We start from the raw sequence: 57,671 nt of genomic DNA on the forward strand, positions 1-57,671 counted from the left end.
ACGCTGCGTTTAATAATATGCGAACTTATATTAAAATTTACAATCGAAGCAAATTCACCAGTCACTATTGACATTTATTTGTCATAATTCTTCATCAGATACTCAAAGTAGTGGATCATTTTCAGATAATTTTCAATGCTAAGGTACTCATTGGTACTGTGAATACTTTGCTGTTCAGCGCTGTTGATTTTAATGGGCATAAATCTGTAGACATTCTTGCTTACAATCTCATATTTGGCAGCATCCGTTCCTGCCATGGTAAGATAAGGGGTAACAATCGCTCCGGGATGAATTTCTTTAACTCCCGCTTCTATCATTTTAAAAGCTTTTGTATTGGTGGAAGAAATAGCCGAAGCTTCTCTTGTATTGTCAATTTCTTCTACCTCAACCTCAAAGCCTTCAGTCGCTTTAGCAATGTGATCACGGACATCTTTTATGGAATTTCCGGGAAGCAGTCTGAAGTTCACCACAAATTCCACTTCAGGAGAAAGGACATTGGTACCGTCACTTCCTTTCATCATGGTTAACGCAGTAGTTGTTCTTACCAAAGCATTGGTTGTATTGTTTTTGGTGAGCTGTGAAATCAATACAGGTTTTAACAGCCATTGATTAGCGAGTGCCATTCTTGTGGTAAAAGGCATTTCACCGCCAATATTATTAAAGAATTCTTTGATTAAGGGCGTGATAACAGGTTTCATCTGATGATCTTCCAGACGCTGCATGATAACCGCTGCTTTTCCAATGGCACTTTCCATAGGAGGCATTGAGGAATGCCCACCCAGTCCTTTTACTTTTATTTTTGCAGAAAGAAATCCTTTTTCTGCACAGCCTACCACAGCTACATCAGTATCTATTCCTGCGACATTTCCTTTTCTCATAATCAGTCCGCCTTCGTCGTAAACAGCATCGAATTTCAGTCCTTTCTTCTTAAAATAATCTGCAATCTGTATCGCTCCTTTTTGTCCGCCTACTTCTTCATCAAAACCAAAAGCCAGATAAATATCACGTTGTGGAATCTGTTTATTTTTAATCATAGAATTCATGGATTCCATTAAGGAGAACAGCATTCCTTTCATATCTATGGCACCTCTTCCATAGATTCTTCCGTTGGCAACAGCACCTGAGAAAGATGCAAAATCCCAATCTTCCGCAACCTTTGAAACAGGCTCCAACGGTTTGTCATTGGGACGGAATATATTTTCTTCATTATTTTTAATGTCTGCATCTCCGGGAGGCACCACATCCATATGAGAAAGGAATAAAATAGGTTCCAACGCAGGATTGCTTCCTTTAAGCCTGAATACCAATCCATATTGGTTGACTTCAACATTTTCAGTATTCTGATATACTAATGGGTAAGAGGCTTTTAAATAGGTTTTGAACTGATCAAACGGTGCATAATCAAATTCTCCCAAACTGCCTGTAGAAACGGTTGGAACTTTTATTCCTCCGGAAAGCCTCATGACTGCAGAATCATTTTTTACCGGTTTCCATCCATCGCCTGTTCCAAGTTTATTTTTCTTAAACGGGTAAGTATAGGTTTTGATCAATACAACAGCAGCCAAAACGACAATGATTCCCAAAAGGATTAAAAGAAATTTTTTCATAGCAGATAGTTTGCGAAGTGATTTTATTCTATAAATATAGCAAAGTATTTGGTCTTTAACAATTTTACTCAAGATACTTCCCTTCTGGGTGAAACTAAAGAGACAGTCTCTGAAGAAACGGTGTTGATCCTGTCATCAAAAATTTATTCATTTATCCAGAATTATTATTAAATCTGAATTTAAGGGAGCAAAGAAGGAATCAACAAGTTGATGGGATGAAGCTTAGGGTTAAATGTGCTTATTGTTTTGTTTTTAACGCAAGGGCGCAAGGTTTTTTATCCAGATGCATCTTGTAAGGCGCAAGAAAATCAAAGATTTTCAGCAAGGAAATGAGGTTCGTAATCTACTTTGGGGAAGATAGTTTGACAGTAGATTGTGAAAGTGTTCTGAAAATTTTTTGATAACTGACTGTCTTAATTATTGTAAACGCAAAGTTTTTAATTATTGAATCTGAATTTAAGGAAGCAAAGAGGGAATCAACAAGTTGATGGGATGAAGCTTAGGGTTAAATGTGCTTATTGTTTTGTTTTTAACGCAAGGGCGCAAGGTTTTTTATCCAGATGCATCTTGTAAGGCGCAAGAAAATCAAAGATTTTCAGCAAGGAAATTAGGATAAAATCTTAGCGCCTTTGCAATTTATCAACAAGACAATGAGCAACCTTTTAATTCAGGATCTCATTCATTTGGGTTAAGATGATGGGTTTTCCATCGGTCACTACAATGGTATGCTCGTGCTGAGCCATATAGCCGCCCTTGTTGCCTACCATGGTCCATCCATCCTTTAATTCTACAGCAAGATGGGAAGAGGTTGCGATAAATGTTTCAATAGCCACCACAGAGTTTTTCTTAAAACGTCTCGTGTCATAACGGTTTCTGTAGTTCAGCAATTCGTCAGGCTGCTCATGTAAGCTTCGGCCTACTCCATGGCCGCCAAGATTCTTAATCACTTTTAGCCCTCGTTTCTTGGCTTCTGTCTCCATTAAATGTCCTATGTCTGCTATTTTCACACCGCCTTTGATATTATCGATGGCTTTTCTCAGAATATCTTTAGATGCCTCTACGAGCTTCTGATGTCCGTGAATATCTTTTCCGATCACAAAAGAACCTCCGTTATCAGCCCAATATCCATCCAGTTCTGCAGAAACGTCAATATTAATCAGGTCACCTTCTTGCAAAACCCTCTGATCCGTAGGTATACCATGGCAGAATTCATGATCCACACTGATACACGTCCAGCCCGGGAACCCATACGTCAGATAAGGCGCTGATTTTGCTCCGAAACCCTCCAGTATTCCCGCTCCATACTCATCAAGATCTTTTGTAGTCATGCCGGGTTCAGCATACTCTATCATCTTTTTCAAAGTATAGGCAACAGCTTCGCTTACTTTTTGCATTCCGATCAACTGATCTTCGTTGGTGATTGACATAGTTTTGTTTGTTATTGAGAACTACAAAGTTAGGAAATTGTAGGAGGATTATACCCATCAGCAGAATATTATCCTCATTGATGATTGAAAAAATACGATATCCAGACCCTTTTCCTATGATCTGATACCCCCTTCACCAACCCCCTCTACCCCCTTAGGTAAGGGGGTATATCCTGTTCGACAAGGGGGTAAAGGGTGTTCAATAAGGGTCTGGAGACCGGTAAGGAACAGGCTATAGTCCCTTGATGAAGTGGGTGTAGAGGGTTATGGAAGTGGCTGGAGGGACTTCTGAAGGGTGTAGAGAGGGTTTATAAAGTGGTTCCCGACACTTTGTGAAGGGGCTCGAGATACTTACCATAGTGCCTAAAGGCAGTTTCGAAGGGGCTGGAGACGGTTTACAAAATAGTTCGTGGTACTTTACATACTTTTAAACCAAAAATACTATACTTACGGTGATTTTTATTCTGTGCAAGGGTACTAGCGAGACACTCGCGCCCATAAACAAAATCATGAAGTTTATATATAGCTATTCTGAAAATTCAATTATACATTAAGATTCTACAGATTGATGCAAAGCCGGTTGTCATCCAAAGTTTAAAAGTAGTAAAACTTATACTATAAACAACCCCTGCAAGAATACAAGGGTTGTTATTTATTTTACTTTGGACACGAGCGAGACGCTCGCGCCAGCGGGGGAATATTCATTTTATAGAGTCATATTATTGCTTTTTCGTCCCCATTTTTTATATAATTGAAAATCTTGTGATTGCTTTAAATCATAAGCTGATGTTTTAGAAATTATTTTTTTAGATTTTATATTGACAACTTCAAAACCCATTTTAAAAATACTGTCTTCACGACTAAACTTTCGCCAAATTACTGATATACAAGGCAATCCAATTGAATCATGAGGTGGTATGCAAATAGGTGTCAAAGCTTCAAAATCAATTTTAAAAGTGTCTTTTTTATACACATGCCTGTAATTTTCTTTAATATCTTTAAGTGAAACTTTGATAGTATCATTTGTTGGATTTCCGAATAACAGAAACGTTTCAACATCTTTTATATCTGTACTACCATCCTTTGTGTAGTCACTTATTAAATTTTGAAAAGTGCAAACAGCATTCTATTTTTAAAAGCAGATTGACATAGGATATAAATAAAAAAATGAAAATTGAAATGTAAATATTTAATTTACTTCTATTTATATTTTTCATAAGTAAAATTCATCATTTCCATAATTCCCTTTGCTGATGCGAGCGTCTCGATCTAGCGACAGAATAGTCCTGCTACCTAAGGTTATCTATCTGTTCAACAATATTTATTTTGATAAGATGCAATAGTACTAAATAAATGAGTAGGAACAAATTTATCAAGTCCTAACATGAGTACTGTCATTAAACCCTTGATTATTAACAGGAAACCAAAAAGAGACTATTGCTATTTTAAATGTTTATTAATCATTAAATCTTCTTCATATTGCTCATTATTTATATCAATTAAATTATCACTATTATTGAATCTGTTTCTTGATCAACATCTAAAACAAAGAATATTATTTTCTATAATACAATACATTGAAATAATGTTATTATTATAATCTTCATCTCTTTTTACATATACAGCTGGAATCAGTTTTTCCTAAGATCCATTGTAATTGTTTTTCCATAATTAATATTTTTGAGCTTTAGAAGATACTTGTTTAATTATTTTTAAAGTAGTAATCGCTTCTTTTCCTCGCTGGCGTCGCTATCTCAATCATTAAGTTTATGTATAGCTATTCTGAAAATTCAATTATATAATGTAGATTCTACAGATTGAAGCAAAGCCTGTTGCCATCCAAAGTTTACAAGTAGTAAAACTTATATTATATAAACAATCCTTGCAAGAATTTAAGGGTTGTTATTTATTCTAGCGTGGACACGAGCAACATGCTCTCGCCAACGGGGACTTAATCTATTAATAAGAGATAATATTTAGTTCTCATTATCAACAGTTTTGATTATAAAATAGAACATGCGCAACCCTACTAAAATGACACAGGGATAGATACTATTTATATCAAACATTAGATAATCATAAATAAAGCATCTTTCAGAAGTTTTCCTATCAACTGCATTCTGGATATGATTAAAAAAATCATAGTCCATATTTTTTATATTAGTTTAATTTTTGTGTATTTTACAAAAATCAATACCAATAAAGAACTGTATGATTATTGGAATCCATAAATGAAATAATCAAGACTTGTAAAAAGAACATAGGTATTATATATTAAAAGTGCAACAAATAATACTATTAAAACATAGTAGAATGCAGTAGAATTAAATTTGCTTTTTTCTATAATCAATTTCTTTTAGTTTTTTCATCCACTACTTTTCTTGCAGATTTTGAAACGACAGTAACTGCTCCCTAAGGTGAGCGTATCACTACCCATAAACAAAAAATCATTAAGTTTATATATAGCCATTCTGAAAATTCAACTACAGATTAAAATTCTACAGATTGAAGCAAAGTTCTTGCCCTCATCCAAAGTTTAAAAGTAGTGAAACTTATAGTATAAACAAACCCCGTAAGAGTGCAAGGGTTGTTATTTATTTAACTTTGGGCACGAGCGAGACGTCACTATGGATAGGAGTTATAATCTTTTTATATAATTTATTTTAGTAACGATCCAACGATTATTCTCAAACTCTAAATGATAAATAATATTCTTTAATGAAGAAGGAATTTTAGATACAAATTCTACATTAGACGAATTTGCATTAATACTTTCCTTAATATCATAACTATAGTATTTAAAAGAATTAGTAAATTTTTTATCCTTACCTACATGATTAAAGCAAATAAAATTCTTCCCAATATTTTTTCTTTTATTTTTTGGAATATCCTTTGATAAACTTTATTTATATCAATATAATTTAGAGCAACATCAAAGTCAGCTTGTTCTTCTGCTGAAATTAGCTTTATAACAATAGTTAGCGTCTGTCTTGGCTTTTATAATTACCATAAAAGGAAAAAGAAAATGCATATAATATTGTTTTCATAATTAGGTCTATTTGATTTTCCAAAAATATTCCAAATATGGTTTGGCTTTTACTCCATTTGCAGGACCTTTTTATACTTGATTGCCTTAATTTTTAATGCTCCATTATAAAGGTTATTTGAGCACAACTTTATATCATTATACATTTGATTTAATTGAAACATATTAACTAATTGACTTGAATCAAAACTAGAAAAAACAGATTTAATACCATTCTGTACAAAAGTAGAACAATTATTATTATGTTGATGATAATCCTTTACCTGAATTAATCATATTACTAAGTGTACCTTTTGTCTTAGAATCTTGATTATAGGCCTGTGGTAATTTTAACAATTCATCAGCTGCTCGACCTTCTCCTTTTTCGCTGCATTTTTCCTTTTCCCCGCTCTTACTTTCATCAGAATTCATTAAATCACTTAAACTATTTATAATTTTGCCATTGTAACTTTTCAGCATTATCTTTTGTAACCGCGTTTGTCCAACAGGTTTTTTCATTACAACTATGACATGTCATTGTTCCATCTTTTACCTGCTCTGTAATAGGCTTTCCCTTTGAATCTTTCATCACATTTCCATTGGCATCTTTATCGTTTTATAATTATCCACTGCTATTCCATGTCCTGTTTTATCATTTTTTGAAAACCAAGTCAAGATGTAAATATCATTACCATCTGGATCAATTACATTAATTAATGTTAATAGCATAAATATAAGGAGACATGGGGTTATATTTTTCAGACATCTTATCCATCACTCCCCATCTACCAATATCCCATATATAGAATCTCGCTCCATAATCATACATTCCTGTTCCTGTAATTCTTTCCGTTGTATTTATAACTATAATACCTCCAAAAATTAGAAGTACTACATTCTTCCAATAAGGGTTTAAACCAAATGTGGATACAGTTGCTGTGTCTGTAATCTTGAGCGCTTGCCGTTTTTTGCAAGCTTACTCTGGCATTGCCAAGGTGATCTCTGTACTGGTAAATATAGCGGTTTTCTGTGAAACTGTAAAATCCTTCAGCGGTGTACAAAATCAAGCTTCCATTCCGGTGTTATAACAATACCGGAAAGGGTATTGATATTTTATAGGCCTGTTCTTCAAAAGCTGTTTCCGTTCGGCATGTGGCGCAGATTCCTCACCTTCAATACGATAGGCATACTGGAAGCCATCCAGATAATCGGTCATCGTAATAGCGCCCTGTCGGCCCACGTGGCGAGCACTGGAATAGGTTTTGCGAAGTTTTACCCCATCTGCACGATATGTAGATAATCCAGATTACTATTTGAAGTCTGTCCATTTCTAACAAATCTGGTTGAGTAATTAAAAAACTTCGGCAGATTAAGGTAATTGTAAACGACGCTTGAATTCCTTTATCCTTCATATTAACTATATTCCGTTCAGGTCAATTCAATGGCATTATTTCCTCCTTCATAACCTGTATCATTTAATGAGCTTGTGTCAATCTGGTTCAGGCGGTTGCCAGCATATTTATAGGCAAGATCATCTACCAGCGTAGAGGTGGTCTGGGCGCCCAGGAATTTACTTCTTTAAAATGTAATATTTCCGTTGACATCATAGGTCAAACGTTCATCAAAATTCTTGTTATGGGGATTTTCGCTGTCTCCGGTTCTGCATATTCGGCATCAGTTAATCTATTCAGTTTATCGTAGGTATAATTGTACCTTTTCAGAATATCCTGTGAAGAATTTTTCCACCTTATTTCTGCAATATTTCCATTGTATTTCCCTGTAGAAACTGTAGAATACACAGGATTGTATTTTTATCTCGTATACCCGTGTAAGTTTCCCATTAAGATTCGCAGGATTATTGATCCTGGTCATCCACCCCGGATATTGTATTGATAATCTATAGTCTGCATTGTGTTGCAGCAATGTTCCTCCTACTTTCTTGATCTCCAAATGGGAAATTTCATTGTATTTATTCTGAGCCAGATATTCAACAGGATTGCCGCCCACCTGATGGGTATGGGAAAGAAGCCTGGCTCTGGGAGTCATATGGAACTTTTTCACAATAGCCTTTTCAGGATTCATAGCAGCCTTTATGATAGGTACGGTCTGAAGGACAACTCCAAAAGTCGTTTATTGTTGACTACCGTATAACCACCCAAATGGTTATTGCTTCTCGAACCGATATTTCTTCCTTGGGTATCATACCAGATAAAGTTACGCGTCCATTGGTCATCTTCATTTTTGATATAGGAAGCGGTAAGCAATCCCTTGGTGGTTCTTTTCCTGCTTTGATTATCCGTAAGAAGATAATGGGAAAATACATTGCAACCATGCGAAGAGCCTGGTGGATAGGTATCATAATAATTAACTGTTAAAACTTGCGCATGACTTCCGGAAGTGTTCTGTTCGTGTAATAAATTGCGATTCCGTTTACGGTAAAGGAGCTGGCACTTCTGATCTCAAAGCAGGCAGCTCCTGCAATAGTTGGCCTGCAGAGATTCTCTGGTAGCCGCATTGTTGGTAATAGCCGTAAAACACCACTCTTCCAAACTGGCTCCATTTGCGACAAGCCATTTACCCTGAGCCTAAGATTGCATCCTACCATCACTAATTGATCAGCGTTGTTGTAGATCATATATTCTCAGCCTTCGGTAGTTTTTCTACCAGACGATTTCTCCTGTCATATTTATACTGGTAACATAAATCGTTAAGCACCGTATTGGGATCTGATTCTAAAGCCGTTTTGGGAGGGATGACAAAAGCCAACTGGTTATAATACATATAAACATAATAAGGTATCGGCATTTTCTGTGGCATTGATGACTTTTCTATTCAGCAAACCTGTCCTTGTCCATTTTTAAATTGATGAAGAAGTCACGTTCATCGGTCACCGTATTTTTATACAACTCTCCTGTTCCATAGGGAATACAGGCAGATAATTTGGATTCAAAATTGGTATAGTTAAAAGTAGCCGCATATTTTTTAACGTCTCCAGTGGCATTAGTCTGATATCCAAATTGTACAGGTTTGTTATCCCATGCATTCCCCACCTGTTTTTGTCCTAAACACGGTTTAACGGAGAGCTTTCCCAGAATTTTCTCTGAATAAATTTTCCGTACCATATGGTGTACTGTTTACATTGAAGAAAAGATTGCTAAATAACGTGTCACCACTGAGCGTTCCTCCCTGATATTGTGCAAATAATCAAGAACCTGTCTCCCGAAACCATCATATACAATAGGGGTTACAACATCTTTTCCTAATGGAGAGGCTTTAACATTGACAATTTGTTTGGGTCTTCCCAATCCGTCAAAATACTAACCGGTTTCTGAGCTTTTAACATTCGCAAGCGTTGGATCTGACAAATACGTCTTGGAATACACATAGTTTTCTGTATTGGTAAGCTGCGCCTGGGCAGTCCCTATAATGAGTATTCCTATCGGAATTAATATCTTTTTCATCGGTTTTAGTTTTTATAGTTGTATTTCATCTCCTTCAACACTTTTCCGTCTGCATTCATCACTTTTTCAAGTCGGCCTGCTGAATCATAGATATAGTTTTCTCTGATTCCTGAAGAAGGAGTAATGCTTCTTACGCCAATCAATGGATCGTAGGTATACGTGGTCACCTGATAAGCAGATAATGAAGCGTTCATTCTGAAGGTATTCAATGCAGATAGAAATGCAGTTTCATCATTATTGGGAGCTGCGGAAGCATCGGTATTGGAAGCCGCAACAATAGCATCAATTAAGGACTGCTGGATATCTGTTAATTTCGCGCCTTCGATTTTAGCAATAGGCTTAGTTTGATTGTAACCCCAGACAATTACTGTTGAGATCCCATTTTTTGCAGTATATTGTTGTAAATTCCCTTTCAAGTCATATTGATCGTAAGTAACCTCTGTAGAAGGATTATTCTGAAAATCATATGACAATACTGAGGTCGGAAGCAAGTTCGATGGATGATCATATTTCGTTTCCGTTTTTGAAAGGCTTTGGGTGGCAACTCCAATAGTTTGAGTGGTTTCCGTTTCTAAAGGAATTCCTATCATATTAGCATTGATCAGCTTTTGGTTGTTTTTTTCATGGGCATAGCGGTAAGCCGTTTTTTGTGTTGAATGATCAGAAAAATCCACATTTACAATTGCCGGATTGGTATGCCTATAACTACTGTCATAAGTATAACTGGTAATTTGACTAGTGTTATTATTATCAAAATAATCAGTAGTTGTCATCGTTTTCTTTTTTACCCAGGCAGATGATATTTCAAAACGGTCAACCGTAAAAGTATAATTACGTCCTATACAAACCCCGTTGGCATTATGAATTGCACAGGCAACAGATTTCACACCGATATAATAAGGTCTTATGGTAAGACTAGGGAATCCTGTACTATAATCATTCGAAAGATTATTGAAATGATTGTCAAATTCGTAGGTGTATGAATCCCTTTTAACGAGTCTATGTTGAGAGTCATAATATTTTCTATCAGTTAATACCCCACGCGCAAACTGATTATTAGCATAGGTAAAGATTGGATTTCTTGCATTTTTAGGATTGGTATGGGACAGATTCATATATTCATCTATTATCTCATAGCTTTCCGCATTGTTGTTTACATTTTTATTCCGGGTAATGACCTTATCATAAATCGTAGGCTTCCCGTTGATCGTACTAATATTAAAGTTTCCCGAATTACTGATGACCATTTGTTCACAGGTATATCCCATATCCTGATCCTCTGCGATCTCCTGGATATAAGAATATTCAATATCATCTGCCATATATCTTCCTGTAGATCTATTGTTTTCATCCCTGTAAATAAATTCTGTTTCATTCGTCAGCATCCCTGCCTCATTTTTCGTTATTTTCTGAATTCGTATTCCCCCAACAGATTTATTGTACTGCTTGGTTTCTGAAACTTTTTCGTACCATTGGGCATTCAGGGTGGCATAGTGGCTGCTGCTGACATTTCCTACCTTTCTGATTCTGATTTTATAGGAAGGTTTTATGTTTTCCATAAATTCATATTCTTTGTTGATCAGAAATGTTCTTAGAACGGTATTGTTATTATCCAGAAGTTCCCCTACAAAATGTGGTCCCTCAGGTAAAGAGCCTTCCGGACCTTCATTTGGATTGGCTGTACTTTGAAAGGTAATTTTGAAATCAACGGTATTTCCATTGGTATTAACATTAAATACTCCGCCCAGCGTTTCAAGATTTGAAATAAGAAAATCTTTTTTTCCTATTTGGGTTTCAGCCCCTTCAAAATAAAAATCATCCAGTTCGTATTGCAGTCCCATTTTACCACCTGTAGGATATTGTATTTCTTTTAAACTTCCGGAAACAGCATAGTTAATATCAGGATTTTTATCATCACCAAAACCGTAAATTTTATCGCCATATGCAACAAAAGGGATTCCATGATTGGTTAATTTACCATTATAAAAACCTACAAAATCCGTCTGATCTGATAATCTGTTAGGGAGTGGATTATTTTCATAATACTGAAGTTTATATTTTGAGTTATCTTTCAGATTTACCACTTCTTTTAACTTCAGTCTTTTCATCAGATATGGAATTTCAGAATCATATCCAGGAGCTGATGGAGAGTCCGTACTTGTAAAATACTCTTTTACCAGATTATACTCTGATACCAGTGCCTGCTGGGGATTTCTAACTTCTATTTTATTTAAAGAAAGTCCATTATTGATATCCTCACGATTACCATACACGAACTTTACTTCGTTGCCTTCAAATTGAATACTCTGTAATACACTTTCAGAAAGTACATTCGTTTTGGTTACAAATTCTTCATAGGTTGTACCATTCTGGTATACACATGCTCTTGGAATTTTAAGTCCTTTGTAAAAGTTATTCAAATAACTATAGTTACTTGCCTGATAATTAAACTTTATTTCTTTCCCTGTTGGCAAAAGGATTCGGGTAATAATAAAATCAGTATTACTAAAATCATTAGGGGCAGGAGCACTTCCCCCCACAGTTTGGGTTTGATTTCCTGCTTTGAAATAATACTTGATGCCCTGATCATCAGTGAAAACAAAGGAATCTTCTATTTTTACAGTACTGTAGGGAATCTGAATAATTTTCCCTGAACTGTCATAATAAAACTCTCCTGAAGCACTTCCCAAAGAGAAGGAATAAATATCAGGCTGGGTATCAAGTGTTGAGAATTCCTCTTTGATACTTTTTGCCAGATCATAATCGTTAAGATTGCTTTGAACAGGATTGAAACTATCCGGGTTGATATACTGAATTTTACCTTTATCTTCACGTCCTAAAACCTGTTTAGAAAGTGACATTCCACCCACAGATAAAGACCAGCCAAGACCTACCTTAGAAGCGGTTTCTTTTACCTTGACTCCTGAGGCGTGATATTTCAAAGAAATCGGAAGACTAAAATCTCCCACTTGTATGGTATATATTGGAATATCAATACCAATAGTTCCGGTATGCGTAGATGTCGGAATATCCGTATGCTTTGATAGCTGGCTGGCATCAGGTGATTTTATAGTCAGATTGTATTTACTCTCCTTTGGATCTACAGATTGGGAATAGCCCAAAGCACACCCGCAGATAATCAGAGAAGCTGCAATTATTTTTTTCATCGTGTTATTATTTTTTAATCAGTTTAGCATTCGCTGTTTTGTTGGTATCCGTTTTTATCGTCACCAGATAGGCTCCCTGAATTAAAGCCTGGGTATTAATCTTCGTTACTCTGTTCTTAGTTTTTATACTCTGAAGTTGTCTTCCACTCATGTCATATAAAAGAATATCAGCTTCCTTGAAATCAAAACCAATTTCTACATAAGCATAATCAGAAACAGGATTCGGATAGATTTTGATGTCGTATTTTTCAATGAGCTGATCCACCTGTTTATCGCCCAGTTTTACGATCTTCCAGTTTTCTTTCCCCAGTTCTTCTGCACTGGTTCCGGCCAAAATAATAGAGCCATCTCTGTTCAGTTTTAAGTCGGAAAGCCTTTCTTCTTTTTGTCTGGATTCTCCTTTCACGTGTTTTCTCCACTGCTCATTTCCATTCTGATCGAGGTATAGCATCCAGAAAGTCTCATCATCAGTCTGTATTCTTCCTTCAGCCTGGGTATAACCTCCCAACAATATTCCTTTTGTAAAGTCTTGATTCTTGATTCTTGTATCTTGGCTCTGAATCACACTCATTCCCATCAGAATATCCCGGTTTTTGAAATTGTAGGATTTCTGCCACTGTTCATCCCCTCTTTCATTTAGGGAAATCAGCCAAAGGTCTGTTCCTTCTTCCAGGCCTACGGTTTTATTACCTGATCTTTCTGATCTGGATTCTCCACCAATGATAAAGCCATTTGAAGTCAGCGCCAGGGTTCTGATGTGGTCATCACCTTTGCCTCCAAAGTTCTTTTCCCATTCTACTTTTCCGTTTTTGTCTAACTTGACAATCCAGTAATCGCCTTCACCGAAGTTGTCGCTTTGCTTTGAGGTTGCAGATAGTAGGTTATGGGTTGCAGTTCTGTCAGACGGAATATTAGTGTTGGTCGTTGATTGTTGATTATTTGTTTTAACAGATGTGCTTCTTGAATAAATGCCAAGCAATGCGCCGCCGTCTTTTGTGGGAATCATCTTCTCTACTTCATCTAAGCCTTTTCCGCCTAAGATTAATTGGGATAATTCTTTTCCGTTTTTATCCAATTTTGTGATCCAGACATCTTTGGAGCCGTAGCCTTTTGCCGAATTCTGTACATTTCCGGCTACAAAGAACCCTAGGTCTGTGGTTTGAATAACTGCTCTGGCTTCTTCATCAGAAGTGCTTCCCAAGGTTTTCTGCCATAATTCATCGCCAAATTCATTGATTCTGATTAACCAGATATCGGATCCTCCTTTGGAATCTTCTTTTTTATCGAGTCCTTTACCGGAATAAGAAGTTCCGGCCAAGAGAAATCCGCCATCCTGAGTGGTAACGGTTGCGGATAAATAATCATGGTTGGATCCCGAAAAATATTTCTCCCAGACTTCCTGTCCCTGCTGATTGAGTTTTACCAGATGGAAATCGTAACCGTTGTTTTGCTTACTTCCAGCCTCCAGCTTCCCGCTTCCTGACTGTATAGAACTTCCGGTGATCAGATATTGCTGATCGATAGTGGTGGTGACCTGGCTTAGGAAATCCTGGGTAGAGGATTGGATGTCTTTCTGCCACACCACTTCCTGAGCAGATACGCCCAGGATTGTGCATAGGGTGAATGCACTGAGATAAAGTTTTCTCATTCCCGTGTTGTTTTTGAGTTAGTAATTAGTTTCTTAAAACTTCGCGAATTTAATACTTTTTAAGACACAAAAATTACTTTAATGTGGTATCCAGTAAATCATACTATTTATTATTTACTTTTCTTTATTTATAGTAAATTCAGTCTTATTCTGATGTAAAACTATCTCCTTGAAGCGACAAAACATGTCGTATTAAAAATAAAAAAGGGCCAATCCTAAAAGAATTGACCCTCCAAAAAACATTAACTGTTTATTGATAGAATTATGATGTTTTATTTCCAGCCTCCACCTAAACTTTTATAGATATCGACTACGGTGCTGAGCTGTTTCTGTTTTGCTTCGATGAGCTCCATTTTAGCATCCAGAGCATCTCTCTGGTTTAAAAGAACTTCAAGATAATCCGCTCTTGAATTACGGAACAATTGATTGGCAATATCAATAGACTGATCCAGCGCTTTGGTTTCCTGTGACTTCAGTTGATAATACTGATCTATATTTTTAACTTTTGACATCAGGTTCGCAACATCCAGATAGGCATTCAAAATGGTTTTATCATATTCGTATAATGCCTGAACCTGTTTTGCATCTGCGGTCTGGAAGTTTGCTTTTATCGCACTTTTATTAATCAGCGGTCCTGCCAGTTCACCTGCCAGATTATAAGCAATGGATTCCGGCAATTTAACAAGGTAGGAAGGTTTGAACGCCTCAAGACCTAATGTTGCAGAAATTTCAAGGGAAGGATAAAATTCTTTTCTTGCCGCTTCTACATCCAGCTTTGAAGCCTTTAATTCCAATTCTGCACGCTTGATATCAGGTCGGTTAGCCAATAACTGAGACGGAATTCCCGTATATACAGTCGGTGGAATGGTAGACATAAAGTTTTCCTTAGTTCTCACAATCGGCTGAGGATATCTTCCCAACAAAGCATTAATTTCATTTTCCTTTTCAGTGATCTGCTGGCGGATTGTATATTCTGCAGCTTTGGATTTCGCCAATTCTGCTTCAAACTTTTTCACGGCAAGCTCCGTTGCAGCAGCAGCTTCTTTCTGAATTTTGGAAATCTCCAGTGCTCTTTGCTGAAGCTTTATATATTGTTGTATAATGTCTAATTGATTATCAAGAGCCAACAATTCATAATAATTGTCTGCAACTTCTTCAATAAGATTAGATAAAACAAAGTTCTTCCCTTCCACTGTAGAAAGATAATGTGCCACTGCAGATTCCTTTTCTGTTCTGAGTTTTTTCCAGATATCAATCTCCCAGCTTGCATTTAATCCTGCTTCAAAGTTTCCAAGCGGATCCGGCATTTCTTTTCCAGGTTCTATTTCTGTAGTAGCATCCCCCGCTCCTTCACTGGTATAGCGTCCGGCTTTTTTCAGCCCAGCTCCTATTCCGGCAGAAACAGTTGGAGTAAGCCTTCCCTTTTTAGCTAAGACCCCACTTTTCGCGATTTCAATTTCCTGAAGCGTGATCAGCAGTTCCTGATTATTTTTTAAAGCTGTTTCAATCAGGGTTACCAGATTGGGATCTGTAAAGAACTGTCTCCAGGGAGTTGTTCCGCTGTTGTTATTGGCATCCTGCTGCTCTTCCTGATTAAAGTTCTGAGGAATATTTTCTTTTACCTCATCTTTTATGACAGTCGCCATTGGCGCCTTACAGCTTGCGAGTACAAGCGATAAGGCAATGGCTGTAAATATATTTTTAGTCTTCGAATTTTCCATCATGTTCATAAGGTTCAGTTTGTTCTGTTAGAGGATTTTCTTCTTCATATCTTGCCAGTCTCGACTTATCTGCAATTGTTCCGAAGATATAATACAGTCCCGGGATAATCATTAATCCGAAAATGGTTCCGATTAACATCCCTCCTGCGGCTGCAGTACCAATAGTTCTGTTACCGACAGCTCCCGGCCCTGTTGCAATCACCAATGGAATCAATCCGGCAACGAATGCAAATGATGTCATCAGGATCGGACGGAAACGGATGGCAGCTCCTTCAATAGCAGCTTTTGCCACAGGAATTCCTTCTTCAGCCTTTTTCTGCACGGCAAATTCAACAATTAACACGGCGTTTTTACCTAAAAGCCCAATAAGCATGACCATGGCCACCTGAGCATAGATATTATTTTCCAGTCCTAAAAGTTTTAAACATAAAAAGGCTCCGAAAATACCTACCGGAAGGGATAAAATTACCGGCAGCGGAAGGATAAAGCTTTCATACTGTGCAGAAAGGATCAGATAAACAAATCCTAAACATACCAGGAAGATAAATACGGCTTCATTTCCACGGCTTACTTCATCTTTTGAAATACCCGCCCAGTCGATACCAAAACCTCTTGGAAGTGTTTTGTCTGCTACTTCCTGAATGGCCTTAATCGCCTGTCCACTACTATATCCCGGTGCAGGAGTTCCACTCACCTCTGCTGAGTTATACATATTGTGTCTTGTGATCTCTGATAATCCGTATACTTTTTCCAATCTCATGAAATCCGAGTAAGGAACCATCTGATCTTTATCGTTTTTAACATAGAGTTTCAACAGATCTGTTGGCAGAGCACGGTATTGAGGACCGGCCTGAACAATTACTTTATAGGGTCTGTCGAAACGGATGAAACTCGTCTCATAGTTGGATCCGATCAATGTAGATAAGTTATCCATTGCTTTTTCAATGGTTACCCCTTTCTGCTCTGCAAGATCGTTGTCTATTTTAAGCATGTACTGTGGGAAACTCGCAGAATAGAATGTAAATGCTGATCCAAGTTCCGGACGTTTTTTAAGCTCCTTCACAAAATCATTACTTACCTGCTCCATTTTATGATAATCTCCACTTCCTGCTTTATCCAGCAAACGAAGTTCAAAACCTCCTGCAGCTCCATATCCGGGAACGGAAGGCGGCTGGAAGAATTCAATATTGGCTCCGGGAATATTTTTGGCTTTTTCTTCGAGTTTTTCAATGATTTCAGCAGCAGATTCCTTACGATCTTCCCAGCTTTTAAGGTTGATCAGACAGGTTCCGGAGTTGGATCCCGTACCTTCAGTCAAGATCTCATATCCTGCAAGGGAGGAAACGGACTGCACGCCATCAATATCTTCAGATTCTCTTAAAAGCTCTTTGGCAATCTGATTGGTTCTTTCCAACGTAGATCCCGGAGGTGTCTGAATAATTGCGTAAATCATTCCCTGATCTTCCGCAGGAATAAATCCTGAAGGCAAAGAGTTACTCAGGAAGAATGTACAGGCACAAAATGCTAATAACAATGGTAATGTTATTGTCTTTTTTGTCACTGTTTTATTCAGCATCTTCTCATATTTTCCTGCTCCTTTTGTAAACAGGTTATTGAATTTATCAAGGAAAATAGTAATCGGAGTTTTCTTTTTAGCTTTTCCGTGATTATTTTTCAAGATCAGCGCACATAATGCCGGTGTCAAAGTAAGGGCAACAATTCCCGATAGGATAATGGATGAAGCCATTGTAATAGAGAACTGGCGGTAAAATACCCCAACAGGACCAGACATAAATGCAATCGGAATAAATACGGATGCCATTACCAATGTAATTGCGATAATTGCTCCACTGATCTCATGCATTGCTTCTTCTGTGGCTTTCAAAGGGGAAAGATGCTTCTCTTCCATCTTGGCGTGAACGGCTTCAATCACTACAATCGCGTCATCTACTACCACCCCGATTGCCATTACCAAAGCAAAGAGGGAAATCATATTCAGGGTAATTCCAAATGCGGACATGACGGCAAATGTTCCTACCAATGAAACCGGAACTGCCAGTGCAGGAATCAATGTAGAACGCCAGTCACCCAGGAACAGGAATACCACAATTGCTACCAGAATAAAGGCTTCAAACAAGGTATGGATTACTTTTTCCATGGATGCATCCAGGAATCTTGAAACGTCATAGCTGATATCGTAATGCATTCCCTTAGGGAAGTTATTTTTCTCCAGATCCTTCATTAATGCTTTCACGTTTTTGATAACGTCACTTGCATTGGAACCATAGGATTGTTTTACGGTGATCGCCGCAGAAGGTTTTCCGTTCAATGTGGAATAAATATCATACATGGAACTTCCAAATTCTATATCGGCAACGTCTTTCAGCCTTACAGATTCTCCATTCGGTTTTGCCTTTAGAATAATGTTTCCGTAATCTTTTTCATTATTAAAACGTCCAGGATATTTTAATACATATTCGAAGGACTGAGAGCGCTTTCCGGAACTTTCTCCCGTTTTCCCAGGGGAGGCTTCCAAACTCTGCTCATTCAGAGATTCCATTACTTCATCAGCTGAAATATTATAAGCGGTTAATCTATCCGGTTTAAGCCAGATACGCATGGCATATTCACGGGTTCCCAGGATATCCGCAAAACCAACACCACTTACCCTTCTCAACTCAGACATCACATTGATATCTGCATAGTTGAAGAGGAATTTCTGGTCAGCTTTAGGATCATCACTGTACAGGTTAATATACATCAACATGTTAGGCTCTTCACGAGTGATCTTCACCCCTTCACGTACTACAAGAGGAGGTAGCTTATTCACCACTGAAGATACACGGTTCTGAACGTTAACTGCAGCTACATTGGGATCTGTCCCCAGATCAAATACAATCTGGATGGAAGCTTCCCCGTCATTCCCTGCATCTGAGGTCATATATTTCATTCCGGGAACACCATTTAATCCTCTTTCCAAGGGGATCACTACGGATTTAATCAACAATTCGTTGTTCGCTCCGGGATATTCTGCGGTGATATTTACCTTAGGCGGAGAAATGGATGGGAACTGGGTCACCGGAAGTTTCACCAATGACAATATTCCCATAAATACAATAATCAATGAGATTACTATAGACAGAACTGGTCTGCGAATGAATTTTTTAAACATACTGCTTCACTTTAGAGACCACTACTCTGCTTTTAATTTCAATGATTGAAGAACTTTCTTAGGATCCTGGAATTTTGTTTTCACCTTTTGGTCATCCTTCACTTTCTGAACTCCTTCCAGAAGAATCTGATCTCCTTTTGAGATTCCGGAACCTACTACATAAAGATCCTGAAGTTCATAAGCTACTTTGATATTTCTGGATTTTGCTACTCCGTTTTTATCAATAACAAATACATATTTCTGATCCTGTATTTCATAAGTGGCTTTCTGCGGAATAATCAAAGCATTATGAACAGGCATTGACATCTGTACTTTACCCGTTTCTCCGTTTCTCAGAAGTTTATCAGGATTTGGGAATTTTGCACGGAAGGCAATATTTCCTGTTTCATTATCAAATTCTCCTTCAATCGTCTGGATTTCTCCTTTCTGAGTATACATTTCTCCATTTGCCGTGATCAGAGCGACCTGATTGCTGCCTCTGTCAGCCGCATGGGTCTGATAGCTCAAATATTCAGGTTCTGAAACATTGAAATAAGTGTAAATACTTGTATTGTCTGATAATGAAGTCAACAGATCTCCTTCATCAACAAGGCTTCCCAGTTTCAAAGGAATTCTGTTAATAACACCGGAGAATGGTGCTTTAATATCTGTAAATGAAAGGTGGATCTGAGCCAGTTTCATTTCTGCATTGGCGGCATCCAGCTTGGCTTTTGCCATTGCTTTTTCGTTCTTGGAAACAATATTATTTCCTGCCAATGTACTTGCATTTTTCAGCTCGATAGAGGCCTGTTCTACCTCTGCTTTTGCTTTTAATAATTCTGCCTGATACAGTTTAGGCATAATTCGGAACAATGTTTGTCCTGCCTGTACGTATTGTCCTTCGTCTACAAAGATTTTTTCCAGGAAACCTTTTTCCTGAGCTCTCACTTCAATGTTTTTTACGGATTGAATCTGGGCTACGTATTCTTTGTTGATTACAGTATCCATTACTACAGGGGATGTCACCGGATATACGGTAACTTCTTCTTTTTCTTCTTTTTTCTTATTGCAGCCAACAGCCAACAGAAGGGCACTCAGCGCAATTCCCGAAGCAACTCTTTTTATCATAATTCTAGAGTTTATATAAATCGTTAATGTTTTGAATAGAAATAAACGGTAATAAAAGGGGTACGATGTGCTGATTACCAACATATACACAACGTAAAGTATTTCCACCCGGAAAATCAGGCAGAAAAAGAACAGATCGATAAAATTTTAAATTCTAATGGAACGGATCAGAATAAACCTTTTTGTGGCTAATCCAAGAACAAAGCCATGAATACCCTGTCTAAAGCGTTTGTAGCTTTTTAATCCAAAAATATAGACAAGGCTGAAAACTCCGGCAAAGACAACAATAGCCTGCCATACATCAGACAGCTGAAAGTCATTTTCGGCAAGTTCTAAAGTGGAATTGTCTACATTATCGGCCATCTGCTGAACGGAGAGTTTTTCAAAAGTCTGGTTCAGGCGGTTGGCTCTTTTCGGCATATGATGAGAAACATGACCGTTGTAGTCGTTTCTTAGCGTTTTAACGTCAAGTCTGCTTTCTACTACAAAGAGCAGAAAAAGACCGGTTAAAAAGTATACTATAAAGTTTCTCATTTTGAAGTGGCAAATGTACACCCAGATTATGATATTATCATAGTAGATTAACAAAATTTAACTATCCTTTAAAATACCTGAATAAAAAAGTTTGAAAAATAGTGAACTTTTCTCCTATTCAAGCACAATACAAGCAATTTTGATATTCTATCTGAGCAGTTTTAAATTTTCAAAAATCAAGCCATATTTTTGAATTTAAGGAAATTTTAATGATACTATTGTTGCTTTTTTGAACAGCATGAAGTGCATAATTGTTCTTTTTTGAAGATTTTTATTTGAAAACTGAAAGTTAAAATAGTTCAACCTAAACTTTATCATGAATTAGAATTATTAACATTAACTTATTGTTACTCTCTTCTTTTTGAATTATTTTTGCCGAAAATTCAAACAACAAATGAGAAATGAGAAAAACACAGAGTATACTTCTGAAAATAAGTTCGTTAAAAAACCTGAATTAACAACGACTCCCATCAATTTTCTACCATAATTATTACTTTCTGTTTCGTGAATAATGTTTCAAAAAACAGTGAGTTAAATTGGCTAAAATCTTAACTTTCTGTTAGTTTATGAAAAATTAACATATATTTATTAAAAATATTCGTAAATTTATAAGGCATTAACATCGTAATTCATGAAACACTTTAAAATCACTTATCACTATGAAAAAATTATTATTACCAGTCCTTTTTGGATTGACCATTATTTCCCTAACAGCGTGTAAACATCCCGGAAAAGAAACTGAAACAATCACTGCTGTTGTTCCCGAAAATACAGATGATATCTCAAAAGAGGTGTATGTGGACAGCTATGGAGAAAAGATAGAAGTAACCATCAACAACACCAAAAATACAGCAACAATCCATTTAAACGGCAAAACTTTTGACCTTAAAAAAAGTGATGCTTTACCTGAATACACAGCCTCCAATGAAGAGTATCAATACTCTGATATTAAAGGCAATATCACTTTCCTGAAAAAGAATGTAGATATGGTTCTGTTCCATCTTAAACAGGCAAAAAAAGAGTCTGGTCCTGCGAAAATGGCATCGTATTAGCATGGGGATTAGCATTCATCTTAAAAAAATAAACATTATGAAAAGCTTATATTATTATTTATCGGCACTTGTTATCGCAACATTTTTAGTGGTTTCTTGTAAAACACAGAATGCACAAAAGCCAACGAGTGATATTACAGGGAAAACCTGGAAACTTACGGAGCTTAACGGGAAGCCGATTGAACTGAAAAACCCTAAAAACAATCCTTATTTCAAACTTGAAATGGATGGAATGAGATACCAGGGACATGCCGGATGTAATGGTTTAGGAGGAACATTTGAGATCAAACCTGAAATGATGAGAATTAAGTTCAATCAGGGAATGTCTACCATGATGGCTTGTGAAGATCTTGATATTGAAAATCAATTTACCAAAGCAATCCTTGCCGCAGATAATTATTCTGTAAATGGAAATACTCTTACTTTAAATAAAGCAAGAATGGCTCCTTTAGCTAAATTTGTTCTTCAGTAATTGATATCACTTACATAAAAATAAAAAGACGCCTTATTCGTATGGCGTCTTTTTTATGTGTTGTATCTACTTCTTTTTATTGTAGATTATATAGCATACCAGAAGGCTTATATTCACAATCACCGCAAAAGCATTTGATAAGATAATAGGCAGCTCGTCCTTTTCAAAACCATACCATACCCACAATGATAGCCCTGAAATGAGGACTAAAAGCATGAGCAGTGAAATATCTTCTACATTCTTTTCCCGGATTACTTTTACAAGCTGTGGAATCATGGAAACAGAAGTAAGAACTCCGGCAACGATGCCTAACATATTTTCATTCATAAATTTTGCAGTTTTGAATATCTATACTAAGATACATTATTGAAACCTGTTCAGGGAAACTTCTTCATGCAATGGAATATCTTCTTCAATAAAACGGAACAAATCCCTGGAAAAATAGCAACCATTAAGGATTCCACGGGCTCCAAGACCATTAAAAACATACAGATTACGGAATGTTTCATGTCTTCCGATGATGGGTCTTCTGTCTTTTACTGTTGGGCGGAATCCAAAATGCACTTCTTCCACTTCAAAATCATAAGGATAAAATTCGGAAAGACCTTTCACCAGTTGTTCCACTGCGGATTCATCAATGTGATGATGCAGCTGTTCCCTGTCATAAGTTCCTCCATAAAAATAGAGACCATTTCCGGTTGGAAATAAAAAATGTTTCTTCTTAATCGTTATGTTTTCAGAAAGAGGTTGAGAAAGTTTCACTTTTATATGGTGTCCCTTATTGGGTATCACCGCTATTTCTGAGAAGTAGGGATTATCTTTCACTCCCATTCCTTCACAAAAGATAATATTTTTGAAACTCAAATCTTTATAAGTGGATTCTGAAGGATGCAATTGGGTATAATCAAATTTTTCTTTTACCCAGTGATCATTTTTTTCAAAATAACTGAATAAGCCACTAAAAAATCCATTAACATTGAGTCTGGCAGACTGATTCACCTTTCCGGCAAGAAAATCATTTTTTACCACATTTAAACAATCAAATTTTTTATCAAGAAAATGCGATAATTCTTCAATTCCCGATTTTCTCAGCCATAAATTCTGTTCATTTTCATCATGAAAGATTCTATGAATAGGAGCATCAATCAGATAGTTTTCTCCAGTATATGATTCTATCTGTTTCAAATTATCTTTAAGAAAATCTATTTGTTCCTGTGCTTTCCAGAATGTGGTAAACTTTTTTAGGACCACAGGATTGATAATCCCGGCCGACACCTGTGAAGCACTTTTTCTTCCTTCAGAAAAGATCACAAAGGACTTGTTATTCTTAATTAGCTGATGAGCCAGAAAAAGCCCTGCATATCCATCTCCTACGATAATATAATCTACATTTCTCATAATAAAAAAACCTGAGTAAAAATACTCAGGTTTTCTATAAATATCAAGTGAAATTTAGTAATTCCACATATCATTTTCCATGTCAAGAATCTGTGCCTTGATTCTATCGCTTTCTTCCAACTGCTCATCAGCATTTTTAGGGATATAGTCCTTGATAGTACCGTCTCCTAAACCGTTTGAAGATTTATAAATGATAGAAGAGAATCTTCTTGCATTGATAACATCATCGAAAGATAGATCAGCAGAAGAATTCTTTCTGTTGAAGACAAAATTATTTGCTAAAATATCTCTTGCACTTGGATAATAGATCCAGAACAGGTCAATAAGTTCATCATTACTTGCGATAGGCTTACCATCTGGACCGATAACTCCCTGTACTGCAGGATCTGGTCCCATTGCAGCAATACCAAGAGGTCTGTATTTCATCTGTCCGTCTCTTTTATCAATAAACCACATACCCATGATCTTAAGAACTTTTACCTTGTCAGTAGTTGTCTTAAAAACGTCAGTATATTGTTTCTTTTCAGCCTCAGTTAATTGTCTTCCTGAGTTTAAGATATCAATAGCAGCATCATTGATGATTACTTTTTCTAATCTTTTCTGAATTCCTTCCGGAGAAAGTTTTACTGTAAAGTTTTCATCATCATATACCTGCTCAATCTTTCCGCTTAAGGCAGCGTCCAATAATAACTGGTATAAAGATCTTGTAGGAGTAGCAAGAAGACCATCCGGATTGTCATAGTAGAAAGGCTGGTTGATCTTATCATTCATATCAATGATCTCCCATACAAACATACTCTTCAGGATATCTTTATCTTCTACAAAACCATATTCAAGAGGCTTTACTGTTTTATCTACAATAGTATCACCAACTTTTTGTTTGTTTTCTGCTCTCATCTGTCTGAACTCTTCCGGAGAAGCTGCGTTCAGAATAGTCTGGGAAAAAGCAAATCCCGAAACTAATACTAAAAGGGTGCTAATATATTTTTTCATAATAAATTACAATTTTAGTCCTATGGAATGTTAATGATTATAGGAGTAATGTTTTTAATAACCTGACCATCTAAACCTTGAGCAGTAACTTTAATATCAAATACAGAAACTACGTCTCCGGATCTCAGATTTTTCACTAATCCAGCAGCATCATCTAATGAATTTCCGTGAACCAGTAACGCTGCTCTACCTGGTACTCTCACCATAAACTGAGTTACAGTAAATGAAACCGGGAAGTCAAAGTCAGGAATTGCTGCCTGTACCGTTTGGTTCTGGATAGAAGTTGCAGGCATAGATACTATACTCTGTCCTCTGATCTGACCTTGTGGTGGTGGAACATTCTTAATTCTATATTCAAATACCTGAGATACAGATTTTCCATAAGGATCTATTCCTGATAATGTCAACTTAACTGTATTCCCTGAAGTTGGTTTTACGATCCATTTTCCTGGGCCTGTATTTCTTACAGATGCACCTGGAGCAGATAATGAAAGTTTAGAATTGTCAGCACCTAAGATTGATCCTGAAACAGGGTTCTCAAGTCCTCTATACATTACATTCATCTTATCTGCAGAAAGTAATAATCCTTTTTCAAGTTTTACTTCTCTTGGTCCTGCGATTACATTATAAGTATGCGTCCATGGGAAAGATTGTGGCTTACCTGAAGCATCTGTTAATGTAATGGTACCTCCTAATTTATGCTCTCCAATTCCAGAACCTGAAATTGCGATTGTTCCTTTACCATTTTCCACTTTACCTACACCAGAGATGCTGATCTTATTACTGTTAGAATAAGTACCCAACATTACTTTTACTTCTGCCTGTTTTCCTGCCTGGATATCTACCGGACCTGAAACAATAGGTTCGTAGCTTGAGAATTTAATACTCGCATCTACTTTTTCCTGAAGTAATAGTGCCAATGCATCAGACTGAACGTTTCTGGCATCATTTTGGATAATTTCCAGATTAGATATTGCAGCGATTAATGGCTGGTGATAAAATTTATTCTGGAACCAGGTCTTTTCATTTGGAGATGTTCCTTTAGGGTACTCCGCAATAAGAGACTTATTTGCTCTGGCAACTAAATCTTTTAACTGCTCATTATTTCCAAAAGTAGCATTAATGTAATTTCTTACATCATCAATTTTAGCTTTCAGATCTAATGCATTCTTCGAAGGAGTATTTTCATCACCTTCTTTAAAGAAATATTCAGTAGTTGCTTCATTATTGTTCAATGCAGCAAAATTTTCGCTTACATCAATTTCTTTTCCTGTTTGAGGATCTTTATCATGAAACTCAGATTGTTTTTTTAACAAATCTTTGATATCCTGAGAGGATTTTACCAACAGATCAATTTTGGATTTCAATACTTTGTACTGTCCCCAAGGCTGTGCGTAGGTATCCGGAACTTGCTGAGCCTTAGCTTCCAATGTTCTTTCAAAGATCTTCTCGTTCTTTCTTTCTGTTAAAGTTCTGGTTTCATTTAATGCTTTAGTAGAATCATAATATGATCTGATGATTTCTGCATCAATATTTAGGGCCATCATCGCGATGAACACCAAATACATCAGGTTGATCATCTTCTGACGAGGGGTCTGTTTTCCTTGTGCCATTCTCTTTTCTTTGTTTTTTGATTAAGTAGTTAAATTTAGAAATGGTTAGGAATTAAGACTTCATAGCAGTTAGCATACCACCATAAACTCTATTTAAGTTATTAAGATTAGATGTTAAACCTTGTAGCTCTTGATTGAATTTTTCAGATTGCTCTGCAGACTTCTGCATATCTGCTACATACTTGTTAGCAAATTCAGATTGTCTTTTACCGCTTTCAAGTTGCATTACATAAAGAGCATTCATGCTTTCCATGTGCTGAGCAGCCTTATTTAATTGGTCGTTATATTTATGTGTAGAAGCAGATACGTCAACCGTTTGATTGATCTGATCAACAGAGTTTGAAAATTTATCAATTCCTGTTCTTAGTCTTTCAAATAATTGAACATCTAGTCTAGCATCTTCAAGCATTTTATCCAATTTGGTTGAAAGAGAGTTTTCTAATTCTGCAAATTGAGCTGCTGCATTATTATTTCTAGAAGATACATTAGAGTGTAGTGGATTTGGATTAGCATGTTTATCTAATAACTCAGGATAAACATTTTCCCAAGCATAAGACTCTTCTGATTTCGGAGGGTCAAATGCAAAAATGATAAAGATAATCGCCTCAGTAATAAGTCCTACGGTAAGAGCGATGTTACCGTTAATAGGTCCCAAGGTAATGTGAGTAATTTTAAGCCAAGCTCCAAGAATTACAATTGCAGCACCGAATGAATAAAAGAAATTCATCCAAGCATCTTTAGTCTTAAACATATTGAGTTAGTTTTTTTAATGTTAAATAAAATTGTTATTGAAAAATAATTATCTGATTAGTTATCTGTTAACTCTTCTTGGCTTAACTGCTGCTTCAGGAATGTCCTGTACAGTTCTGAATCCGATATAGCTTCTTGCGGAATCTTTTCTTTCCCAATCTCTAGCACCTGTCATTAGTGCATATCCTATATCTTTCCAAGATCCACCTCTTACAGACTTCTTAGTATCCTTTTTATCTTTAGTAGAAGGATTTAATGTAGAAGAGAATCCGTATGAAGAATTGTTGTACGCAGATAATGTCCACTCAGAAACGTTTCCAGCCATATCAAATAACCCAAACCCATTTTTCTTAAATTTCTTAACTGGAGCTGTATATGTATAAGTACCTTTTTTCTCGTCTTCCATGTAGTTACCTCTCTTAGGCTTGAAGTTAGCCAGGTAACAACCTCTGTCGTCCATTAAATATGGACCACCCCAAGGGTAAGTAGCATTTTGCATACCACCTCTTGCAGCATATTCCCATTCAGTTTCTGTTGGAAGACGGAACTCTAATGGTCTTTGTTTTTTTCTTTTTAAACTTTCGTTGTAATCAGTTTTCAATTTAGATCTGAAGTTACAATAAGCCCTTGCCTGATCCCAGGTTACCCCAACAACAGGATAGTCTTTATAAGCCTTGTGCCAGAAATACTGTTCAAACAATGGCTCATTGTAAGCAAAGTGGAAATCTTTTACCCAAACTGTAGTATCAGGATAGATCGCGATACTTTCGCTTTTCAGGTAATTAGCTCCTCTTTCGTTATCTGCAACAGCAGCGTCCATATCTCCCCAACGGTATGTATATTTCAGCTTACTTACATCTAAAATTCTTTCGTTTCCGATTCTTGAAGAAGAAGGTAGATACATCGATTCTAAAACCTCTGCGTATTCTACATCCGGATATTTTGATGTGCTCCAGTGTAAAGGAATTTTCCAATCTAATCTTTTGCTGGCATCATAGCTTCCGTCTTCTCGGCCACCCTGGCCTTCCATATATTCTTGATAAGGTGTTAAATTTTCTTCTTTTTTAGCAAGATATGCATAATCACCTATTGCTGCTCCTTTACGTCCGCCTTCATCACCACCTTCTCCGGCAGCTTCAGCTAGTAAAGTTCTCGCAATAGAGTCTCTTACATAATTGATAAATACTCTGTACTCCGAGTTGGTAGTTTCTGCTTCATCCATGAAGAAAGAAGAAACAGTAACAGTCTTCAATGATGCTTTTTCAGGAGTATTTGTTGGATCCTGGTCTGCTAAACCAGCAACAAATGAACCTGCAGGAATTGCGACCATTCCGTATGGTCTTTCCGCAACAAATGATTTAGTTTTTTCTCTTGGTATCAATTCTCCTTTTGTTCCTGGCTTCCCTACAGAAGAGCTGCCACCACCTGAACAAGATACCGATGCTACCGACGCAGACAATAATAAAAGAAATATCCTTTTCATGTTAATTTTTATAATTAAGCCGTAAATATATAATTTTTTTAAGAAACTTTTAAGATTTTTTTTGAAATAACGGAATAAATCTAAATTTATTTTATTTACAACATCTTTTTATTCCACGGTAACAGATTTTGCAAGGTTTCTCGGTTGATCTACGTTGGCTCCTCTATATACTGCAATGTAATAAGCAAGCAGTTGCAGAGGTACGGAAGCAACGATTGGAGAGAAACATTCTGAAGTTTCAGGGATTTCAATAACATAATCAGCCATTTCACTCACCTGACGGTCTCCTTTATTAACTACAGCGATAATTTTTCCTTTTCTCGCTTTAATTTCCTGAACGTTACTTACAATTTTATCATAGTGTCCTTTTTTAGGTGCTATGATTACAATTGGCATGTTTTCATCGATCAGGGCAATTGGACCGTGCTTCATTTCTGCAGCCGGATATCCTTCTGCATGGATATAAGAAATTTCTTTTAATTTTAAGGCTCCTTCTAAGGCAGCAGGATAATTGTATCCTCTTCCTAAATAAAGGAAATTAGTAGCTTTCACAAAATCTTTTGCAATATTCTGAGTAAGCTCATGAGTGGTATTTAACACTTCTTCAATTTTCTTAGGAAGAGCATCAAGCTCAGAGATTAAGCTCATAAATTCAGCGTTTCCTAAGTTTCCGTTGTGTTTTCCTAGTTTAAATGCAATTAAAGTAAGAATAGTAAGCTGCGCCGTAAATGCTTTTGTAGAAGCAACCCCAATTTCAGGGCCGGCATGCGTATATGAACCTGCATCGGTAATTCTTGCAATTGAAGAATCCACAACATTACATATACCGTATATAAATGCACCTTTTTCTTTTGCTAATTTTAAAGCAGCCATTGTATCAGCTGTTTCTCCAGATTGAGAAATTGCAATCACCACATCTTTATCGGTAATGATAGGATTTCTGTATCTGAACTCTGATGCATACTCTACTTCAACAGGAATTCTTGCATATTCTTCTATCAGATATTCTCCGATAAGACCTGCATGCCAGGAAGTACCACAGGCAATAATAATAATTCTGTTGGCATTTTTAAATCTCTCAACATGATCCCAGATTCCGGCCATTTTGATAACACCTTCGTCTACAAGAAGTCTTCCTCTCATTGTATCGTGTACCGATTTAGGCTGTTCAAAGATTTCTTTAAGCATGAAATGCTCATATCCACCTTTTTCAATTTGTTCAAGGCTTAATTTAAGCTCCTGAATTTCCGGTTCAATTTTAGAGTTATCATTGATGGTTCTGATATCTACTCCATTTTCAAGAGAGATTGTTGCCATATGTCCTTCTTCAAGATAAATGGCTTCTTTTGTAAATTCTACGAAAGGAGAGGCATCAGAAGCAATAAAGTATTCTTTATCTCCGATTCCGATTGCCAGAGGAGAACCTAATCTTCCTACCACCAATACTCCAGGATAATCTTCATGAAGTACAGTGATTGCATAGGCTCCATATACTTCATTCAATGCATATCTTACCGCAGTTGGGAAATCAGTTTCAGGATTAAGATCCATAAAATACTGGATAAGGTTTACCAGTACTTCTGTATCTGTTTCTGATTTGAAAGTAAATCCTTTTTCAGTAAGCATCGTTTTAATAGTATCATAATTTTCAATAATACCGTTATGTACGATTGCGATTTTGCCGTTATTTGACAAGTGCGGGTGGGAATTTCTGTCACTAGGAACTCCGTGGGTTGCCCAACGGGTGTGTCCCATTCCAATTTTAGACTTTCCTTTTAGTTCTTTCGAAATATTCACCAAATCCTCAACCTTACCTTTTGTTTTTTCTACTTCCAGCTTGTTATCTGAACCTTCTAAAACAATTCCGGCACTGTCATACCCTCTATATTCCAATCTTCTAAGACCATTAATTACGATTTCATAAGCGTCTTGAAAACCTGTATATCCTACTATTCCGCACATATTTTATTTTGTCTAGTGTTGTTTAATGTTTATTTTTTCGTCCCGTAAGTCACCATTAGCTGGATTCTTTTTGGATTCGTATTTGTTTTATCTATACCTGTCAGGATAATTCTGTTCATATCGATTGCTCTTGTCGTATTACGAACTCCTAAAAGGCTTCCTGTAGCAGTTGCGGCAAATGTTCCGGCACTGATCACCAACGGTTTATTCGTTACCGGCTGCTCAACTCCACTTACAGTTTCTTTTTTACCTTCCACAAGATCCTTGATGGTTTTTGTTACTACAAAATCATAGTACCCAGGATTTTCTTTATAATAATATAGGCCAAGTCCTGAAGTCAGATCTGATGTAAAGCCTAGCTTTGAGTAATCAATAGTACCATTACTGTTTAATGTATTGGTCAAAATTGAAAACTTACGATCTTCTGTTGAATTTTTATTTTTCCAGCTTAAAGGATCCAGATAGATTCTAACTTTAGCACTTACAATACCTGCTTTTTCTTTATTGTAAACATCTTTAAGTTGTGCAATTGTTTCATCCTTAATTTTCACGACAACAGAAGGACCTCCCATTCCCTGAACAAAAAGTCTCTCATCACCTTCATTAGGATTACTTGCAGCCAATGCATTAGCTACAGATGATCCTGATCTGCTGTATTCATACAATCCGATATGAGCATTAGAACCTCCTAAGTTGAAATTAAGTGTTGTTTGTGGTCTTGTAGTTGCTCCATTCTCAGTTTTATCATATTTGTAATACATGACAAGCTGTAAATCATCAGGAGAGAACTGGTAAAGGTATCTATCCGTTTCATCCACAGAAATTTTTATTCCTTTGAAATATCTGATAAAGTTTGAAGCATCCTGAAGCTCTGGTTTTCCTTTTTTATCAAGGATATGAGTCTGGAAAAAGTTTGTATTGCTCAGTTTTATTCTGAATCCTAAGTTTCCGGTAAATACAACTGAGTTATCAGATTTTTTAGTAATAGATAAAGAACTGATGTTACCATTAAATACTCCTGAACCTAACAGTTCACCAGTACTTATATTCTTATTGGAACGTTTGAAAGTATCGTCATTCGAGTCTAAAAATGTAGTAACTTCATGTACATTGACTTTCATTGATTTTGAAGCTCCGCCTATTTTACCGTATTTACGAACAGGATACGTTTTTCTCTCAATTGAAACAGCTGTAGCAACTCCGTCTACAGGGAAATCACTTTTCTCAAATGTATTTGTTTTTAATGAATCGCTTTCAAAGAAGTAAGTATTCGTAGTTGTATTGGCTGGTGGTCTTACCACAAGGACTACAGAATCCACTTTCGGATTTGCCCCATTGAAGTCGAAATTATCTACCGGCATTCTTAGCTGGGTAACATACGATGCTCTCTGCATTCCAAATTCACCTTCAGTAAAAGCTCCCAGCACACCAACGTAAGAAGCAGCACCAGATTCGCTCACCCCACTGATCAGTCTGGCAGCATCACTTCTGATGGAATCATTGTTGTTGTAATTGTATGCGATAACGGGATATGAAATTTCATTACCTTGCGCAGCATCATTATTGAACAACTGCTCACCAAGAGAATCCGGATCAGGTTCACAGTTATAAAGGAATGTACTTCCAAAAATCGCCAATAGAAGCATGGCGAAGGTCTTTTTAAGATTATGAGTCATTAAAAATGTGTTTTTAATAAAGTTGATTTATAGAATCTATGTCCAGATATTCCGATTTTTGGGTTGCAGTTTCGTTGAAAGCCTTATCCAGGTCTTCATCCAGAAACTCGTCCCCTTTCACAACGGCATCTACATAGTTCATACTCTCGATAACAAAACTTTTAATAGTTGGGTTATCTAACGCTTTTAATCCTGAAATATTATCAAACTGTAGTTTTTCGTCAATCTTTTTATCCAGGTCAGCATCTTTCTCATTGTAAAGAGAAAGTACAATTTTCGCGTCTTTGAAATAAGTATCTGATTCGTAATACGTTTTAAGATAAATTGGAACGAAAGAAGCCATCCATCCATTTAAATGGATAACATCCGGTACCCAGTTTAGTTTCTTAATTGTTTCAATAACTCCTCTGGCAAAGAAAATCGCTCTTTCGTCATTGTCTTCGAAAGGGTTTCCTTCATCGTCGAAATAATATTGTTTTCTTTTGAAGTATTCTTCATTGTCAATAAAGTAAACCTGAAGTCTTTCCCCCGGAAGAGACGCTACTTTAATGATTAGAGGCTGGTCCAGGTCATTGATAATAATATTCATCCCTGAAAGACGGATTACCTCATGAAGCTGAAACTTTCTCTCACTTATTTGTCCAAATCTTGGCATAAAAACTCTTACATCATTGCCTTCTTGGTGCATCTTAAGTGCCATTTTGTTTACCACTGCAGCCATATTTGTATCTTCCTGATATGGATACATCTCTGTAGTAATGTACAGTATTTTTTGATTCGGCATAAACTTTCTATCTAATTTTTGTAAAAATGCTTTAATGTGCAAAATTACAAAAAAACATCCAACATTATTTTAATTAACATTTTTTTACGAAAATTACCTTTTCCAAATTATTAAAAGTACATATTATTATGCGATATTTTTAGTATTTTTGAAATAGTATTAAAACAAACTATGGAAGTTCTAAAAAACAGAAAAGTCCTTCAGGATTTCATTGAAAGACAGAAAGAAATGGGAAAAAGAATTGGCTTTGCTCCTACTATGGGCGCCTTGCACAATGGTCATCTTTCTCTGTATGAAGAGGCAAGAAAAGAGAATGATCTTGTTATTTCTTCAATTTTTGTAAATCCAACCCAATTCAACAATCCTGAGGATCTTGAAAAATACCCAAGAGATGTCAACAGAGATATACTTATTCTTCAGAATTCAGGTCTTGTAGATGCTGTTTATATTCCTGAGGTAGCCGATATTTACCCTGAGAAAGCTGAAAGCCAGCAATATGATTTTGATGGATTGGAAAATGAGATGGAAGGAAAATCAAGACCGGGACATTTCGACGGAGTAGGAACTGTTGTAGAGGAACTTTTCAGACAGATACAGCCTGACAATGCTTATTTTGGGGAAAAAGATTTCCAGCAGCTCGCTATCATAAAAAAAATGGTAGAGAAAAAGCATCTTCCCGTTAAAATAACCGGAGTTTCTATTTACAGGGCAGAAAACGGACTGGCATTAAGTTCAAGAAACCAAAGACTTCATGAGGACCGAAAAGAAGCCTCTAAAGTAATTTATGAGACTTTAAAAAAGGTAAACGACTGGTTCAGAACCGTTACTATTCCGGAAATCAAGGAAAGAGTAGCTGATATTTTCGATGACCAGCCGGGAATGAAACTTGAATATTTCCTTATTGCTGATGAAAATACATTACAGGAAACCGATTTTTTCTATAAAGACAGAAGTTTCAGAGCGTTTATCGTAGTCGTTGTAGACGGAGTAAGATTAATTGACAATATGCATTTGGATTGATTTTTCCAAATTAAAATATAATATCCCTGACTGTTATGGTTGGGGATTTTTTTTGAATGTATAATAAAAAAAAAGGAAGTTCAGTATCAGACTTCATACAAAAATCAAAGGCCTCCTGAAGGAAGCCTTTGAAACACCAAATCACAAAATATTAATATGAAAAAAATTTACTTTTCAGTAAACTTGTGACCCGGCTGGGATTCGAACCCAGGACCCATACATTAAAAGTGTATTGCTCTACCAGCTGAGCTACCGAGTCGGCCACAATTAAAATGAAATAAATTTCAATATTAATTATAAAATTTTCTTTGCAGTGCCTGCGACTGGACTCGAACCAGCACATCCTTAGGAAACCACCCCCTCAAGATGGCGTGTCTACCAATTTCACCACGCAGGCAATAAAATCACAAAATTCGTAATATTTATTGCTAGTGACCCGGCTGGGATTCGAACCCAGGACCCATACATTAAAAGTGTATTGCTCTACCAGCTGAGCTACCGAGTCGGCCACTTATGCAACAAGTTTTCATTTAAGTAATGTCCCTTGTTTTAAGTGGTGCAAAGATATAACTTTTTTCTTTATCTCAAAACTTTTTCGCAAATTTGTTTTAAAAAAATTCATGGTAATTTCATTGATCGGATACATGGGAAGTGGCAAATCTCACATTTCCAAAATATTAAGCGAAAAAATCAATTTTAAATTAATTGACCTCGATAAAGAGATTTCAAGAAGAAACAAATTAACCATCCCGGAAATTTTTGAAAAAAAGGGAGAGATTTACTTTAGAAAACTGGAAAGAGAAGCCCTGGAAGAGATATTGGCTTCGGAAGAAAATGTAGTTTTAAGCCTTGGCGGAGGCACTCCTGTGTATTATAATAACATGGAGATCATTAATCACAATTCTAAAAGTTTTTTCTTAAGAACATCGGTAGGAACATTGGTAGAAAGACTTTCAAAACAGAAAGAAAAAAGACCATTGATTGCCAATATCTCGGATGAAGACCTTCCGGAATTCATTGCAAAACATTTATTTGAAAGAAATCAATTTTACAGCAAAGCACAGTATACTGTAGGAACAGATTCCAGAGAACCGGAGGATATTGTTAATGAAATAGTAGAAAAGCTCTATCTCTAGAGCTTTTTTATTTTATTTATTGATCTTCATCACCGGCTTCGTCACCTGTCTCACCAAAGAAATCATCCCAATCCGTAAAGTCAGAATCGATATCGTTACCTACCCCTACGTAATCGTCCATTTCTCTTCTGTCTTTTTTGGTTGGTCTTCCCTCGCCTTTATTTCTGTAATAATCTTGTGACATTTTACGAAGTTTCAACAGTTCGTACTGTTCTTTATCTGTCACATCTTTAATATGAAGAGGCACCAGCTTGGCTCCTATTCTGCTTTTAGGGATCTGAATTACTTTTATTTTATAATCAATTTGATTCTTACGGATTTTAATAGTATCTCCTTCTTTTACCTCTTTAGATGACTTTACGGCAGACGTTCCTATAGAAACTCTATTCTTTTTAATCTCCTCTGCTGCAATACTTCTCGTCTTATAAAAACGAATGCTCCATAAAAATTTATCTATTCTCATATTTTTTTATACTTTTGCCGTTATATTATTTGTAAAGTAATTAAAGTTTTTTGAAATGAAAAAAATATTTTTATATATCCTTGCAGGATCTTTGTGTTTTTCTGCTTGTAAGAAAGATGATGATGTGTCAACCTATGTAGAGCCGGAAGACATTAATACACAAAACACCTATGATGATCAGGCCATTAAGAAATTCATGGATGATAATTATCTGGATGCACAGGGTAATATAAAAGCCTTCAGTTCTACAGATACAGCAGATGATAACGAAAAAAAATTATCTGAACTGGCACCTGTAACACTTCCTTCGGGAGCTATCTATATCGTTAGAAACGGTGCTCAGCCTCCTGTTAATCCTGATCCTGTTTATGATCAGACTGTCAAAACTGATGATATTATTAAATTCATGGTAAGAGCTTACTCTTATCTGGCAGTTAATTCTGACGGAAACACTTCATTTACATCAAAAGCTACCTTTTTAAATACGATTGACGGAAGTGGTATCCCTGCTATTGACCCTATGTTTTATTACGTAAAGAAATCAATACTGGATGCTGCTACAACTGATGCAGCAAAAAAAGCAAAGTATTATCAAATCCCTGGTTTCAGAGAAGCTTTACAGAAATTCAAAGCATTCAATAATCTTTCCAGTGAAACACCTTATAACTTACAGGGAGTAATTATTGTTCCTTCCAGAGCTGCTTTTGCAAGAAATCCTCATTATCCGTACTTAAATGCTTCTTACAGAAACAAATCTTTTGTATTCAACTTTCAGATTTATGGACGAGATAACAGACCAGATGATCAAAAACAAACTTCTGATCAACAACAATAAAAGTAATCACATCAAAAAAAAACACCGTCTCAATGACGGTGTTTTTATTTTATCGTATGTTATTATGATCTTGCCTTCTGCTTTACATTTCCTAAAATATCAGGGAAGTAAAGGTCCGCAAGGTGATCAAACTCATCTCCTCTCATAAACATGGTGGCATCTACTTCTTCATAAGAACTTCTTCCTGCAGCCGCAATCAATTCATTGCAGGTATGAAGGGTATTTTTATGAAAGTGATATACTCTTTCTGCTTTATCCGTCACCTCAAGTCCTTTGATAAGCATTTTATCCTGTGTAGCCACTCCTGTAGGGCAGTTATTTGTATTACATCTCAACGCCTGAATACATCCTAAAGAAAACATAAATCCTCTGGCATTGTTACACATATCAGCACCCATCGAAATTGCTCTCAGAATATCAAGACTGGTAAGAACTTTACCGCTGGCAATCACTCTTAATTTATCTCTTAAGTTATAATTATTAAGTGTTCTGTTGACAAATATCAAAGCTGGTTCTAACGGCATTCCTACTCCATCTGAAAATTCCGGTGGCGCAGCTCCAGTTCCTCCTTCTGCCCCATCTATGGTAATAAAGTCCGGATAAATCTTCAGAACATTCATCTGAACACAGATATCTTCAAATTCTCTGGTATCTCCGATACACAGTTTAAAACCAACAGGTTTCCCGCCTGAAAGATCTCTTAATTGCTGTACGAACCTCAACAGTCCTGCTGCATCAGAAAATGAAGTATGTGAGGGTGGTGAAATAACAGTCATACCCGGTGTTACGTGACGGATTGCTGCAATTTCAGGTGTATTTTTCACTCCCGGAAGTACTCCTCCATGTCCTGGTTTTGCTCCCTGTGATAATTTGATTTCTATCATTTTCACATTAGGAAGAGTTGAGTATTTGGTGAATAATTCAGGATTAAATTTCCCTTCATCATCACGACATCCGAAATATCCTGTTCCGATCTGCCAGCATAAATCTCCGCCTTCCATATGATAAGGTGAAATTCCCCCTTCTCCGGTATTATGATAGAAGTTTCCTTTTTTTGCTCCTCTGTTCAGGGAAATCTGTGCTCTGTCACTTAATGCTCCGAAACTCATTGCTGAGATATTGAATAAAGAAGCGTGGTAAGGCTGGGTACACTGTTCTCCTCCCACCCATACTCTTGGGAGCTCTTCTGATGGTGATTTTGCATAAATAGAATGCTTGATCCCTTCATATTTTCTGTGATTTACTTCCAGCTGTGTACCAAAAGCCACAGTATCACTTAAATTTTTTGCACGTCTGTATACTGCAGAACGCTGGTTTCTTGGAAACGGTTTCCCGTCTGTTTCCCTTTCAATAAAGTATTGCTGCATTTCGGGTGAAATACTCTCGAAAAAATACCTGAAGTATCCCAATACAGGAAAGTTCCTCAAAATAGCATGTTTCGATTGGTAAGCATTGTAAACACCCAATGCATAAATTGCGGATAACAGCGTAGGTATCCAATAATGCGCTCTGATCAGCAGTGCTATAATCCATGTAGCAGCTACTAATACAATTCCCCAAGATAAAAACTTATCTCTCATGAATGTAGTATTTAAAAGTTTAAAAATAAATTTAGTAGAATTTTTGCAAAGAGCCTATGCTTTTGCTAAAAAACTTTGGTAAGAAGATTGCACAGAAACCGTGCCATCTGACAGGATTTTTTCTAAATTTAGAAATTCGATTTGGTTTACGGATGCAGGATCAAAATCTTTCTGGACTCTCACATAGTTTTCTGTGAAGCCAAACATTTTCCCGTCTTTATTTTCGTGCTCCCAAAGAACAGGAAGCGTTTTACCAAGTTGTGTCTGATAAAATGCCATTTTCTTCTTTTCAGAAAGAATTCTCAGCATTTTATTACGTTTTTTTCTTTCTGCTACAGGAACTACTCCATCCATAGCAGCAGCTTCCGTATTTTCTCTTTCAGAATAAGTAAATACGTGCAGGTAAGTAATAGGAAGATCATTCAGGAAATTATAGGTTTCTATGAATCTCTCTTCTGTTTCTCCCGGAAATCCTACAATAACATCCACACCAATAGCCGCATCAGGCATAACCTCGCGGATTTTATTGACTCTGTCATTGTACAGTTTGGTCAGGTAACGACGTTTCATCTTTTTCAAAAGATCATCACTTCCAGATTGTAACGGGATATGAAAATGCGGAACAAAACTTTTACTTTTAGAAACCAGTTCTATACTTTCATCTTTTAAAAGATTGGGTTCAATAGAGGATATACGGATTCTTTCTATTCCATCTACTTTATCCAGTTCTGAAATAAGATCAAGGAAAGTATGTTCATGTCTTTTGTTTCCAAATTCTCCTTTACCATAATCACCGATATTCACCCCTGTAAGAACAATTTCTTTGATATCTCTTGCCGCAATTTCTGTAGCATTTTTGAGAACGTTTTCGATAGTATCTGAACGCGAAATTCCTCTGGCCAACGGAATCGTACAATAGGTACATTTATAGTCGCAGCCATCCTGTACTTTCAGGAAAGCTCTGGTTCTGTCTCCAATAGAATAGCTTCCGATAAAGAAATCGGTTTCTTCAATTTCACATGAATGCACTACCCCTTCGCTTTCAGATTTCTCCAAATCATCAAGGTAGCTCAGAATATTGAATTTTTCTTTTGCTCCTAAAACCAGGTCAACACCTTCAATCTGTGAAATTTCCTCAGGCTTTAGCTGTGCATAGCATCCCACAATAACTACCAGTCCTTCCGGATTGGCTTTCATTGCTCTTTTCACATGAAGTTTACATTCACGGTCAGCATTTTCAGTCACAGAACATGTATTGATAACATATACGTTCGCTTTTTCATCAAAACTTACCTTATCATAACCTGCATCTGTTAATTGACGGGCAATAGTAGATGTTTCTGCAAAGTTTAATTTGCAGCCAAGTGTATGAAACGCGGCAGTTCTGTGAAAAGTAGACATTTGTTACTCCTGAATTTTATGGGTGCAAAGATAGTAATTTTAATAAGAATCCAAGATTGATTCAATCTATTGTTTATATTCATCCCTTACTTCAGGGCTGTTTTGAAAGCAGACGGGGGAAGAATTGGCTTCCGGATCTTGATTTGAAAATTGGGTTTTCATTTCTGTATTAAACTCTTGAGACCGATTTCTGGCAATAGACAGTGTGCTCCAGTCTTCATTTTTTATCATTTTAGCAATATATACAATCTGCCCGATATGGTAAGGATAATGAGCCAATTGACGAAGGACAGCATCAATCACCGGATGCGCTTCTCCTCTGATATAGGTTATTGCATAAAGATTATCCTCATTTATTTTCTCAAGAGCATCAAAAAAGCATTTCCAGCCCTGTTCCCAAAAATCCAGAACCTGTTCTTTAGTGGTAAAGGTATTGACAAATTCTCCATCGCGGTTACGCCAGGATTTCTCTCCGTCTTCAGTCAGGAAATTTGTCCATCTTGACAGCATATTTCCGGCAAGATGTTTCACGATGATGGCAATAGAATTACTTTCTTCATTGTACTGCAAGAACATCTGCTCATCTGTCAACTGAACGAATGTCTTATCACCAAGAGATTTATAGTATTCAAAACGTTTTACAAAGAGGTCTTTCATTTTTTCTATTTTGCTATCTAATTTAATAACTTTCCAAAATAAAAACCACTTCATTTGAAGTGGTTTTATCTATGTATAAAATTTATTGTTATTCTCTGTTTTTCACCAATACCCAACCGGTAAATTTAATAGCGGTATTCTTTTTATCATTTTCATTCCAAGTAATAGAATACCAATAGGTTCCGGTAGGAACTCTTCTTCCGCCCTGGGTGCCGTCCCACTTATAGCCATTTGATCTGTCTGCCTGGAATATTTTATTTCCATATCGGTCAAAAACATTCATGATCAGATTTTGTTTGCTGGCCAATGCAGAATAATCAATTACATCATTTATTCCATCGGCATTCGGAGTAATCACATTAACCAAATTAGGGACTACAATTCCTATCTCTATCGGATCACAGTCATAGGCATCTTTTACATAGACTTTATGATCTCCTCTTGAAAGATTATTGAACACATTGGAATCCTGCCAGATAATATTATCTATTGAATATTGGTAAGCCGGAGTTCCTCCTATTACAGATACTGTGATTGTATTATTCGAAATATCAATACCAGAAACAACCGGCTGTTCGGAAGGAAGTACTTTTACTGTTTGTGTTGTAACACATTCTCCTGTTTTAAGTTTCACCCAATAGGTTCCTATTCCGGCTTTAATTGTTTGGGTAGTGGCTCCTGTACTCCACTCGTAACTTTTAAATCCAGGTCCTGCATCCAGAGTTGTCTGGTCTTCTGCACAAATAGTCACATCTTTAAGTTTATCAGAATATACAGGGGGAATAACCACTAAAGTCACCTTCGCCACATTATAGCATCCCTGAGCATTAGAAACCCTTATATAAACAAATCCATTAGGTGCAATGTAATTATTGGCATTCAGAATTTCATTGGTCTGGCTAACAGCATCAGTGAGTGAAGGATAATATTTTTTTGTAGGATTAGTTTGACCAGTTACTGAAGCATTGACCAGATTAAAAGAAGCTGTAGATGGGCTGGCTTCGATGAAGCATGATCTCAAAGTGGTCTCATTCACCACTACAACCGGATAAAACTTCAAGGTAATCTGTGCTACTGCAGTACATCCAAACTCAGAAGTTACTTTCACATAAATAATTCCTTCTGCAGATACAAATGCCATTGGAGTGGTAATCTCATTGGTTCCGGCATTGAGATCCGCCATTGTGGGATAATATTTCTTAGTAACATTCGGGTTTGCAATAACGTCTGCGGTGGTTAAATCAAATAAAGCTGTGCCCGCATTATTATTGTTACACTGAGTTAATGTTGCATTTTTAGCGGTAATAGATCCATCTTTGAATTTGAATGTTCCGACCTGTTTGCATTTATTAAGAGGGTTAGCCGCATTAGCAGGATCGGTGTAATTGATACTGTAATAATAGACAGTAGTTGTATTTACCGTGATAGGAGCTGTAATAGGGTTATTCCCTGTAAGAGCATCATTCTGGCTCAGGTGATAGCTTACCCCAAAGTTTTGATTTCCATTAAGAATTCCTGAGGACAATGTAGAAAAATCAAATAAAGCTGTTGTAGAACATATCACCACTTCTCTTGGGTCTGCAGGATTTGCAGCCGGAATTCCGGGAGGATTAAAAGGCTGAGTCTGTATAGCCGGATCTGTAAATGGTGAAGCCAGTGTTGCAGTTCCGCCCCATGTCAAAGAAAACGGAGCTGTGGTAGAACTTGTACTGCTTACCCAGTTGTCAATAAACAAATAATACGTTTGTCCTGGTAAAACATCAAGATATTTGCAATACGGAGTTAAAGAACCTCCGGCAGCACTTAAAAGCGTACTTGTCATGTTCAATCCTGTAGCAGGCCCAGGCCCGATAACCGTTGCAGCATTACAACGTATGGGTGACCCCAAACTTCCGCAGGTTACATTAGGACCAAAAATTGCCCAGTCATAATCGGCATCCGGATTATTGGGAACAAGATCAAAAGTAAGAGTTCCTCCTGTAGCGATTGTAATTTTATACCAAATAGAGTTGTGCTCTCCAGTAAAGTCTATACAGCTTCCTGAATTGACCAATTCTTTTATATTACCATATCCTGTAGGACTATAAGTGATATTTGAGTTTCCGCAAACAGAAAGTGCGGTAGCACAATCGGCCTGAGCATAGAAAGTATGAGAGAGACATAGAAGTATGAAAAGTAAAAGTTTTCTCATAGATTTAATGTTTTTATGGTTACATCAGTTATACATCGTATTGATATTCAATGCACATCAAATATAATCTTATTTTAATTAAAAACAATAAAATCTAAATAATTTTAAACTATTACAAATTAAAACATTAAATAATTTGAAATTATTCACATTATCTCAAATTAAAGAGTAAAATAACCAAACACAATAAAATATCAGCTTTATTTTATACTAGTAATATTTCCACAGAGATTTTCCAGATGAAATATTTTATGGAAAGGACTTTTTACTTCTTTCAAATGGTCTTTATCCTGAATGAAAGTATATCTTGAAGCAATAGAATTCATATCCGAAACAATAACCAGCCAGCATTCATCTACAGAAGTATCATAATAAGGAAACTTTTCATTCTTCTTTTCAATGAGTTCCAGAATTTTTTCCGAACAGAGTTCATCAAACAGATTCATACTGTATTCGTGTGTGATAAATACATTTCTGCGATGAAAAGATTTTCTTACACTTTTTATGCAGCCTACCGGTTTGTTTTTTTTGATAGTCTTGTAAATACTGATGATATTTTCCTGCTGTACTTCCAGGGTATCAAATTTCGTTTCCGGATGGAATTCTAAAAAATAAACACCACGATATTTCGTAGTGTCTTCCTGTTCTAATATTATTTCTGCCTGACGGAACATTTTATTCAAAGTACTTTCCACTTTCTTCATTTCCAGATGGTTGATTACTTCAGTCAGTTCTATTCCAATTTTTTTGTCGTTGAGTTTTGCGATAAAGTCTGGACTCTCACAGGTAAGATTTTCAAATTTAACTTCGGGGAAGTGATGCATAAAAGAATTAAGAAGAAGAATCTCAGATTTCTTTCTGTACTTTTCACGGTCATGCAGCGGAGATTCGTCTATGGTACGGTGATACTTCTCTATGGGCTTTTTTTTCAAATGCCGGTTCAGGTAATATAAACTCAGATTCTTTATCAGATCTTCTTCAGAAAACGTCTTTTTCATGTGTGATTTTTTTATTTAATTAAAGAACACATGCAGCCCTGGGCTTTCATCATTAAAAGTTTTTGATAATCAAAAATTTACACTCTTAAAGGTAAGCAAAAAAACAATCCGATATTTAGTTTTTAAATTAATTTATCGATTAATTAATGTAAAGTTTATTTTCATAATGTATACCTTTGCCTTTTCTAACACAAACGCACATTTATGGATTTTAGGAATTTCAAAATACCCTACACTATCAATCCTCAATATTCCAAAAAAACCGTCTATTTCTCAATGGAATTTGCTCTTGAGCAGGTACTGAAAATATATTCGGGAGGGCTGGGCTTTCTGGCAGGATCGCACATGCGAAGTGCCTATAACCTTAAGCAGGATCTTATTGGAATCGGTATCCTATGGAAGTTCGGTTATTATGACCAGGCAAGAAATCATGATCAGACCTTACAACCTGTATGGACGAGAAAAATGTACAGTTTTCTTGAAGACACCGGAATAAAATTTCAAATCGAAATCCACAGTGCTCCGGTTTGGGTAAAGGTATGGTACCTTGATCCTGAAATTTTCAATACAGCACCTATGTTTTTTCTTTCCACAGACGTTCCGGAAAATGATCACGTTTCCAAAACAATCTGTCACAAGTTGTATGATGCCAATGAATCTACAAAACTTGCACAATATATTTTACTCGGAAAAGGAGGTGCCAAGTTACTGGACGAAATGAATATTGAAAGGGAAGTTTACCATCTTAATGAGGCGCATGGACTTCCGGCGGCATTCTATCTTCTAAAAAAATACAACGGAGACCTTAATAAAGTTAAAGAAAAACTCGTTTTTACAACGCACACACCTGAAGAAGCAGGAAATGAAAAACATAGTTTCAGATTATGTTATGATATGTCCTATTTTTCAGGCTACAGTATGGAAGAGGTAAAAAAGATTGAGGGTTCTGATGATGACCGTTTTAATCATTCCCTTTGTGCATTGAGAATGGCAAGAATCGCCAATGGAGTTTCCCAGCTTCACGGTGTAGTTTCCAGAGCGATGTGGAGTAAATATCAGGGAATCTGCGAAATCACGTCAATTACCAACGCTCAGGAATTTAAATACTGGGCAGACAAACCTCTTTACAATGCAAAAGATGAGAATGATGCCACTGTTTTTGATTACCGTAAAAAGTATCTAAAGAAAAAATTGTTCAGTATTGTTGCAGATCAAACAGGTAATTTATTTAATCCTAATGTCTTTACCATGGTCTGGGCCAGAAGATTTGCGGGTTATAAAAGAGCAGAGCTTCTTTTACATGACAAAGAAAGATTCTACAGACTTCTGAACCATCCAAAATATCCGGTACAAATCATCTGGGCAGGAAAGCCTTACCCAATGGATTACTCCGCAATTTCTACCTTCAATACCTTGGTTGAAGAAAGTAAATATCATAAAAACATTGCCGTTCTTACAGGCTATGAACTGTCTTTAAGTAAATCTTTAAAACAAGGTTCTGATGTATGGCTTAATAATCCAAGAGTTCCAAGGGAAGCTTCAGGAACTTCAGGGATGACGGCTGCTATGAACGGTTCAATCAACTTATCCACAGATGACGGCTGGATTCCGGAATTTGCCAAACATGGAGAAAACTCTTTCGTTGTTCCAAAAGCCGATTATCAGAATATGAGCATCTACGAACAGGATAATTATGATTTGAACACCTTATATGAAATCCTTGAAAACGAAATTCTTCCCACCTATTATGACCATCCTGATCAATGGAGAAAAATCCAGTACAATGCCATGAATGATGTAAAAGATCATTTCAACAGCGACAGGATGGCTGATGAATATTACCGAATCCTCTATAATAATCAGAAATAGAATTAATTAATAATGTCTTGAACACACCTGAATCCGGTATGTTCAAGACTTGTATCTGGACTGCTTTTCATACGTCGGGCAACCCTGTATCCACTGCAATAGCTATCATTACATAAAAAGCTTCCTCCACGCAGGCTGCGTTTTACACTATACGGTTCCTGAGGGTCATAAGACCTGTCGGCACCCTGAGGATTTAGAACCAGTCTGCCTTCCAGCTTTTTATAGTAATCGTAGTTGTATAAATCGCTGCACCATTCCCAAACATTTCCGGCCATATCATACAGACCATATCCGTTGGCTTTAAATGATTGTACAGGCGCAAGGGTAATATATCCGTCTTTCTTTTCATTAAGGTAAGGAAATTTTCCTTCCCAACTATTCGCTTTAGGAACTCCTGTATTGATGGATTCATTTCCCCATGGGTAAATATTATTTTTTAATCCACCCCGTGCTGCAAATTCCCATTCTGCTTCAGTGGGCAAACGTTTACCGGACCATTTACAATAAGCCTGTGCATCATCCCAGCTTATATGCACTACAGGATAGTTGTCTTTTCCTTCAATATTGCTAGCCGGCCCTTGCGGATGCTTCCAGTCAGCTCCTTTTACCCATTTCCACCATTGGCTGAAATCATTCAGATTGACAGGTTTATTTGTAGGTTTAAATACTAATGAAGCAGCTACCAATAAGCTATCCGGAGGTTTCGGAGTACCCTCAGGCAGATTTTTTTTTAATTCGTCCCAATCAGGTTTACGTTCTGCAGTTGTGATATAGCCTGTAGCATCTACAAATTTACGGAACTGTACATTTGTCACTTCTGTTATATCCATATAAAACGGAGAAACTTTTACTCTATGTTTAGGAAATTCATCTGGATCAGCCTGGCTGTTATCACCTCCCATATCAAATTCACCTCCCGGAATCAATATCATTCCTTCCAGAGAGGTATCCCCACTAAAACTAATTGAAGATGAGTCCGTAGTTCTCAACCGCGCGGGTATATTCATGCAGGTATGCCCTGGTTTCTCTTTCGGCGGTTTTGAGATTTTAGCTTTATTACAGGTACATACAACACTTAATGCACCTGTGCATATCATCATCTTTATTACAGAGAACATTATTTATGTGTTTATTTTAGGTTTTAAAACTTGGGCTTGCTATACCGCCACCCTTTTTTCAACTGAAGAGAAAGCTGGTTTACCAGTTTTTTAGAAGAAACTTCTTCAGCTATATTGACATTTTCATCAGGATCTTTTTTATGATCATAAAGCTCTCTTGCAAGATAGTTTCCTGGCTTCTCGGCTTCCTTGTCCCATTCAAACCATTCCACGTAACGGTATCGGTCTGTCCTGATAGCATATCCCATTCTTTCTACATTTTGCCCTTCTTTTTTTGCTCCAAACCTCCCTAATAAAAATTGACTGTAGGCAGCTGTCTTCCACGTATGTGCAGGGTTAGTAAGCAAAGGCTTCATACTGCTTCCCTGAAGATATTCAGGAATTTTAATACCTGCCATATCACATAAGGTAGGATAAATATCAACAAACTCTGTGAGAGCATTGCTTGTTTTTCCTTTCGCCTTTACTCCTGCTCCACTGATAATAAGCGGCACTCTGGTATCAATCTCATAATTGCTCTGCTTACACCAACCGTTATGCTCTCCCAGTTTCCAGCCATGATCTCCCCACAATACAATAATGGTATTTTCACTCAACCCTAATTCATCCAGTGTTTTTAACAATCTTCCTATCTGAGCGTCTATATAAGATACAGATGCATAATACGCATGAAGAAGCTCCCCTTGCTTTTCCACATCATAAGGCTTTTCCGAAGGTAAAGGCAGATCGGTTCTATCTGTATAAGTTCTCAGTTCGGCATCACCATGTACGGCAAATTCCGGAGCATTCTCGGGCATGAATTGATTTTTAGCAAGAGGAATGTCGTTTCTGTTATATAAATCCCAGTATTTTTTTGGAGCGTTAAATGGTAAATGCGGACGATAATATCCTACTGAAAAAAAGAAAGGCTGATTTTTTTCTTTTAATTCTTTGAGTTTTTTAATAGCCATAGTTGTTTGTGCACCATCATAGTAAGCATCATCATCAACATCTGCCATTTCAACGGAATTAGCCTTTGTATAGACAAAGCCATAGACATCCGGCTTGCCTCTTCCGTTTTTCTGAAGACTAAGTTCTTTTTCCTTCTGAATTATCTTGTTTTTCTCCAGCAGATACACTGCATCCGGATCAAAAGGATATCCGTCTACATGAAGATCTTCATTCCACGACTTCTCATCAGGAAAAATATTATGAAAGGTTTTTCCGATACCCACCGTATAATAACCATTATTCTTAAAGATCTGCGGAAGCGTTACTACATCTGGCAGGTTTTTCCTCAAATCTGTCTGAAGATCCCACACACGAACAGAATCAGGCCTCAAACCAGTTAGAAGACTGGCTCTTGACGGATTACATACTGCCTGCTGGCAATATGTTCTTTTAAAAACAACTCCTCTTGCCGCAAGTTTGTCCATATTAGGTGTTTTAATCACCGTATTCCCATAAGAGCCCGTTTCAGGTCTTAAATCATCAATAGGAATAAATAAGATATTAGGTCTTGTTTGCTTTATACCGGATCTCATGCTTTTTTTAGGTCTGGGATTTTCTTTATGGAAACTTCCACCGTTTACCGCTATGCAATTGCAAATTGATATAATGAGTAATATGGATCTCAAAATTTTGAACATATGGAATTTGTTTTTTAAAGCCTCTATCCCGTTAGAAATTCGGACCAATGGAGGCATCTTTATTATATAGGCAATGGACATTTTTTTATAGTATACACTAATGATTACTCTGGTTTTTAAGTAAAAAAATAAGTAATACGAATTTGCAATAAAAAAGGATAAACTCAATGGTAAAGACATACATCATATATACGTCAATAAACATAATTCACTGGCTTTAAAAACAATACATTAAAATACACTAACAAAAAGCATAGATTCGACCTGGAGGTTCATCTATTTAATTAGCAATTTTATAGGTTTATGATTTCACTTTTCAATAAAAATGCCCGGAAAAAATTTCCAGGCTCTTTTATTGAAGTTTATTTACTTTTTTTCTTTGGAGGTACCTTTAAACCTTCTTCTTTTGCTTCAGAAATGCCTATAGCAATAGCTTGTTTTCTGTTTGTCACTTTCTTTCCGGAAGAAGATTTCAGTTTTCCTTCCTTGAATTCGTGCATCACTTTTCCTACTTTGTCCTGAGCTTTTTCTGAATATTTAGTCTTGCTCATGATCAGATTTTTTTAAGATTTTGGCAGGGATACCCCTAATTCATAAACACAGGCATGTTTCAAATATTTTGAACGCTCTCTTGATGTTACCGATTCAAAATGATCATTCTTGATCACAATAATCGGATCTTCTATATTTTCAATTTCAAAATTGGCAAAATAACGTTCATCCGGACTGGTTTTATCATTTCTTGCTTTTATTTTCTGCAGCTCATCCGCATATTTTCTAAATCCCGGATCTGAGGAATGGATAAATTTATACTCATCGCCTGCATACACATAGTAATGAATTTTTTTCTCTATCAGCCCCGCCTCATCTGTAATTTCGGGATTATCATTTCCGTCTTTAAACACCACTTCCACCAATGTTCCGCCTTTTTTATGAGCACATTCTTCAGCGTCAGTAAAGCTGGAAAAACCTGTATAAACAATCTGGTCGTTTAATACATAACGGTTTAGTTTCTGGTTGTATGCATTCGTTTCCATAATTATTATTTGATTTGATTATAAGTAATGATATTCAATTTTTTTGCCAAAAGGCTTATTTGAAAAGCTTTTTTACACATTTTAATAAAATTATTATCTTTGAAATCCATTAATGCTAGAAATGAAAAAACTACTCTTAACTCTTACTGTAGCTGCGGTATTTCAAAATGTATCAGCACAGGAAATCACTTTAGATAAAATATATTCAGGATACTACCGTGGAAAAGGGATCGCAGGAATCACTTCCATGAAAAACGGAGAGAACTATCTTGTCATTGAACCGTCAGGAATTGCAAAATATTCTTACAAAACCTCACAAAAAGAAGGAAACCTTGTGGACGGAAGATTTGAAAGCTATATTTTTTCTGATGATGAATCTAAAATTCTTTTACAGGTTGGAAGCCAGCCTATTTACAGGCATTCTTTTCTTGGAAAATTTGAGGTAAAAGATTTAAAATCCGGGAAAACAATCAGTTTGAATGAAGGAAAACCGGTTCAGGAACCTACATTTTCGCCAGACGCTACGAAAGTGGCTTTTATTGTTGACAATAATCTTTTCTATCAGGATCTTAGTTCAGGAAAAATTACACAGATTACTACAGATGGTAAGAAGAACTCTATCCTGAATGGTTTGGCTGATTGGGTGTATGAAGAAGAATTCGGACATGCAAAACAATATGAGTGGACAAAGAATTCTGATGCCATCGTATTTGTAAAATCTGATGAAAGCCAGGTTCCGGAAATCTACATTCCCATCTATGGAAAAACTCTTTATCCGGCTGAAATGCGTTATAAATACCCGAAAGCAGGTGAAAAGAATTCTGTGGTTTCAGCACAGCTCTACCGTCTTGACAATGGAAAAACAATGCAGCTGAACTTAGGTTCTTTTAAAAATTATTACATCCCGAATGTATTCCAGACTGCAAAACCAGATGAAATTGTTTTAATTACTTCTGAAAGAATCCAGAATGCTTCAGATATTTTAAAAGTAAATACCAAAACAGGAACTGTTCAGAAATTATTCACTGAAACTGATGATAAATGGATTGATACAGACAGCCCAACATTGGAATTCCTTGAAGATGATTCTTTCCTTTGGTCATCTGAAAGAGATGGAAACCGTCACCTTTACTGGTATGACAAGGATGGTAAGCTCAAAAAGCAGATCACAAAAGGAAACTGGGAAGTAACCGATTATTATGGATTTAATCCTAAATCTAAAGAAATTTACGTTCAGACTACTGAAAAAGGGAGCATTAATAAAGTGATTTCCAAAGTGAATATCGAAAACGGAAAAACTCAGCTGATCTCCAATGCGGAAGGAAATAATTCTGCCAATTTCAGCAAGAACTATAATTATTTCATCGAAACCTCTTCTACGGCAGCAAAACCTTATACATATGTTTTAAAAGACGGTAATGGAAAAGCAGTAAAAGAACTTCAGAACAACAATGATCAGTTACAGAAGCTAAAGACCGATAATTTTGTTGAAAAAGAATTCCTCACCATTCCAAATGCAGTAGGCGATCAGATGAATGCCTGGATTATGAAGCCTAAAAACTTTGATCCCAATAAGAAGTATCCTCTATTTATGTTCCAATATTCCGGACCGGGATCTCAGCAGGTTGCCAATTCATGGGACAACGGAAATGCAATGTGGTTCAACCATCTTGTACAAAAAGGATATATTGTAGCTTGTGTAGACGGACGTGGAACCGGATATAAAGGGGCTAAATACAAGAAAGTAACTTATATGAACTTAGGAAAATATGAGATTGAGGATCAGATCACTGCAGCAAAGTGGTTCGGAAACCAATCTTATGTTGATAAAAGCAGAATCGGAATGTTCGGATGGAGCTTTGGAGGGTATATGACCAGTTTAGCCATGACTAAAGGTGCCGACGTTTTCAAAGTGGGAATCGCTGTAGCACCGGTAACCAACTGGAGATATTATGACTCTGTATACACCGAAAGATTTATGAGAACACCTCAGGAAAACCCTGATGGATATGATAAAAACTCTCCTACAGAATACGCAAACCTATTGAAAGGAAAATTCTTATTAATTCACGGAACGGCTGATGACAATGTTCACTTCCAAAACTCTATGCAGTTCTCTGAAGCTTTGATTCAAAACAAAAAACAGTTTGATTTCATGGCTTATCCAGATAAAAACCACGGAATTAATGGTGGACAGACAAGACCTCAGTTGTATCAGAAAATGACAGATTTTATTCTGAATAATTTATAATATTCACAATGAGAAAAATTATTTTATCCGCCTGTATTCTGTTTTCTCTTTCTGTTCAGTCTCAAATAAAGGCATTAACAGAGGATGGAAAAGAAGTTGTTCTTTTAGATAATAAGACCTGGAAATTTGTAAACGAAAGTGACGAAAAGATTCTCGAAACGATTACAACCAATGAAGAATTATTCGAAAAAACAAAAGAGTCTACTTTTCTGGTAAAAAGTAAAAATGTTGATGGAGGTTTTTATTATGATCCTAAAAAATGGAAAGTTGTAAAAGCTCCTGAAAATTCAACCTTTGTAGAATATGCGTTTAATAACACTTCAAATTCTACTGTGTATGCACTGTTTGGAAGTGAAATTATGCCTATCCAGACCCTAAAGAATCTGAAAGATATTCTGCTTCCTATGATCCAAAGAAATTCAGATTATTTTAAATTAAAAAAATCTGAGTATAGAACCGTTAACGGAATCAAGGTACTTCATTTAGAGTACAGTGCCAATGTTAAAGGATTGGATTTTGAATATATAGCAAATCTTTATCTTACCAGCGGAGGTTATTGCAGTATATCCACTCATACTTATGCCAATCAGTTTGATGCCAATAAAAACGAAATGGAAAATTTTGTGAATGGCATTGTAAAATCAGAAAAAGCAAAAACAGCAACGGTAGAGATTAAAGAGGTGCCACCTCCTCCAATGGCTCCCAAAAAAGCAAAATAATAAAAATCCCTTTCAAAATATTTTGAAAGGGATTTTTATTAAGGATATTTTACAGCCTTATCCAACTCTATTGGATTATTAAAAGACTTTATTTTTTTTCTTTCGTTAGCTTCAGCTGGTTTCAACTGTTCTTTGGTGAGAATAGTACCGTCTTCAAGTTCTAATTTTTTCCCTTCAGTTAAAACAAGTCTTCCATTCAATATATATTTAAAAGGACTATCATATAATTCTAACTTCAATTTATCCAGTTTAGCCTGATTAGTAGAGATTGCTGTGGAAATAGAATTTTCTAATGAAATCCGTTTATAGGAATCCTGGATTTTTTCACTTTTAATAACTTTAAAGTAATAGTCCTTTTTCCCATCATACAGCTCCATAATAAGTCCGGGCAGACCATTAAACTTATAAGGTCCGTAAGGAATAGGAATATCTTTGGAAAACCATGCTACCCAGTTTCTTCCTCCAAATTGAGTAGTTGCTTTTTGAACCTGATAGCCTCCAAAAGTTTTGGTACTGTCTGAGATTTTCCAGTGCTGCTCTGACTTTTCGTTGATTTTATAAAAATTCACATCTCCTATATATTCATAGTTCTGATATTCATTGTTGTTATTTTTCTTTATCAGAAACGAAGTCAGCTTATAGCCTTTATATCCGTATTGATTTTTGGCCGCAAATAATGAATCATTGATATAATAGAACCTATTGTAATAGGCAATATCATCAGGCGTAGTGTCAAGATTAAAATTTTCTTTCATCAGGTTTTGAGAAGCAGAATCTTTCTTAGAAGTGACTTCATAAATAAATCTGTTACTCTGTGAAAAACAAATAAACGTTCCCAGTAATAAAAATAATAGCTTTTTCATAGTTTAATTGGGTCAATTTAAAAAAACTTCTTATTTCAGTCAAAGCAATTTTATATTTATTTCATTAATCATTTAGGGCAAGTATTATTTATTTTATCAATTGAAATTAAAAACTTATTTTTGAGGAATTTGAAAATTGAAAATATGAAGACTAAACATCCTAAAGGGCTGCCCTATCTCTTTTTTACAGAAATGTGGGAGCGTTTCGGGTATTACCTGATTCTTGGAATCTTTGTTCTGTATGTTATTGAGCCTACGGGCATGAAAGGTGGACTTGGACTTCCGGATAAAACTGCTGATGACATTTTCGGAACGTATATTGCCTTAACGTATCTTACACCATTCATTGGAGGATTCCTGGCAGACAGGGTATTAGGATATATTAAATCTATTTATCTTGGAGGTTTTTTAATGGCTGCAGGATATATAGGAATGGGTGTTTTTAAAGATTTACCTTTATTTTATACTTCTCTGGCGTTAATTATAATAGGAAACGGGTTCTTTAAACCTACTATTTCAACTCTATTAGGAAATCTTTATTCTGAAGAACCTTATAAAGCTAACAAGGACTCCGGATATAATATTTTCTATATGGGAATCAATATCGGAGCATTTATCTGTAATATTATTGCCGCTTTTATGCGTAATAAATTCGGTTGGGGTGAAGCTTTCATCACTGCGGGTGTAGGAATGCTTATCGGTATGGTTATTTTTACCATAGGAAGAAAGCATTATATCCACGCTGCTCAGATGAAACCTGTACAGGAAGGAGATACAAAGCTTTCTGAAATTATGCTTAAAGTTTTCGTTCCTGCTATCGTTGCCGGAGCAATAGGTTGGTTTATTCCTAACAATATTTTTGGAAGCGACAGTACAGATGCCTTTATTTTCGCATGTGTCCCTGTAATCTACTTCTACGCATCTCTTTATTTCAAAGCTAAACCGGACGAAAAAGCACCTATTGGAGCTTTACTTTCTGTATTTCTGATCAGTATGTTCTTCTGGGCTGTCTTCAAACAAAACGGAACAGCTTTGACAAGGTGGGCGAATTATTATACAGACAGAAGTGTTCCTGCATCTCTTGAAAAGCCATTAGAAGGAATCTATATGGTAGAAGGGAAAAGTTATGAGGACAAAGAAACCCCTGTTTATGACAACCAGTTCCGTTCTCAGAAAGACGACAACGGGGAAACTAAAAAGGAAATGGGAAAAGATGTTTATTTTAAAAATATATCCCCGGAACAGCGTGCTGCCCTTGAGAAAAACCCTGAAAACAAAGTATATTTATACAATACAGAATTATTCCAGTCTATCAATCCATTCTGGGTTATTGCGCTCACGCCTGTTATCGTAGGGTTCTGGGCATTATTGAGAAGAAAAGGAAAAGAGCCTTTAACGCCTACCAAGATTGTTTTAGGATTATTTATTTCCGGTCTTTCCTGTCTGGTAATGGTTTTAGCGGTGATGGCCGGAGAAAACGGATCTGTAAAAGTTTCCCCATTATGGCTTGTTGCCAGTTATGGAGTAATTACTATTGGGGAACTATGTTTATCTCCAATGGGACTTTCTTTTGTCTCTAAACTTTCTCCTGCAAGGATTACCGCATTGATGATGGGAGGATTCTTCCTGGCTAACTCTGTGGGAAATAAACTTTCAGGTATCCTGGCAAGTACATGGTATAATTATGAAAACAAAACGAATTATTTCCTTGTTAACTTTGCCTTGTTAATATTTGCTACACTTTTAGGTCTTTCTATGTTAAAAAGACTGAATAAAATTATGACTGAAAAAGGGCATTAAAATCCTTATTATTATAAAGATAAGTAAGCTGCGGAATCCTTCCGCAGCTTTTTTATTTAAAAATAAAATTAAAACCTTGCCAAAAACCCAAAATAAACTATATTTGTCAGTCTTAACAAAAATTAACAATAGAAATGGATAATATTGAAGCATTGAGTCCGAAGCCGGATGAATTTGTAGAGAATAAGAATTCCAGGCATCCTAAAGGATTATGGGTTCTTTTCGGAACAGAAATGTGGGAGCGTTTCAACTTTTATGGAATGAGAGCTCTTTTGACGCTCTTCATGGTAAATTCCTTATTAATAAAAGAAGCTGATGCAGCGATCATCTATGGTGGATTTCTAGCTTTATGTTATCTAACCCCTCTTTTGGGAGGATTTATTGCTGATAAATACATCGGAAACAGATATGCCATCATCATTGGTGGATCATTAATGGCGATTGGTCAGTTCCTATTATTCATCAGTGCCTCTACTTTCTCCGCGGATATCGGAAGTGCCAAACTTATTATGTGGCTGGCATTATTCGTTATTATTTTCGGTAATGGATTCTTCAAACCGAATATTTCCTCAATGGTAGGAAGCCTTTATCCAAAGCAGGAAAAATCTAAACTGGATTCTGCTTTCACCATTTTCTATATGGGGATTAACATTGGGGCGTTCTTAGGTCAGTTTATCTGTCCATACGTAGGAGACGTAAAAGATGCGACCACTGGAGTAAGAGATATTTTTGCTTTCAAATGGGGATTCTTAGCAGCTTCTATTGCCATGGTAATCGGAACGATAACATTCTTTATTCTTAAAAACAAATATGTAGTAACTCCGGAAGGAAGACCTATCGGAGGACTACCTAAAAATAATACAAGTGCAGATTTCGAAGAAGGAGAAACGCAAACAGCAAAATTCTCTGGTACATTCTTAGGAATTACTGTAGCTATATTTGTTGTTCTATTCTTTGTATTTAGATATTTACTTGTAGGAGAACTTGGGTTTAACTCAGTGGAAATGGGTCAAATGATCAAAGGAATTATTTATCCTTTTATCTATTCCGCAGGTATTTCCCTTGCCTTCCTGATTATGTCTTCTGCAGAAAATAAAATTGAAAGACAAAGAATCTGGGTAATCTATATCGTATCATTCTTTATTATTTTCTTCTGGGCAGCATTTGAACAGGCAGGATCTTCATTAACATTTATTGCAGACAACCAAACAGACAGAAACATTTTCGGATGGAATATGCCTCCTTCAATGGTTCAGATCTTCAACGGAATTTTCGTAGTTCTTTTAGCAGTTCCTTTCAGTTTATGTTGGGATAAACTGAGAGCAAAAGGAAAAGAGCCGGTATCTCCTTTCAAACAAGCAATGGGATTAGCATTGATCGCTCTTTCTTATTTCATCATTGCACACAATGTAAAGGATCTTGGAAACTCAGGTTTATTAGCAATCAAATGGTTAATGTTACTTTATTTCATTCAGACTTGTGGTGAGCTTTGTCTTTCTCCAATCGGTTTATCACTAGTAGGTAAACTGGCTCCGAAAAGATTTGCTTCATTATTATATGGTGTTTTCTTCATTTCCAACGCTGCTGGTTATGCATTGGCAGGTTCATTGGGAGCACTTATCCCTGCAACAGGTGATAAATTTAAAAAAGCAGAAGAAATAGGAGTAAATCTTCAGGATGTACTAGATAAAAAAGTAACTTTAACTGCAGATCAGGTAGCGGCTTTTGATAAGGCTCAGCTTCCATTACACAACCCTACGTTTGTAGGATTTGAAATCCACAACTTATTTGAATTCTTCATGGTATTCGTAGTGCTTTGTGGTATTGCTTCTGTCATCTTAGGTTTAATTTCACCTATCTTAAAGAAAATGATGCATGGTGTAAACTAATTGTATCAACAAAATATAATAAAACCTCTGCTAAGTCAGAGGTTTTTTTTATTTTCGTACGATGGAAATTTCCGAAGATTCTTTATTCCAATCCGTAAAGGAAATCATTAGACAGTCGCGCGAAAAAGTTTTTCGAATAGCGAATTCTACTTTACTGCTTACCTACTGGCAAATTGGAAAACTTATTGTTGAAGATGAACAACAGGGAAAAGAACGTGCAGAATATGGAAAATATACGCTGAAAAAACTTTCTCAGAAACTTACCTTAGAATTTGGAAAAGGGTTTGATTATACCAACTTATCCAATATGCGAAAGTTTTACACTGCATTTCCAATTGTTGACACATTGTCTCAACAATTGAGCTGGTCACATTACAGATTACTTTCAAGTCAGGATAATAAAGACAAAAGACATTATTATCTAAATGAATCCGTACAAAATAACTGGAACGTAAGAGATCTCAAAAGACAAATCAATTCGCTAGCTTACGAAAGGGTTTTAGAGCATACAAGGTCTTCTTCGGAAAGTATTCACAGTGTTTTAAAAGATCCTTATATTTTTGAATTTCTTGGGTTAAAAGCTGATGAACAATTCTCTGAAAAAGAAATTGAAACAGCCATTATTGACCATATCCAGAAGTTTTTATTGGAATTCGGGAAAGGGTTCGCTTTTGTAGCCAGGCAACAACATATCTCAACAGATACATCGGACTTCTACATTGATCTTGTTTTCTACAATTACATCTTAAAATGCTTTGTCATAATTGATTTAAAAACCGGAGAACTTTCTCATCAGGATATCGGGCAGATTGATATGTATGTAAGAATGTATGACGATCTAAAACGCGGTGAAGGAGATAACCCAACCATCGGAATTTTATTATGTTCAGAAAAGGATGAAACTATTGTAAAATATTCCATTTTGAATGATAAAAACAATTTATTTGCCAGCAAATACCTGCTGTACCTCCCAAAAGAAGAAGAATTAAAACAAATTATTGACCAGGACAGAATCCGTTTTGAACTGGATCAGAAAGATAAAAACCCTTAATTAGAACTTAATCATATATCATTATGAGCTTAACTTTAGATGAAATACAAAATTTCAAAGGAAAGTATCCCAGACAAATCTGGAGTCTGTTTTTCTCTGAAATGTGGGAACGT

48 protein-coding genes and 3 tRNA genes (1 of these 51 running past the window's edge) are annotated in these 57,671 nt (G+C 36.3%); 12 read left to right on the forward strand and 39 right to left on the reverse strand.

Annotated elements, in window-relative coordinates:
* Positions 1-74: 74 nt before the first annotated feature.
* The 16 genes from ACWPWS_RS12550 to ACWPWS_RS12625 all read right to left on the reverse strand — a co-directional run bounded on the left by ACWPWS_RS12550 (position 75) and on the right by ACWPWS_RS12625 (position 20,869).
* Complete coding sequence (locus ACWPWS_RS12550; RefSeq protein ID WP_454046713.1) at positions 75-1,607, reverse strand: M20/M25/M40 family metallo-hydrolase; 1,533 nt, start codon at positions 1,605-1,607, stop codon at positions 75-77.
* A gap of 662 nt (positions 1,608-2,269) precedes the next feature.
* Complete coding sequence (map, locus tag ACWPWS_RS12555) at positions 2,270-3,034, reverse strand: type I methionyl aminopeptidase (protein WP_454046714.1); 765 nt, start codon at positions 3,032-3,034, stop codon at positions 2,270-2,272.
* A 706-nt stretch (positions 3,035-3,740) separates the two neighbouring features.
* On the reverse strand, positions 3,741-4,007 hold the full coding sequence (locus ACWPWS_RS12560) for a hypothetical protein (RefSeq protein WP_454046715.1): 267 nt from the start codon (positions 4,005-4,007) through the stop codon (positions 3,741-3,743).
* A gap of 2,313 nt (positions 4,008-6,320) precedes the next feature.
* Positions 6,321-6,578, reverse strand: a complete 258-nt coding sequence (locus tag ACWPWS_RS12565; RefSeq protein WP_454046716.1) for a hypothetical protein — start codon at positions 6,576-6,578, stop codon at positions 6,321-6,323.
* A gap of 1,173 nt (positions 6,579-7,751) precedes the next feature.
* Entirely contained in the window at positions 7,752-8,141 is a 390-nt protein-coding gene (locus tag ACWPWS_RS12570) for a hypothetical protein (protein ID WP_454046717.1), read from the reverse strand.
* Between the two features lie 289 nt (positions 8,142-8,430).
* Positions 8,431-8,574 (reverse strand): hypothetical protein, encoded by a 144-nt coding sequence (locus tag ACWPWS_RS12575; RefSeq protein WP_454046718.1) that lies wholly within the window; start codon positions 8,572-8,574, stop codon positions 8,431-8,433.
* A gap of 116 nt (positions 8,575-8,690) precedes the next feature.
* Positions 8,691-8,876: a hypothetical protein gene (locus tag ACWPWS_RS12580; RefSeq protein ID WP_454046719.1), complete on the reverse strand. Its 186-nt coding sequence runs from the start codon at positions 8,874-8,876 to the stop codon at positions 8,691-8,693.
* A gap of 11 nt (positions 8,877-8,887) precedes the next feature.
* Entirely contained in the window at positions 8,888-9,181 is a 294-nt protein-coding gene (locus ACWPWS_RS12585) for a hypothetical protein (RefSeq protein WP_454046720.1), read from the reverse strand.
* A gap of 12 nt (positions 9,182-9,193) precedes the next feature.
* The gene (locus tag ACWPWS_RS12590; RefSeq protein ID WP_454046721.1) at positions 9,194-9,364 is read right to left on the reverse strand and encodes a DUF6443 domain-containing protein; all 171 of its coding nucleotides are present in this window, start codon (positions 9,362-9,364) and stop codon (positions 9,194-9,196) included.
* A gap of 12 nt (positions 9,365-9,376) precedes the next feature.
* The gene (locus ACWPWS_RS12595; protein ID WP_454046722.1) at positions 9,377-9,520 is read right to left on the reverse strand and encodes a hypothetical protein; all 144 of its coding nucleotides are present in this window, start codon (positions 9,518-9,520) and stop codon (positions 9,377-9,379) included.
* A 5-nt stretch (positions 9,521-9,525) separates the two neighbouring features.
* On the reverse strand, positions 9,526-12,687 hold the full coding sequence (locus ACWPWS_RS12600; RefSeq protein ID WP_454046723.1) for a hypothetical protein: 3,162 nt from the start codon (positions 12,685-12,687) through the stop codon (positions 9,526-9,528).
* A 7-nt stretch (positions 12,688-12,694) separates the two neighbouring features.
* Positions 12,695-14,335 (reverse strand): T9SS type A sorting domain-containing protein, encoded by a 1,641-nt coding sequence (locus tag ACWPWS_RS12605; protein ID WP_454046724.1) that lies wholly within the window; start codon positions 14,333-14,335, stop codon positions 12,695-12,697.
* A 272-nt stretch (positions 14,336-14,607) separates the two neighbouring features.
* Positions 14,608-16,065: a TolC family protein gene (locus ACWPWS_RS12610; protein WP_209785859.1), complete on the reverse strand. Its 1,458-nt coding sequence runs from the start codon at positions 16,063-16,065 to the stop codon at positions 14,608-14,610.
* On the reverse strand, positions 16,037-19,228 hold the full coding sequence (locus ACWPWS_RS12615) for an efflux RND transporter permease subunit (protein ID WP_454046725.1): 3,192 nt from the start codon (positions 19,226-19,228) through the stop codon (positions 16,037-16,039). The genes ACWPWS_RS12610 and ACWPWS_RS12615 overlap by 29 nt, the downstream gene beginning before the upstream one ends.
* A 21-nt stretch (positions 19,229-19,249) precedes the next feature.
* Positions 19,250-20,332 (reverse strand): efflux RND transporter periplasmic adaptor subunit, encoded by a 1,083-nt coding sequence (locus tag ACWPWS_RS12620; protein WP_105684736.1) that lies wholly within the window; start codon positions 20,330-20,332, stop codon positions 19,250-19,252.
* A 150-nt stretch (positions 20,333-20,482) separates the two neighbouring features.
* Complete coding sequence (locus ACWPWS_RS12625) at positions 20,483-20,869, reverse strand: hypothetical protein (protein ID WP_454046726.1); 387 nt, start codon at positions 20,867-20,869, stop codon at positions 20,483-20,485.
* A gap of 659 nt (positions 20,870-21,528) precedes the next feature.
* Between ACWPWS_RS12625 and ACWPWS_RS12630 the strand changes: the two genes are divergently transcribed.
* Together ACWPWS_RS12630 and ACWPWS_RS12635 are read left to right on the forward strand one after the other, a co-directional pair.
* Positions 21,529-21,921 (forward strand): multicopper oxidase domain-containing protein, encoded by a 393-nt coding sequence (locus ACWPWS_RS12630; protein WP_309513055.1) that lies wholly within the window; start codon positions 21,529-21,531, stop codon positions 21,919-21,921.
* 37 nt (positions 21,922-21,958) lie between these two features.
* Positions 21,959-22,393 (forward strand): META domain-containing protein, encoded by a 435-nt coding sequence (locus tag ACWPWS_RS12635; RefSeq protein WP_209785862.1) that lies wholly within the window; start codon positions 21,959-21,961, stop codon positions 22,391-22,393.
* A gap of 66 nt (positions 22,394-22,459) precedes the next feature.
* Here the strand turns inward: ACWPWS_RS12635 and ACWPWS_RS12640 are convergent, their stop codons facing one another.
* From ACWPWS_RS12640 to ACWPWS_RS12680, 9 genes are all read right to left on the reverse strand, one after another.
* Entirely contained in the window at positions 22,460-22,720 is a 261-nt protein-coding gene (locus ACWPWS_RS12640; RefSeq protein ID WP_454046727.1) for a SemiSWEET transporter, read from the reverse strand.
* A 36-nt stretch (positions 22,721-22,756) separates the two neighbouring features.
* Complete coding sequence (locus tag ACWPWS_RS12645) at positions 22,757-23,791, reverse strand: NAD(P)/FAD-dependent oxidoreductase (protein WP_454046728.1); 1,035 nt, start codon at positions 23,789-23,791, stop codon at positions 22,757-22,759.
* Between the two features lie 54 nt (positions 23,792-23,845).
* Positions 23,846-24,784: a type IX secretion system ring subunit PorN/GldN gene (gene porN / locus ACWPWS_RS12650; RefSeq protein ID WP_209785865.1), complete on the reverse strand. Its 939-nt coding sequence runs from the start codon at positions 24,782-24,784 to the stop codon at positions 23,846-23,848.
* 20 nt (positions 24,785-24,804) lie between these two features.
* Positions 24,805-26,397, reverse strand: a complete 1,593-nt coding sequence (gene porM / locus ACWPWS_RS12655) for a type IX secretion system motor protein PorM/GldM (RefSeq protein WP_454046729.1) — start codon at positions 26,395-26,397, stop codon at positions 24,805-24,807.
* 52 nt (positions 26,398-26,449) lie between these two features.
* The gene (gene porL / locus ACWPWS_RS12660) at positions 26,450-27,148 is read right to left on the reverse strand and encodes a type IX secretion system motor protein PorL/GldL (protein ID WP_105684725.1); all 699 of its coding nucleotides are present in this window, start codon (positions 27,146-27,148) and stop codon (positions 26,450-26,452) included.
* Positions 27,149-27,208: 60 nt separating this feature from the next.
* Entirely contained in the window at positions 27,209-28,630 is a 1,422-nt protein-coding gene (gene porK, locus ACWPWS_RS12665; RefSeq protein WP_105684724.1) for a T9SS ring complex lipoprotein PorK/GldK, read from the reverse strand.
* Between the two features lie 108 nt (positions 28,631-28,738).
* Positions 28,739-30,592: a glutamine--fructose-6-phosphate transaminase (isomerizing) gene (gene glmS / locus ACWPWS_RS12670; protein ID WP_209785867.1), complete on the reverse strand. Its 1,854-nt coding sequence runs from the start codon at positions 30,590-30,592 to the stop codon at positions 28,739-28,741.
* 29 nt (positions 30,593-30,621) lie between these two features.
* The gene (locus ACWPWS_RS12675; RefSeq protein ID WP_454046730.1) at positions 30,622-32,268 is read right to left on the reverse strand and encodes a DUF4270 family protein; all 1,647 of its coding nucleotides are present in this window, start codon (positions 32,266-32,268) and stop codon (positions 30,622-30,624) included.
* Positions 32,269-32,281: 13 nt separating this feature from the next.
* Complete coding sequence (locus tag ACWPWS_RS12680; RefSeq protein WP_105684721.1) at positions 32,282-33,052, reverse strand: glycogen/starch synthase; 771 nt, start codon at positions 33,050-33,052, stop codon at positions 32,282-32,284.
* A gap of 171 nt (positions 33,053-33,223) precedes the next feature.
* Between ACWPWS_RS12680 and panC the strand changes: the two genes are divergently transcribed.
* Positions 33,224-34,072, forward strand: a complete 849-nt coding sequence (panC, locus tag ACWPWS_RS12685; protein ID WP_209785869.1) for a pantoate--beta-alanine ligase — start codon at positions 33,224-33,226, stop codon at positions 34,070-34,072.
* A 186-nt stretch (positions 34,073-34,258) separates the two neighbouring features.
* Here panC and ACWPWS_RS12690 read toward each other — a convergent pair.
* From ACWPWS_RS12690 to ACWPWS_RS12700, 3 genes are all read right to left on the reverse strand, one after another.
* Positions 34,259-34,331 (reverse strand) — tRNA-Lys (locus tag ACWPWS_RS12690).
* 55 nt (positions 34,332-34,386) lie between these two features.
* Positions 34,387-34,469, reverse strand: a tRNA-Leu gene (locus ACWPWS_RS12695).
* Positions 34,470-34,504: 35 nt separating this feature from the next.
* A tRNA-Lys gene (locus ACWPWS_RS12700) sits at positions 34,505-34,577 on the reverse strand.
* 115 nt (positions 34,578-34,692) lie between these two features.
* Here ACWPWS_RS12700 and ACWPWS_RS12705 point away from each other — a divergent pair.
* Positions 34,693-35,208: a shikimate kinase gene (locus tag ACWPWS_RS12705; RefSeq protein WP_105684228.1), complete on the forward strand. Its 516-nt coding sequence runs from the start codon at positions 34,693-34,695 to the stop codon at positions 35,206-35,208.
* 16 nt (positions 35,209-35,224) lie between these two features.
* Here ACWPWS_RS12705 and ACWPWS_RS12710 read toward each other — a convergent pair whose 3' ends face one another.
* A complete protein-coding gene (locus tag ACWPWS_RS12710) occupies positions 35,225-35,671 on the reverse strand; it encodes an RNA-binding S4 domain-containing protein (protein ID WP_209785870.1) in 447 nt (148 codons plus the stop codon).
* Between the two features lie 55 nt (positions 35,672-35,726).
* Here ACWPWS_RS12710 and ACWPWS_RS12715 point away from each other — a divergent pair, with 55 nt between their 5' ends.
* Positions 35,727-36,506: a hypothetical protein gene (locus ACWPWS_RS12715; protein ID WP_454046731.1), complete on the forward strand. Its 780-nt coding sequence runs from the start codon at positions 35,727-35,729 to the stop codon at positions 36,504-36,506.
* A gap of 62 nt (positions 36,507-36,568) precedes the next feature.
* On the opposite strand, the gene ACWPWS_RS12720 is transcribed toward ACWPWS_RS12715, so the two are convergent.
* The 5 genes from ACWPWS_RS12720 to ACWPWS_RS12740 form a co-directional block, all read right to left on the reverse strand.
* Positions 36,569-38,086: an FMN-binding glutamate synthase family protein gene (locus ACWPWS_RS12720; protein ID WP_105684231.1), complete on the reverse strand. Its 1,518-nt coding sequence runs from the start codon at positions 38,084-38,086 to the stop codon at positions 36,569-36,571.
* Positions 38,087-38,140: 54 nt separating this feature from the next.
* Positions 38,141-39,487, reverse strand: a complete 1,347-nt coding sequence (gene mtaB, locus ACWPWS_RS12725) for a tRNA (N(6)-L-threonylcarbamoyladenosine(37)-C(2))-methylthiotransferase MtaB (protein WP_454046732.1) — start codon at positions 39,485-39,487, stop codon at positions 38,141-38,143.
* Between the two features lie 66 nt (positions 39,488-39,553).
* On the reverse strand, positions 39,554-40,144 hold the full coding sequence (locus ACWPWS_RS12730; protein ID WP_454046733.1) for a DUF1572 family protein: 591 nt from the start codon (positions 40,142-40,144) through the stop codon (positions 39,554-39,556).
* An 88-nt stretch (positions 40,145-40,232) separates the two neighbouring features.
* Positions 40,233-42,335: a T9SS type B sorting domain-containing protein gene (locus ACWPWS_RS12735; RefSeq protein WP_454046734.1), complete on the reverse strand. Its 2,103-nt coding sequence runs from the start codon at positions 42,333-42,335 to the stop codon at positions 40,233-40,235.
* A 200-nt stretch (positions 42,336-42,535) separates the two neighbouring features.
* Positions 42,536-43,333: a hypothetical protein gene (locus tag ACWPWS_RS12740; RefSeq protein ID WP_454046735.1), complete on the reverse strand. Its 798-nt coding sequence runs from the start codon at positions 43,331-43,333 to the stop codon at positions 42,536-42,538.
* Positions 43,334-43,537: 204 nt separating this feature from the next.
* On the opposite strand from ACWPWS_RS12740, the gene glgP reads away from it, so the two are divergent.
* Positions 43,538-45,202, forward strand: coding sequence for an alpha-glucan family phosphorylase (gene glgP, locus ACWPWS_RS12745; protein ID WP_454046736.1), 1,665 nt, complete (start codon positions 43,538-43,540; stop codon positions 45,200-45,202).
* A 2-nt stretch (positions 45,203-45,204) separates the two neighbouring features.
* On the opposite strand, the gene ACWPWS_RS12750 is transcribed toward glgP, so the two are convergent.
* From ACWPWS_RS12750 to ACWPWS_RS12765, 4 genes are all read right to left on the reverse strand, one after another.
* Positions 45,205-46,320: a formylglycine-generating enzyme family protein gene (locus tag ACWPWS_RS12750; protein ID WP_454046737.1), complete on the reverse strand. Its 1,116-nt coding sequence runs from the start codon at positions 46,318-46,320 to the stop codon at positions 45,205-45,207.
* A 23-nt stretch (positions 46,321-46,343) separates the two neighbouring features.
* On the reverse strand, positions 46,344-47,843 hold the full coding sequence (locus tag ACWPWS_RS12755) for a sulfatase (RefSeq protein WP_454046738.1): 1,500 nt from the start codon (positions 47,841-47,843) through the stop codon (positions 46,344-46,346).
* 467 nt (positions 47,844-48,310) lie between these two features.
* The gene (locus tag ACWPWS_RS12760) at positions 48,311-48,499 is read right to left on the reverse strand and encodes a DUF6496 domain-containing protein (RefSeq protein ID WP_209785878.1); all 189 of its coding nucleotides are present in this window, start codon (positions 48,497-48,499) and stop codon (positions 48,311-48,313) included.
* A 12-nt stretch (positions 48,500-48,511) separates the two neighbouring features.
* Positions 48,512-48,985 carry a hypothetical protein gene (locus ACWPWS_RS12765; RefSeq protein ID WP_454046739.1) on the reverse strand — a complete coding sequence of 158 codons (474 nt, stop codon included), beginning with the start codon at positions 48,983-48,985 and terminating at the stop codon, positions 48,512-48,514.
* Between the two features lie 121 nt (positions 48,986-49,106).
* Between ACWPWS_RS12765 and ACWPWS_RS12770 the strand changes: the two genes are divergently transcribed.
* Together ACWPWS_RS12770 and ACWPWS_RS12775 are read left to right on the forward strand one after the other, a co-directional pair.
* Entirely contained in the window at positions 49,107-51,236 is a 2,130-nt protein-coding gene (locus ACWPWS_RS12770; protein ID WP_454046740.1) for a S9 family peptidase, read from the forward strand.
* A gap of 8 nt (positions 51,237-51,244) precedes the next feature.
* Positions 51,245-51,955 (forward strand): hypothetical protein, encoded by a 711-nt coding sequence (locus ACWPWS_RS12775; protein WP_454046741.1) that lies wholly within the window; start codon positions 51,245-51,247, stop codon positions 51,953-51,955.
* Positions 51,956-51,993: 38 nt separating this feature from the next.
* Here ACWPWS_RS12775 and ACWPWS_RS12780 read toward each other — a convergent pair whose 3' ends face one another.
* Entirely contained in the window at positions 51,994-52,818 is an 825-nt protein-coding gene (locus ACWPWS_RS12780; RefSeq protein ID WP_454046742.1) for a GLPGLI family protein, read from the reverse strand.
* Positions 52,819-52,962: 144 nt separating this feature from the next.
* Here ACWPWS_RS12780 and ACWPWS_RS12785 point away from each other — a divergent pair, with 144 nt between their 5' ends.
* The 4 genes from ACWPWS_RS12785 to ACWPWS_RS12800 form a co-directional block, all read left to right on the forward strand.
* Positions 52,963-54,618: a peptide MFS transporter gene (locus tag ACWPWS_RS12785; RefSeq protein WP_105684241.1), complete on the forward strand. Its 1,656-nt coding sequence runs from the start codon at positions 52,963-52,965 to the stop codon at positions 54,616-54,618.
* A gap of 134 nt (positions 54,619-54,752) precedes the next feature.
* Positions 54,753-56,507: a peptide MFS transporter gene (locus ACWPWS_RS12790; RefSeq protein ID WP_209785883.1), complete on the forward strand. Its 1,755-nt coding sequence runs from the start codon at positions 54,753-54,755 to the stop codon at positions 56,505-56,507.
* A gap of 61 nt (positions 56,508-56,568) precedes the next feature.
* On the forward strand, positions 56,569-57,558 hold the full coding sequence (locus tag ACWPWS_RS12795) for a PDDEXK nuclease domain-containing protein (protein ID WP_454046743.1): 990 nt from the start codon (positions 56,569-56,571) through the stop codon (positions 57,556-57,558).
* Positions 57,559-57,581: 23 nt separating this feature from the next.
* Positions 57,582-57,671, forward strand: the 5' portion of a protein-coding gene (locus tag ACWPWS_RS12800; RefSeq protein ID WP_209785885.1) for a peptide MFS transporter. 1,422 nt of this gene lie beyond the right edge of the window; only the first 90 of its 1,512 coding nucleotides appear in the window; its start codon is at positions 57,582-57,584; the stop codon falls past the right edge of the window.

The sequence above is a fragment of the Chryseobacterium sp. Marseille-Q8038 genome (assembly GCF_965111995.1).

Excerpts from the sequence above, each read along its gene's own strand:
- ACWPWS_RS12550 (WP_454046713.1), bottom strand. The coding sequence starts at position 1,607 with ATGAAAAAATTTCTTTTAATCCTTTTGGGAATCATTGTCGTTTTGGCT.
- map (WP_454046714.1), bottom strand. The coding sequence starts at position 3,034 with ATGTCAATCACCAACGAAGATCAGTTGATCGGAATGCAAAAAGTAAGC.
- ACWPWS_RS12565 (WP_454046716.1), bottom strand. The coding sequence starts at position 6,578 with ATGAAAAAACCTGTTGGACAAACGCGGTTACAAAAGATAATGCTGAAA.
- ACWPWS_RS12570 (WP_454046717.1), bottom strand. The coding sequence starts at position 8,141 with ATGAATCCTGAAAAGGCTATTGTGAAAAAGTTCCATATGACTCCCAGA.
- ACWPWS_RS12575 (WP_454046718.1), bottom strand. The coding sequence starts at position 8,574 with ATGCGGCTACCAGAGAATCTCTGCAGGCCAACTATTGCAGGAGCTGCC.
- ACWPWS_RS12580 (WP_454046719.1), bottom strand. The coding sequence starts at position 8,876 with ATGCCACAGAAAATGCCGATACCTTATTATGTTTATATGTATTATAAC.
- ACWPWS_RS12585 (WP_454046720.1), bottom strand. The coding sequence starts at position 9,181 with ATGGTACGGAAAATTTATTCAGAGAAAATTCTGGGAAAGCTCTCCGTT.
- ACWPWS_RS12595 (WP_454046722.1), bottom strand. The coding sequence starts at position 9,520 with ATGAAAAAGATATTAATTCCGATAGGAATACTCATTATAGGGACTGCC.
- ACWPWS_RS12600 (WP_454046723.1), bottom strand. The coding sequence starts at position 12,687 with ATGAAAAAAATAATTGCAGCTTCTCTGATTATCTGCGGGTGTGCTTTG.
- ACWPWS_RS12605 (WP_454046724.1), bottom strand. The coding sequence starts at position 14,335 with ATGAGAAAACTTTATCTCAGTGCATTCACCCTATGCACAATCCTGGGC.
- ACWPWS_RS12610 (WP_209785859.1), bottom strand. The coding sequence starts at position 16,065 with ATGAACATGATGGAAAATTCGAAGACTAAAAATATATTTACAGCCATT.
- ACWPWS_RS12615 (WP_454046725.1), bottom strand. The coding sequence starts at position 19,228 with ATGTTTAAAAAATTCATTCGCAGACCAGTTCTGTCTATAGTAATCTCA.
- ACWPWS_RS12625 (WP_454046726.1), bottom strand. The coding sequence starts at position 20,869 with ATGAGAAACTTTATAGTATACTTTTTAACCGGTCTTTTTCTGCTCTTT.
- ACWPWS_RS12630 (WP_309513055.1), top strand. The coding sequence starts at position 21,529 with ATGAAAAAATTATTATTACCAGTCCTTTTTGGATTGACCATTATTTCC.
- ACWPWS_RS12635 (WP_209785862.1), top strand. The coding sequence starts at position 21,959 with ATGAAAAGCTTATATTATTATTTATCGGCACTTGTTATCGCAACATTT.
- ACWPWS_RS12640 (WP_454046727.1), bottom strand. The coding sequence starts at position 22,720 with ATGAATGAAAATATGTTAGGCATCGTTGCCGGAGTTCTTACTTCTGTT.
- ACWPWS_RS12645 (WP_454046728.1), bottom strand. The coding sequence starts at position 23,791 with ATGAGAAATGTAGATTATATTATCGTAGGAGATGGATATGCAGGGCTT.
- porN (WP_209785865.1), bottom strand. The coding sequence starts at position 24,784 with ATGAAAAAATATATTAGCACCCTTTTAGTATTAGTTTCGGGATTTGCT.
- porM (WP_454046729.1), bottom strand. The coding sequence starts at position 26,397 with ATGGCACAAGGAAAACAGACCCCTCGTCAGAAGATGATCAACCTGATG.
- porL (WP_105684725.1), bottom strand. The coding sequence starts at position 27,148 with ATGTTTAAGACTAAAGATGCTTGGATGAATTTCTTTTATTCATTCGGT.
- porK (WP_105684724.1), bottom strand. The coding sequence starts at position 28,630 with ATGAAAAGGATATTTCTTTTATTATTGTCTGCGTCGGTAGCATCGGTA.
- glmS (WP_209785867.1), bottom strand. The coding sequence starts at position 30,592 with ATGTGCGGAATAGTAGGATATACAGGTTTTCAAGACGCTTATGAAATC.
- ACWPWS_RS12675 (WP_454046730.1), bottom strand. The coding sequence starts at position 32,268 with ATGACTCATAATCTTAAAAAGACCTTCGCCATGCTTCTATTGGCGATT.
- ACWPWS_RS12680 (WP_105684721.1), bottom strand. The coding sequence starts at position 33,052 with ATGCCGAATCAAAAAATACTGTACATTACTACAGAGATGTATCCATAT.
- panC (WP_209785869.1), top strand. The coding sequence starts at position 33,224 with ATGGAAGTTCTAAAAAACAGAAAAGTCCTTCAGGATTTCATTGAAAGA.
- ACWPWS_RS12705 (WP_105684228.1), top strand. The coding sequence starts at position 34,693 with ATGGTAATTTCATTGATCGGATACATGGGAAGTGGCAAATCTCACATT.
- ACWPWS_RS12710 (WP_209785870.1), bottom strand. The coding sequence starts at position 35,671 with ATGAGAATAGATAAATTTTTATGGAGCATTCGTTTTTATAAGACGAGA.
- ACWPWS_RS12715 (WP_454046731.1), top strand. The coding sequence starts at position 35,727 with ATGAAAAAAATATTTTTATATATCCTTGCAGGATCTTTGTGTTTTTCT.
- ACWPWS_RS12720 (WP_105684231.1), bottom strand. The coding sequence starts at position 38,086 with ATGAGAGATAAGTTTTTATCTTGGGGAATTGTATTAGTAGCTGCTACA.
- mtaB (WP_454046732.1), bottom strand. The coding sequence starts at position 39,487 with ATGTCTACTTTTCACAGAACTGCCGCGTTTCATACACTTGGCTGCAAA.
- ACWPWS_RS12730 (WP_454046733.1), bottom strand. The coding sequence starts at position 40,144 with ATGAAAGACCTCTTTGTAAAACGTTTTGAATACTATAAATCTCTTGGT.
- ACWPWS_RS12735 (WP_454046734.1), bottom strand. The coding sequence starts at position 42,335 with ATGAGAAAACTTTTACTTTTCATACTTCTATGTCTCTCTCATACTTTC.
- ACWPWS_RS12740 (WP_454046735.1), bottom strand. The coding sequence starts at position 43,333 with ATGAAAAAGACGTTTTCTGAAGAAGATCTGATAAAGAATCTGAGTTTA.
- glgP (WP_454046736.1), top strand. The coding sequence starts at position 43,538 with ATGGATTTTAGGAATTTCAAAATACCCTACACTATCAATCCTCAATAT.
- ACWPWS_RS12750 (WP_454046737.1), bottom strand. The coding sequence starts at position 46,320 with ATGTTCTCTGTAATAAAGATGATGATATGCACAGGTGCATTAAGTGTT.
- ACWPWS_RS12755 (WP_454046738.1), bottom strand. The coding sequence starts at position 47,843 with ATGAGATCCGGTATAAAGCAAACAAGACCTAATATCTTATTTATTCCT.
- ACWPWS_RS12760 (WP_209785878.1), bottom strand. The coding sequence starts at position 48,499 with ATGAGCAAGACTAAATATTCAGAAAAAGCTCAGGACAAAGTAGGAAAA.
- ACWPWS_RS12765 (WP_454046739.1), bottom strand. The coding sequence starts at position 48,985 with ATGGAAACGAATGCATACAACCAGAAACTAAACCGTTATGTATTAAAC.
- ACWPWS_RS12770 (WP_454046740.1), top strand. The coding sequence starts at position 49,107 with ATGAAAAAACTACTCTTAACTCTTACTGTAGCTGCGGTATTTCAAAAT.
- ACWPWS_RS12775 (WP_454046741.1), top strand. The coding sequence starts at position 51,245 with ATGAGAAAAATTATTTTATCCGCCTGTATTCTGTTTTCTCTTTCTGTT.
- ACWPWS_RS12780 (WP_454046742.1), bottom strand. The coding sequence starts at position 52,818 with ATGAAAAAGCTATTATTTTTATTACTGGGAACGTTTATTTGTTTTTCA.
- ACWPWS_RS12785 (WP_105684241.1), top strand. The coding sequence starts at position 52,963 with ATGAAGACTAAACATCCTAAAGGGCTGCCCTATCTCTTTTTTACAGAA.
- ACWPWS_RS12790 (WP_209785883.1), top strand. The coding sequence starts at position 54,753 with ATGGATAATATTGAAGCATTGAGTCCGAAGCCGGATGAATTTGTAGAG.
- ACWPWS_RS12795 (WP_454046743.1), top strand. The coding sequence starts at position 56,569 with ATGGAAATTTCCGAAGATTCTTTATTCCAATCCGTAAAGGAAATCATT.